Source organism: Haloarcula sebkhae (assembly GCF_014647415.1).
Lineage (GTDB): Archaea > Halobacteriota > Halobacteria > Halobacteriales > Haloarculaceae > Haloarcula > Haloarcula sebkhae.
Genome location: NZ_BMPD01000001.1, coordinates 335,393 through 389,029, shown reverse-complemented (window position 1 = coordinate 389,029; position 53,637 = coordinate 335,393). Strand labels below are relative to the sequence as shown.

At 63.7% G+C, this 53,637-nt stretch carries 60 protein-coding genes and 1 pseudogene (2 of these 61 only partly in view); 30 read left to right on the top strand and 31 right to left on the bottom strand.

Features of this window, described 5'->3' with window-relative positions; genetic code table 11:
* The 3 genes from IEY38_RS01985 to IEY38_RS01975 all read right to left on the bottom strand — a co-directional run.
* Nucleotides 1-385, bottom strand: partial view of a hypothetical protein gene (locus tag IEY38_RS01985; protein WP_188974907.1) — the 5' portion only. 5 nt of this gene lie to the left of the window's left edge; the window shows 385 of its 390 coding nt (coding positions 1-385); its start codon is at nt 383-385; its stop codon lies beyond the left edge, outside the window.
* A 78-nt stretch (nt 386-463) separates the two neighbouring features.
* Nucleotides 464-1,336: a TIGR01548 family HAD-type hydrolase gene (locus IEY38_RS01980; RefSeq protein ID WP_188974905.1), complete on the bottom strand. Its 873-nt coding sequence runs from the start codon at nt 1,334-1,336 to the stop codon at nt 464-466.
* A 19-nt stretch (nt 1,337-1,355) separates the two neighbouring features.
* The gene (locus IEY38_RS01975; RefSeq protein WP_188974903.1) at nt 1,356-1,769 is read right to left on the bottom strand and encodes a UPF0146 family protein; all 414 of its coding nucleotides are present in this window, start codon (nt 1,767-1,769) and stop codon (nt 1,356-1,358) included.
* A 30-nt stretch (nt 1,770-1,799) separates the two neighbouring features.
* On the opposite strand from IEY38_RS01975, the gene IEY38_RS01970 reads away from it, so the two are divergent.
* On the top strand, nt 1,800-2,321 hold the full coding sequence (locus tag IEY38_RS01970) for an archaemetzincin family Zn-dependent metalloprotease (protein WP_004514915.1): 522 nt from the start codon (nt 1,800-1,802) through the stop codon (nt 2,319-2,321).
* A 68-nt stretch (nt 2,322-2,389) separates the two neighbouring features.
* The gene (locus IEY38_RS01965) at nt 2,390-2,605 is read left to right on the top strand and encodes a hypothetical protein (RefSeq protein WP_188974901.1); all 216 of its coding nucleotides are present in this window, start codon (nt 2,390-2,392) and stop codon (nt 2,603-2,605) included.
* Nucleotides 2,606-2,663: 58 nt separating this feature from the next.
* On the opposite strand, the gene IEY38_RS01960 is transcribed toward IEY38_RS01965, so the two are convergent.
* Together IEY38_RS01960 and IEY38_RS01955 are read right to left on the bottom strand one after the other, a co-directional pair.
* Nucleotides 2,664-4,493, bottom strand: a complete 1,830-nt coding sequence (locus tag IEY38_RS01960) for a ribosome biogenesis/translation initiation ATPase RLI (protein ID WP_188974899.1) — start codon at nt 4,491-4,493, stop codon at nt 2,664-2,666.
* Nucleotides 4,494-4,495: 2 nt separating this feature from the next.
* Nucleotides 4,496-4,792, bottom strand: a complete 297-nt coding sequence (locus tag IEY38_RS01955; protein WP_170097020.1) for an EMC6-like membrane protein — start codon at nt 4,790-4,792, stop codon at nt 4,496-4,498.
* Between the two features lie 125 nt (nt 4,793-4,917).
* Here IEY38_RS01955 and IEY38_RS01950 point away from each other — a divergent pair, with 125 nt between their 5' ends.
* The gene (locus IEY38_RS01950; RefSeq protein WP_005537476.1) at nt 4,918-5,181 is read left to right on the top strand and encodes a winged helix-turn-helix domain-containing protein; all 264 of its coding nucleotides are present in this window, start codon (nt 4,918-4,920) and stop codon (nt 5,179-5,181) included.
* Nucleotides 5,182-5,227: 46 nt separating this feature from the next.
* Here IEY38_RS01950 and IEY38_RS01945 read toward each other — a convergent pair whose 3' ends face one another.
* The 3 genes from IEY38_RS01945 to IEY38_RS01935 all read right to left on the bottom strand — a co-directional run bounded on the left by IEY38_RS01945 (nt 5,228) and on the right by IEY38_RS01935 (nt 8,604).
* Nucleotides 5,228-5,785 (bottom strand): cysteine hydrolase family protein, encoded by a 558-nt coding sequence (locus IEY38_RS01945; RefSeq protein ID WP_188974897.1) that lies wholly within the window; start codon nt 5,783-5,785, stop codon nt 5,228-5,230.
* A gap of 1 nt (nt 5,786) precedes the next feature.
* Nucleotides 5,787-6,608: a YqcI/YcgG family protein gene (locus IEY38_RS01940; protein WP_188974895.1), complete on the bottom strand. Its 822-nt coding sequence runs from the start codon at nt 6,606-6,608 to the stop codon at nt 5,787-5,789.
* Between the two features lie 118 nt (nt 6,609-6,726).
* Nucleotides 6,727-8,604 (bottom strand): PINc/VapC family ATPase, encoded by a 1,878-nt coding sequence (locus IEY38_RS01935; protein WP_188974893.1) that lies wholly within the window; start codon nt 8,602-8,604, stop codon nt 6,727-6,729.
* A 156-nt stretch (nt 8,605-8,760) separates the two neighbouring features.
* Between IEY38_RS01935 and IEY38_RS01930 the strand changes: the two genes are divergently transcribed.
* The 5 genes from IEY38_RS01930 (at nt 8,761) to IEY38_RS01910 (ending at nt 13,885) form a co-directional block, all read left to right on the top strand.
* Entirely contained in the window at nt 8,761-9,843 is a 1,083-nt protein-coding gene (locus IEY38_RS01930; protein ID WP_188974891.1) for a M20 family metallopeptidase, read from the top strand.
* A gap of 98 nt (nt 9,844-9,941) precedes the next feature.
* Nucleotides 9,942-11,444 (top strand): carboxypeptidase M32, encoded by a 1,503-nt coding sequence (locus IEY38_RS01925; protein ID WP_188974889.1) that lies wholly within the window; start codon nt 9,942-9,944, stop codon nt 11,442-11,444.
* An 89-nt stretch (nt 11,445-11,533) separates the two neighbouring features.
* A complete protein-coding gene (locus tag IEY38_RS01920) occupies nt 11,534-12,520 on the top strand; it encodes a methyl-accepting chemotaxis protein (RefSeq protein WP_188974887.1) in 987 nt (328 codons plus the stop codon).
* An 82-nt stretch (nt 12,521-12,602) separates the two neighbouring features.
* Entirely contained in the window at nt 12,603-13,418 is an 816-nt protein-coding gene (gene ubaA / locus IEY38_RS01915; protein ID WP_005537487.1) for an SAMP-activating enzyme E1, read from the top strand.
* A 95-nt stretch (nt 13,419-13,513) separates the two neighbouring features.
* A complete protein-coding gene (locus IEY38_RS01910; RefSeq protein ID WP_188974885.1) occupies nt 13,514-13,885 on the top strand; it encodes a DUF5658 family protein in 372 nt (123 codons plus the stop codon).
* Here the strand turns inward: IEY38_RS01910 and IEY38_RS01905 are convergent.
* On the bottom strand, nt 13,882-14,793 hold the full coding sequence (locus IEY38_RS01905; RefSeq protein WP_188974883.1) for a cobalamin-binding protein: 912 nt from the start codon (nt 14,791-14,793) through the stop codon (nt 13,882-13,884). The two genes, IEY38_RS01910 and IEY38_RS01905, sit on opposite strands and share 4 nt — an antisense overlap.
* A 95-nt stretch (nt 14,794-14,888) precedes the next feature.
* Here IEY38_RS01905 and IEY38_RS01900 point away from each other — a divergent pair, with 95 nt between their 5' ends.
* Nucleotides 14,889-15,368, top strand: coding sequence for an RNA-binding protein (locus IEY38_RS01900; RefSeq protein ID WP_188974881.1), 480 nt, complete (start codon nt 14,889-14,891; stop codon nt 15,366-15,368).
* 26 nt (nt 15,369-15,394) lie between these two features.
* On the opposite strand, the pseudogene IEY38_RS21750 reads toward IEY38_RS01900, so the two are convergent.
* Nucleotides 15,395-15,791: pseudogene (locus IEY38_RS21750) on the bottom strand (hypothetical protein).
* 166 nt (nt 15,792-15,957) lie between these two features.
* On the opposite strand from IEY38_RS21750, the gene IEY38_RS01890 reads away from it, so the two are divergent.
* The 3 genes from IEY38_RS01890 (at nt 15,958) to IEY38_RS01880 (ending at nt 18,147) form a co-directional block, all read left to right on the top strand.
* A complete protein-coding gene (locus IEY38_RS01890; protein ID WP_004514932.1) occupies nt 15,958-16,317 on the top strand; it encodes a cell division protein SepF in 360 nt (119 codons plus the stop codon).
* A 121-nt stretch (nt 16,318-16,438) separates the two neighbouring features.
* The gene (locus tag IEY38_RS01885) at nt 16,439-17,383 is read left to right on the top strand and encodes an ABC transporter ATP-binding protein (protein WP_188974879.1); all 945 of its coding nucleotides are present in this window, start codon (nt 16,439-16,441) and stop codon (nt 17,381-17,383) included.
* Nucleotides 17,380-18,147 (top strand): ABC transporter permease, encoded by a 768-nt coding sequence (locus IEY38_RS01880; protein WP_170097035.1) that lies wholly within the window; start codon nt 17,380-17,382, stop codon nt 18,145-18,147. Before IEY38_RS01885 ends, IEY38_RS01880 begins: the two co-directional genes overlap by 4 nt.
* A 393-nt stretch (nt 18,148-18,540) precedes the next feature.
* Here the strand turns inward: IEY38_RS01880 and IEY38_RS01875 are convergent, their stop codons facing one another.
* Nucleotides 18,541-18,933: a DUF5611 family protein gene (locus IEY38_RS01875; protein ID WP_170097036.1), complete on the bottom strand. Its 393-nt coding sequence runs from the start codon at nt 18,931-18,933 to the stop codon at nt 18,541-18,543.
* A gap of 38 nt (nt 18,934-18,971) precedes the next feature.
* Nucleotides 18,972-19,829 carry a DUF7093 family protein gene (locus IEY38_RS01870; protein ID WP_188974877.1) on the bottom strand — a complete coding sequence of 286 codons (858 nt, stop codon included), beginning with the start codon at nt 19,827-19,829 and terminating at the stop codon, nt 18,972-18,974.
* Between the two features lie 148 nt (nt 19,830-19,977).
* Between IEY38_RS01870 and IEY38_RS01865 the strand changes: the two genes are divergently transcribed.
* The 4 genes from IEY38_RS01865 to IEY38_RS01850 all read left to right on the top strand — a co-directional run bounded on the left by IEY38_RS01865 (nt 19,978) and on the right by IEY38_RS01850 (nt 23,120).
* The gene (locus IEY38_RS01865; RefSeq protein ID WP_188974875.1) at nt 19,978-21,336 is read left to right on the top strand and encodes a PKD domain-containing protein; all 1,359 of its coding nucleotides are present in this window, start codon (nt 19,978-19,980) and stop codon (nt 21,334-21,336) included.
* Between the two features lie 65 nt (nt 21,337-21,401).
* Nucleotides 21,402-21,803 (top strand): hypothetical protein, encoded by a 402-nt coding sequence (locus IEY38_RS01860; protein ID WP_188974873.1) that lies wholly within the window; start codon nt 21,402-21,404, stop codon nt 21,801-21,803.
* Entirely contained in the window at nt 21,800-22,468 is a 669-nt protein-coding gene (locus IEY38_RS01855) for a hypothetical protein (protein WP_188974871.1), read from the top strand. The genes IEY38_RS01860 and IEY38_RS01855 overlap by 4 nt, the downstream gene beginning before the upstream one ends.
* Before the next feature lie 358 nt (nt 22,469-22,826).
* On the top strand, nt 22,827-23,120 hold the full coding sequence (locus IEY38_RS01850) for a DUF6432 family protein (RefSeq protein ID WP_188974869.1): 294 nt from the start codon (nt 22,827-22,829) through the stop codon (nt 23,118-23,120).
* Between the two features lie 13 nt (nt 23,121-23,133).
* On the opposite strand, the gene IEY38_RS01845 is transcribed toward IEY38_RS01850, so the two are convergent.
* On the bottom strand, nt 23,134-24,312 hold the full coding sequence (locus IEY38_RS01845) for an MBL fold metallo-hydrolase (RefSeq protein WP_188974867.1): 1,179 nt from the start codon (nt 24,310-24,312) through the stop codon (nt 23,134-23,136).
* 70 nt (nt 24,313-24,382) lie between these two features.
* Here IEY38_RS01845 and IEY38_RS01840 point away from each other — a divergent pair, with 70 nt between their 5' ends.
* Complete coding sequence (locus tag IEY38_RS01840) at nt 24,383-24,985, top strand: transcription antitermination protein (protein ID WP_188974865.1); 603 nt, start codon at nt 24,383-24,385, stop codon at nt 24,983-24,985.
* On the opposite strand, the gene IEY38_RS01835 is transcribed toward IEY38_RS01840, so the two are convergent.
* The 4 genes from IEY38_RS01835 to IEY38_RS01820 form a co-directional block, all read right to left on the bottom strand.
* Entirely contained in the window at nt 24,982-26,568 is a 1,587-nt protein-coding gene (locus tag IEY38_RS01835) for a hypothetical protein (RefSeq protein WP_188974863.1), read from the bottom strand. The genes IEY38_RS01840 and IEY38_RS01835 overlap by 4 nt on opposite strands.
* A gap of 20 nt (nt 26,569-26,588) precedes the next feature.
* On the bottom strand, nt 26,589-27,329 hold the full coding sequence (locus IEY38_RS01830; protein ID WP_170097042.1) for an ABC transporter ATP-binding protein: 741 nt from the start codon (nt 27,327-27,329) through the stop codon (nt 26,589-26,591).
* A gap of 69 nt (nt 27,330-27,398) precedes the next feature.
* Nucleotides 27,399-28,772, bottom strand: coding sequence for an RNB domain-containing ribonuclease (locus IEY38_RS01825; protein WP_188974861.1), 1,374 nt, complete (start codon nt 28,770-28,772; stop codon nt 27,399-27,401).
* Nucleotides 28,773-28,838: 66 nt separating this feature from the next.
* Complete coding sequence (locus IEY38_RS01820; protein WP_188974859.1) at nt 28,839-29,123, bottom strand: DUF7562 family protein; 285 nt, start codon at nt 29,121-29,123, stop codon at nt 28,839-28,841.
* 128 nt (nt 29,124-29,251) lie between these two features.
* Here IEY38_RS01820 and IEY38_RS01815 point away from each other — a divergent pair, with 128 nt between their 5' ends.
* From IEY38_RS01815 to IEY38_RS01800, 4 genes are all read left to right on the top strand, one after another.
* Nucleotides 29,252-30,832, top strand: coding sequence for a bacterio-opsin activator domain-containing protein (locus IEY38_RS01815; RefSeq protein ID WP_188974857.1), 1,581 nt, complete (start codon nt 29,252-29,254; stop codon nt 30,830-30,832).
* A gap of 255 nt (nt 30,833-31,087) precedes the next feature.
* Nucleotides 31,088-32,059: a phytoene/squalene synthase family protein gene (locus tag IEY38_RS01810; protein WP_170097046.1), complete on the top strand. Its 972-nt coding sequence runs from the start codon at nt 31,088-31,090 to the stop codon at nt 32,057-32,059.
* Nucleotides 32,060-32,107: 48 nt separating this feature from the next.
* Nucleotides 32,108-32,833 carry a lycopene cyclase domain-containing protein gene (locus IEY38_RS01805; RefSeq protein WP_188974855.1) on the top strand — a complete coding sequence of 242 codons (726 nt, stop codon included), beginning with the start codon at nt 32,108-32,110 and terminating at the stop codon, nt 32,831-32,833.
* Nucleotides 32,830-33,855 carry a Brp/Blh family beta-carotene 15,15'-dioxygenase gene (locus tag IEY38_RS01800; RefSeq protein WP_188974854.1) on the top strand — a complete coding sequence of 342 codons (1,026 nt, stop codon included), beginning with the start codon at nt 32,830-32,832 and terminating at the stop codon, nt 33,853-33,855. Before IEY38_RS01805 ends, IEY38_RS01800 begins: the two co-directional genes overlap by 4 nt.
* Nucleotides 33,856-33,877: 22 nt before the next feature.
* On the opposite strand, the gene IEY38_RS01795 is transcribed toward IEY38_RS01800, so the two are convergent.
* Both IEY38_RS01795 and IEY38_RS01790 read right to left on the bottom strand, forming a co-directional pair.
* Nucleotides 33,878-34,141 carry a hypothetical protein gene (locus tag IEY38_RS01795; protein ID WP_188974852.1) on the bottom strand — a complete coding sequence of 88 codons (264 nt, stop codon included), beginning with the start codon at nt 34,139-34,141 and terminating at the stop codon, nt 33,878-33,880.
* A gap of 170 nt (nt 34,142-34,311) precedes the next feature.
* Nucleotides 34,312-34,902: a 50S ribosomal protein L15e gene (locus IEY38_RS01790; protein ID WP_005537511.1), complete on the bottom strand. Its 591-nt coding sequence runs from the start codon at nt 34,900-34,902 to the stop codon at nt 34,312-34,314.
* Nucleotides 34,903-35,160: 258 nt separating this feature from the next.
* Between IEY38_RS01790 and IEY38_RS01785 the strand changes: the two genes are divergently transcribed.
* The gene (locus tag IEY38_RS01785) at nt 35,161-37,107 is read left to right on the top strand and encodes an aldehyde ferredoxin oxidoreductase family protein (RefSeq protein WP_188974850.1); all 1,947 of its coding nucleotides are present in this window, start codon (nt 35,161-35,163) and stop codon (nt 37,105-37,107) included.
* Between the two features lie 36 nt (nt 37,108-37,143).
* The gene (locus IEY38_RS01780; RefSeq protein WP_188974848.1) at nt 37,144-37,509 is read left to right on the top strand and encodes a hypothetical protein; all 366 of its coding nucleotides are present in this window, start codon (nt 37,144-37,146) and stop codon (nt 37,507-37,509) included.
* Nucleotides 37,510-37,523: 14 nt separating this feature from the next.
* Here the strand turns inward: IEY38_RS01780 and IEY38_RS01775 are convergent, their stop codons facing one another.
* The 3 genes from IEY38_RS01775 to IEY38_RS01765 form a co-directional block, all read right to left on the bottom strand.
* Nucleotides 37,524-37,892, bottom strand: coding sequence for a hypothetical protein (locus tag IEY38_RS01775; protein WP_188974846.1), 369 nt, complete (start codon nt 37,890-37,892; stop codon nt 37,524-37,526).
* 10 nt (nt 37,893-37,902) lie between these two features.
* The gene (locus IEY38_RS01770; RefSeq protein ID WP_170097053.1) at nt 37,903-38,157 is read right to left on the bottom strand and encodes a hypothetical protein; all 255 of its coding nucleotides are present in this window, start codon (nt 38,155-38,157) and stop codon (nt 37,903-37,905) included.
* 108 nt (nt 38,158-38,265) lie between these two features.
* The gene (locus IEY38_RS01765; protein ID WP_170097054.1) at nt 38,266-38,634 is read right to left on the bottom strand and encodes a hypothetical protein; all 369 of its coding nucleotides are present in this window, start codon (nt 38,632-38,634) and stop codon (nt 38,266-38,268) included.
* Nucleotides 38,635-38,725: 91 nt separating this feature from the next.
* On the opposite strand from IEY38_RS01765, the gene IEY38_RS01760 reads away from it, so the two are divergent.
* Nucleotides 38,726-39,127 (top strand): MoaD/ThiS family protein, encoded by a 402-nt coding sequence (locus tag IEY38_RS01760; RefSeq protein WP_188974844.1) that lies wholly within the window; start codon nt 38,726-38,728, stop codon nt 39,125-39,127.
* A gap of 25 nt (nt 39,128-39,152) precedes the next feature.
* Here IEY38_RS01760 and IEY38_RS01755 read toward each other — a convergent pair whose 3' ends face one another.
* Nucleotides 39,153-39,425 (bottom strand): ubiquitin-like small modifier protein 1, encoded by a 273-nt coding sequence (locus tag IEY38_RS01755; RefSeq protein WP_004591081.1) that lies wholly within the window; start codon nt 39,423-39,425, stop codon nt 39,153-39,155.
* Nucleotides 39,426-39,589: 164 nt separating this feature from the next.
* Here IEY38_RS01755 and IEY38_RS01750 point away from each other — a divergent pair, with 164 nt between their 5' ends.
* Nucleotides 39,590-40,552, top strand: a complete 963-nt coding sequence (locus tag IEY38_RS01750; protein ID WP_188974842.1) for a C-terminal binding protein — start codon at nt 39,590-39,592, stop codon at nt 40,550-40,552.
* A 65-nt stretch (nt 40,553-40,617) separates the two neighbouring features.
* Here IEY38_RS01750 and IEY38_RS01745 read toward each other — a convergent pair whose 3' ends face one another.
* Nucleotides 40,618-41,019 carry a hypothetical protein gene (locus IEY38_RS01745; RefSeq protein ID WP_170097059.1) on the bottom strand — a complete coding sequence of 134 codons (402 nt, stop codon included), beginning with the start codon at nt 41,017-41,019 and terminating at the stop codon, nt 40,618-40,620.
* Between the two features lie 95 nt (nt 41,020-41,114).
* Here IEY38_RS01745 and IEY38_RS01740 point away from each other — a divergent pair, with 95 nt between their 5' ends.
* On the top strand, nt 41,115-41,900 hold the full coding sequence (locus tag IEY38_RS01740) for a helix-turn-helix domain-containing protein (protein ID WP_188974840.1): 786 nt from the start codon (nt 41,115-41,117) through the stop codon (nt 41,898-41,900).
* A gap of 237 nt (nt 41,901-42,137) precedes the next feature.
* Complete coding sequence (locus tag IEY38_RS01735) at nt 42,138-43,157, top strand: transcription initiation factor IIB (protein ID WP_188974838.1); 1,020 nt, start codon at nt 42,138-42,140, stop codon at nt 43,155-43,157.
* Nucleotides 43,158-43,179: 22 nt separating this feature from the next.
* Here the strand turns inward: IEY38_RS01735 and IEY38_RS01730 are convergent, their stop codons facing one another.
* The 4 genes from IEY38_RS01730 to IEY38_RS01715 form a co-directional block, all read right to left on the bottom strand.
* The gene (locus IEY38_RS01730) at nt 43,180-43,974 is read right to left on the bottom strand and encodes an HpcH/HpaI aldolase family protein (RefSeq protein WP_188974836.1); all 795 of its coding nucleotides are present in this window, start codon (nt 43,972-43,974) and stop codon (nt 43,180-43,182) included.
* Nucleotides 43,975-44,053: 79 nt separating this feature from the next.
* Nucleotides 44,054-44,380, bottom strand: coding sequence for a cupin domain-containing protein (locus IEY38_RS01725; protein WP_188974834.1), 327 nt, complete (start codon nt 44,378-44,380; stop codon nt 44,054-44,056).
* A 111-nt stretch (nt 44,381-44,491) separates the two neighbouring features.
* Nucleotides 44,492-45,214, bottom strand: a complete 723-nt coding sequence (locus IEY38_RS01720) for a class I SAM-dependent methyltransferase (RefSeq protein WP_188974832.1) — start codon at nt 45,212-45,214, stop codon at nt 44,492-44,494.
* Nucleotides 45,215-45,222: 8 nt separating this feature from the next.
* Nucleotides 45,223-46,107, bottom strand: a complete 885-nt coding sequence (locus IEY38_RS01715) for an aldo/keto reductase (protein ID WP_188974830.1) — start codon at nt 46,105-46,107, stop codon at nt 45,223-45,225.
* A 126-nt stretch (nt 46,108-46,233) separates the two neighbouring features.
* Here IEY38_RS01715 and IEY38_RS01710 point away from each other — a divergent pair, with 126 nt between their 5' ends.
* Together IEY38_RS01710 and IEY38_RS01705 are read left to right on the top strand one after the other, a co-directional pair.
* Nucleotides 46,234-47,193, top strand: coding sequence for a S49 family peptidase (locus IEY38_RS01710; protein ID WP_188974829.1), 960 nt, complete (start codon nt 46,234-46,236; stop codon nt 47,191-47,193).
* Nucleotides 47,186-48,232, top strand: a complete 1,047-nt coding sequence (locus IEY38_RS01705; RefSeq protein ID WP_188974828.1) for a DUF4350 domain-containing protein — start codon at nt 47,186-47,188, stop codon at nt 48,230-48,232. The genes IEY38_RS01710 and IEY38_RS01705 overlap by 8 nt, the downstream gene beginning before the upstream one ends.
* Before the next feature lie 33 nt (nt 48,233-48,265).
* Here IEY38_RS01705 and IEY38_RS01700 read toward each other — a convergent pair whose 3' ends face one another.
* Nucleotides 48,266-48,796, bottom strand: a complete 531-nt coding sequence (locus tag IEY38_RS01700; RefSeq protein ID WP_188974826.1) for a hypothetical protein — start codon at nt 48,794-48,796, stop codon at nt 48,266-48,268.
* 213 nt (nt 48,797-49,009) lie between these two features.
* Between IEY38_RS01700 and IEY38_RS01695 the strand changes: the two genes are divergently transcribed.
* Nucleotides 49,010-51,355: a PAS domain S-box protein gene (locus IEY38_RS01695; RefSeq protein ID WP_188974824.1), complete on the top strand. Its 2,346-nt coding sequence runs from the start codon at nt 49,010-49,012 to the stop codon at nt 51,353-51,355.
* 44 nt (nt 51,356-51,399) lie between these two features.
* On the opposite strand, the gene IEY38_RS01690 is transcribed toward IEY38_RS01695, so the two are convergent.
* Together IEY38_RS01690 and IEY38_RS01685 are read right to left on the bottom strand one after the other, a co-directional pair.
* Complete coding sequence (locus IEY38_RS01690) at nt 51,400-52,716, bottom strand: ABC transporter ATP-binding protein (protein WP_188974822.1); 1,317 nt, start codon at nt 52,714-52,716, stop codon at nt 51,400-51,402.
* Nucleotides 52,709-53,637 carry the 3' portion of an ABC transporter ATP-binding protein gene (locus tag IEY38_RS01685; RefSeq protein WP_188974819.1) on the bottom strand. The gene runs 253 nt beyond the window's last position, so the window shows 929 of its 1,182 coding nt (coding positions 254-1,182); the start codon falls outside the window, past its right edge; its stop codon occupies nt 52,709-52,711. Before IEY38_RS01685 ends, IEY38_RS01690 begins: the two co-directional genes overlap by 8 nt.

Genomic DNA, 53,637 nt, shown 5'->3' with positions numbered 1-53,637 from the left:
TGTACGTCTCCCAGGCCCGGTCGAACCCACCGGCGAAGGCGACGTACAGCGCGCTTCCGAGGCCCGCCAGATAGCTGACCCACTGCGTCGCGACGCCGACGGCTGACGTGTCCCCGAGTGCGAGCGCGAAGACAGTCGAGAGCGGGACCATCACGAAAAAGAGGACGATGATGAACATCCCGACACGGCCCGGCCGGTGGACGGATTCGAGGACCTGATCGTGCTCACGCATCGTCCAGTAGGCCGCGACGAGACCGAGTAGCTGGCAGATAACGGCATACAGCGGCACCAGATCGACCGACGGCTCGCGGATGACCGCACCCCCGACGAGTCCGGCCCAGATGCTTACCAGCAGCGCCCAGCCGAACGTCGGCAGTCGTCGCATACCCGAGGTCTCTGTTCCGTCGGTGAAACCGTTGCCGTTTACTGCTGGTCGATGGGTATCCGGCGACCCGACTCTCGATTATGCAGTGTCGAGAAGCTCGGGCAGGTCGGTGACCGACTCGATAACGGCACTCGCGCCATTGTTAGCGAACGTCTGTCGGCCGGCATCGCCGGTTAGCCCGCCGGTCAGGACGCCGATGCCGTAGTAGACGCGGTCGTCGTCGGCTTCGTCGGCGTTGACCGCCGTTGCCACGTCGTCGAGGGTGTCCCCGGCGAAGGCGACTCGTTCGGCGTTGAAGCGCTCGGCGAGCGTCCGCAGGGCGGCGGGGTGGGGTTTTCCTTCCTCCCAGTCATCCATCGTGAAGCGGTGCTCTGCGGGCAGGTCGAGGCCGACGCGCTCCAGCGCGATGTCGGCTTCGGCGGCCGGTCGGCCGGTAACGACGCCGACGGCGAAGCGGTCCTGCAGGACCGACAGCGTCTCGTCGTCGACCAGCAACGGCTCGTCGTGGATGTAGCCCGGCGCGGCAAACGGCGGCTCGCCGCCCTCGATATCCCGGTAGAGGCCGGTGCCGAGATACAGCGTCTGGAACACGTCCCGGAGCTGTTCAGGGTCCCAGGCGTCGAAAACCCGCGTCTCGGCCGGGTCATCGAGCAGGTCACGGACCACTGCCTCGGCCGCGTCGAGACCGCCGCCACGCTCGGCGATAGCGTCAGTGAACGCCGCTATGTCGGCGACAGTCGACTCGCGGCCGGCGAGAACGAACAGCGCCGCCGCGTAGGTCAGTTCCCAGTCGTTGTTGAATCCGCCGGCGTCCTTGAACTGCTGGACCGCCGATTTCTCGATCGTGTCGCCGTACACCCGGTCGATGGATTCGATGATCGCCCGGCGATAAGAGTCGGCCACGTCCACCAGCACGCCGTCGATGTCGAGGACGACCGCGTCGACTTGCATGGGCGAGCGAAGGCAGTCCTCACTCAAGCGCCTTGCTATCTTTCGCCCGGTACAGCGTCTCCCCGCTACGGAGCTGTTCTCGGTCGACGGCAACCGTCGGCTGGTCGCCGCCCAGCGTCGTGAACCAGAACGCCGCCCCGACGGCATCGGCAACGGTCAGCGTCGGCCGGTGCAGTTCCGGCGGGAGGTTCCGAGCGAATACGATGTCTGAACCCACATATACGGACTGATCAGGATCGAGGATATCATCCACGACGAACTGCACGCCGTCGGGGACCTCCCGTTCGACGATGTCCGTCGCGGTCACAGCCACGCCCCGCTCGGCTAAAGCATCGGCCACGTCAGGGTGGTTTCCGATGCCGACCTCGACGACGGAATCGACGGACGCCAGTCGGTCGACGAGCGGGTCGGTGGTGTCGGTCACGTCGTACAATTTATGAGATGCGGGCGCATATGCGTTCCCATGCACGTCGACATCGTGCCGGTGGGCGAGGTCTCAGCTCAGGTCAAACGCGAGGCCTCGGACGGACTCCGCTCCGTCTACGACTGTGAGGTCTCGATGCACGAGCCACAGTCCATTCCCGCCGGCGCGTACGATGGGGACCGCGACCAGTACCGCGCAGAGGAGTTTATCGACCTCGCCCGCCGGGTCGGCTCTGGCGGTAAGAACATCGCTATCACGCCGAAAGACCTCTTCTACCGCCGTCGAAACTACGTTTTCGGGCTCGCGTACCTCGGTGGCTCCGGCAGCGTTATTTCCACGTACCGGCTCCAGACATCCTCCGATGGCGGCTTCTCGAACCGCTCTGCCGGTGAGATCTTCTCACAGCGGGTTCGAAAAGAGGTCGTCCACGAGGTCGGCCACACCCTCGGGCTGGAACACTGCGACAACAAGCGCTGCGTGATGAACTTCTCCCCCACTGTCCGACAGGTCGACGTGAAGGAAGTCTCGCTGTGTGGCTCTTGCCAGCGAAACGTGCTTTAGTTTGCGAACGGATACCAAACTGATTCGGTATAGCGCCTACACTTCTGTGGTACTTGTACACATACGCGATGAGCAAGAGTCAGTCCCCCGAACGCGTTGCGGAACTGCGAGACATCTTCGTGACGGTCACTGGTGATGAAGCGGTTACTGAGTCTCAGACAGACGAGCAGACGGACCGCGAACTCGACCCTGACGAGGAGTTCGATCCAGAAGAAGTCGCCGACGGGTTAGACGATGCGGTTGCGGGGTCTGAGACGGGCAGTGACAGTGATCCCGCGGCGTAATTCTCGTAGGGTATAATGCGGTCCAATCCTGCTGTCTCCAGTCCCGACCACGCTGTGCCTACGGCGCGTAGTAGTACTCGCCGGCGTTCTTCTGCTCGCGGTCCAGTTGCGAGTCGGGCTTGTTGATTCGCGGCCGGGAGGTCCGCTCGTCGCGGCGGAACGTGATGTCGAGGTTCTGGAGGAACTCGTTCATGCCCTCGCGCATGCCCTGTGGCGGCGCGGCGTGGCCGTTCTTGGCCGGCTCGCCATCGAAGACGAGCAGGCGGTCGGCCAGCAGGTCGATCATGTAGATGTCGTGATCGATGACCATCGCCGTCGCGTCGTGGTTCTCGGCGTAGCGCCGGATGGCCGAGGTCGCCATCACCCGCTGTTCCACGTCCAGATGGGCCGAAGGCTCGTCAAGCAGGTAGAGGTCGGCGTCCTTCGAGAGGCAGGCCGCGATGGCGACCCGCTGGCGTTCCCCGCCAGAGAGGTCGGTGAGTTGCTGTTCCATCACCGATTCGAGTTGGAGCGGCTGTGCGATTTCGGTGTTCCAGTAGGAACTGCCGAAGTCGTCCGTAATCGACGCGAGGAACGCGTCGACCCGCATCGGCTGATCGATCTCGATGTACTGGGGCTTGTAGGCGATGTCGAGGCTGGTGTCGATCTTGCCCGCAGTCGGTTCCAGCCGGCCGGCAAGCATCTTCGCGAACGTGGACTTCCCAATGCCGTTCGGGCCGACGACGCCCAGCACCTCGCTCTCGCGGATGGTGCCGGCCTCGACGTCTAGTGAGAACTCGCCGTCGCCGTAGCTCTTCTGGAGTTCGGGGTACTCGATGACCACGTCGCCAGCGGATGCGGTCCGCGGTGCGTGTTCCTCGAACTCGATTTCCGTCTGGCGGACGCGCATGTTCTCGTTTTCGAGGTAGCCCGAGAGGTACTCGTTGATGCCCTTCTTCGTCGATTTGGGCGGCGTGATGATACCGAACGCGCCGGGCGTCCCGTAGGCGACGTTGATGTTGTCCGCGAGCAGATCCAGAATCGCGAGGTCGTGCTCGACGACGAGCATCGAGCGGTCCTCGTCTTCGGCGAGTTCGCGGATGAGCCGCGCGGCGGTCATCCGCTGGCCGATGTCCAGATACGGCGTGATCTCGTCGAGGAAGTAGAAGTCTGCGTCCCGCGCCAGCGTGGCGACGAGCGCGACCCGCTGGAGTTCCCCGCCGGAGAGGTCGTCGATGTGGTTGTCGACGACCGGGCCGATGCCGGTTCGCTCGATGAGATAGTCGAGGTCGCCACGTTCGTCAGTCTGGTCGAGTAGCTGCCGGGCCTTGCCGTCGAACTGGTCCGGGATCCGGTCGACGTACTGGGGCTTGCGAGCGACGGTCACGTCGCCGTCGCGCATCTGTTCGAGATACTCCTGCAGGGCGGTCCCGCGGTACTCGTCGAGAATTTCGTCCCAGTTCGGTTCCTCGCCGTAGCGCCCCAGATTGGGCTGCATCTCGTCGGCGAGGATGCGCACAGCGGTGGTCTTTCCGATACCGTTCGGGCCGAGAATCCCGGTGACCTGCCCCTCAGCAGGGCTTGGGAGCCCGTACAGCGCGAAGGCGTTCTCCCCGTAGCGGTGGACCGGCTCGTCGGTCAGCTCCTGTGGGAGGTTGATGATCTCGATCGCGTCGAACGGACACTTGTTCACGCAGATACCGCAGGACTCGCCCAGACAGATTTCCTCGGAGATGCGGACCTGATCGGGCTGGCCCTCGAAAGGCTCGTCCTCCTCGTACTCGTCTTCCCGCTTGACGATGCACTCTTTCCCGCTGCGGTTGGGCGGGCAGTAGTTCATGCACTCGTAGTTACAGCGGTCGGGCTGACACCGCTCAAGGTCGACGACGGCGATACTGTCCTCGGCCATCGTTACGCTCCCGTCGTCAGCAGGATGCCCCACGAAACGAACCACAGTGCGAACGTCATGAAGCCGACGTAGAGCACGTCCTTCGTCGAGAGGTCGTCCGTGTCGATGCCGATCACCCGCAGAATCGGGAACTGTGCTGCGATAGCGACCGCGAGGACGAGCACGCCTTGTGGGTCGTTTGGCGTGGCCGCTAGCGCGTTGGAACCAAACGCGGCGGCGATGCCAGCGACGGCTGTCAGCGTCGTGACAGAGAGCCCCCGCATATGGGAGCTCATTCCGTCCGCCGTTTCCGTAGCCATACCACACGTTCCACTACCCGCAACCAAAAGGTGCGCGGTTCAGCACTGTGACGCGGTCGCAAATGCATGTGCCGGTGAGACTGACTCCTCAATCTTTATGCGCCCGGCGCTTGTGATTACGGGTAATGACGGACTCTGATGGGGAGGCCATCGCAGACCTTCCGCCGAGCGCAAAGCTCGTGTACAAGGTTCTGGAGTACGACGGCCCACTGACACAGAAAGGCATCGTCGAGGAGTCGATGCTTTCGGCACGGACCGTCCGCTACGCTCTGGAACGACTCGACGAAGTCGGTGTTATCGAAGAAGACGTGTACTTCGCCGACGCGCGACAGAACCTCTACGAGATTACCGAACAACCGGCAGAAGCAGACGCCGCAGTTTCGGACTGACTCGCCTTCTCGCTCGTTGTTTCCCAGCGCGGTCAGGAGCTTGCCGTTACAGCGACGCGACCACGTCGTCCGTCGTCGCGATCGTCGCGAACTCACCACGCAGTTGCGCCAGCGCCGTTCGATGGACGAGGTCCGGTTCGAAGCGTTCCCCGTCGAGCGTTCGGTCGAACGTCGCCGTCGCGTCGCCCGGGACGACGACATCGAACCCGCGGTTTTCGGCCATCCGCGTCGTCGTTGAGACGCAGTGGTCAGTCGTCAGGCCACAGATGACAAGCGCCTCGTAAGCGTTGTCGCGAAGCCAGTCCGCCAGTCCGGTGTCGACGAACGCGCCGTTGACGCGCTTCTCAAACGTCGCTTCCCCCGAGTCGGGCCCCAGTTCAGGTTTGAACGCGAATCCCGGTCCACCGCGTCGAAGCGGCGACTCCGACTCCGTTGAGTTATGCCGGACGTGCGCAACTGGCAGACCGCGCTCTCGCCACGCTGTAAGCAGGCGTGCCGCGTTCGCCTCGGCGTCGGGGTTGCTCCGCGTCCCCCACGCCGGATCGTCGAACCCCTGCTGGAAATCTACCAGCACGAGCACCGGCGTCTCGGAAAGGTCGATCATTTCAGTCGGCCGGCTCCGGTGCGGGCATCTCGACGAGCCACTTCGATTTCGGATGCTCGCGCGTCACGGTGATCGGACACTGGTCCGGCGACGCGTCCTCGTCCGACGACAGCATATACTGGGGCCACTCTCGGTCGCCCTCGACGCCCCAGTCGCCTAGATCGGCGTGGGGACAGACGCCATCGTACTCCTCCAGCCGTCCCTGAATGATATCGCGGGCGTGCTGGCCGGCCTCGGTGTCGGCTGTGACGTTCAGGTCCTCGAACAGTGACCGGGGCTGGAACGTAATTTCCAGCCCGACCGGACAGTAGCGGCTCTTTCGCGTGTCGTAGAACGGCGCGCGGCAGGTCGGAAACATCGGCTTGCCGCCGAAACAGAACTCCCAGTGAGGGTCGTCCGGGTCAGTCGGAATATCCTCGGGCCACGGCTCCGGGTCGTGGACGTGGAGGAACTGAAGAATGTGCCAGAGTCGGTCGTGGTACTCGGCCTCTGTCAGTGGCCGTTCGGGTGGCCGGAAGAAGGTCACTAGCGAGGCCCGCTCGCTGTGGTCTTGGTAGGTGTCAAGATACTTCAGGAGTGTCTGGCCGAGGTCGAACAGCGCGTCCGCGTCGCTCATCGACGGGACAGCCGTGTACAGCGGCTCACCGTCCCGAACTGACTCAGCGCCGAAGAAACAGGGGAACGGGGAGCCGTTTCGCTCACCGGTCAGTCCATCACGGAAGGTCCGCCAGTGGGCCCCGACCCAATCAGGCGCGTCGCCACGCTCCACCCGGGCGGCCAGCGTCTCCTGGTCTTGTAGCCTACCGACGACTGCGTCGGTCATATGTAAATGGTTGGCCTCCACCGGAATTTAGCTGTCGTTTTCGCCGGCTCAGCCCGACTCTCCGGGCGCTAACCGCATGACTGCCCTGCTCGCCGAACCCTGCGGCCGCTATGATATTCTACGACGGCACGACGGTAATCGTGCTCCCGCGGTCGATGGCTCGCTCCAGTTCTTCGGCGATGCCTGACCCGCGCGAGACCTGAATCTCGCCGCCCCGTGAGACGGTCGCGGTAAAGAGGTACTCGCCGTCGGCCTGCAGTTCGACCGTGTCGCCGCCGTGACCGTCGAGCGGCACGATGACGTGCCGCGAGGTGACTTCCGGCTGGACGATTTCGCCCTGCTTGCCGCCGGATTCAGTCTGGGGGCCGCCCGACGGCCCGGACGGTCGTTCTTCGAAGGTCCGCACGTCGATGTCGATACCGAGGCGGTTCTCCACGTCGGAGATGCGACCGCCGCCCTTGCCGATGACCTGCGAGATGTCGTCGTCCTCGACCCAGACGACGGCGGTGTTCGGGCCACGGAGTTCGACTTCGACGTGGCCGCGGGCGATGGAGCGGATCTCGCGTTCGACCTCCTGTTTGGCGAGGCGGTCGACGCCGGAGTCCTGCTCGTCCTCGTCGTCGTTCAGCGGGACGGTGACGACCTGGTTGTTGAAGGTGTAGATCTCGAACTCCGGCCGACCGGTCTCGAAGTCCTGAACCATGATGACCGGTCGCGCGAGGTCCTCTTCCATCAGCCCCTGTGGGACCTTGACTTCGGTCGTCACGTCGTAGACCGTGTCGACTTCCCCAGCTTCGATGTAGACGACGGTGTCGACGATCTGGGGGATGAGCCCGAGTTCGACGCGGCCGATGAGGCGCTGGAGCGCGTCGATGGCGCGGGTCGCGTGGACGACGCCGACCATGCCGACGCCGGCCAGTCGCATGTCCGCGAACACCTCGAAGTCGTCGGTCTTGCGGACCTCGTCGTAGATAGTGTAGTCCGGCCGGACCATCAGCAGCGAGTCGGCGGTCTTCTCCATCGAGCCGCCGAGTTCGGTGTACTGCGTGATGTTCGGGCCGACCTGGAGGTCTCGCGGTTTCTCCATCGTCTTGACTGCATAGTCGGCGTCGACGAGGAACTCCCCGACGGCCTGTGCGAACGTCGATTTCCCGGCCCCGGGCGAGCCGGAGATGAGGACGCCGCGCTGGTGTTCGGTGAAGCGGTCCCGGAGCTGGTCCGCGTACTCGTAGTCGTCCAGTTCGGTCTTGACGATGGGCCGCACGGCCGTGATTTCGAGTGCGTCCGAGAACGGCGGCCGCGCGATGGCGATCCGGAAGTCCCGGAACTGGGTGATGGTCATGCCGGGCTCGTCGAGTTCGAGGAAGCCGTCCGGCGATGCGCGTGCGCTTTCCTCGATGTCGGCGGCGTACTCCCGGAGTTCGCTCTCCGTCGCGGGGCTGTCGCGGATCGGCGTGTACTGCATGTCGCCGATAGAGCCCTTCTTGGCGTAGGGCTCGACACCGACCTTGAGGTGGACGCTCATCGTCCCCTCATCGAAGAAGTTCTCGATCTGCAGGCGGTCGACCGTCCGCTTTACCGGCTCGACGAACTCCACGGCGAGCCCCTTTGCGCGGGCGACTTCGGCCTGTACGTCGTCGCTGGTCACGAGCGTGGCGTCGCGGTCACCGGCGATGTCCCGGATGAGCGCGTCGATCTGCCCTTCGCCAGCCTCGCGCTTCTCGATGGCGTCGGGCCGTCGGCCCACGTACTCCACGTCGATGAGGCCGTCTTCGGCCAGATCGACGAGCGTCTGGAGTTCTTCGAGCCCCTCCCAGCCCGTCTCGCGGCCGTCGTTCGCCTGTGCTTCGAGTTCGCCGACGACGGCCTCGGGAACGACGACCGTCGCGCCGGCAAAGCCCATGCCGTCGACATCCGTGTCGGGGTCGGCATCGGCCTTCACTTGGTCGGACACGCGGCCGTCGATGACCACGCTCGTGTCCGGTACAATTTCCATACGCGAACGTTGGAGACTGCCGTTGATAAGGGTGTGGAGTCTCCCGCTCCGATATCGGTCGGGGCGGGCAGTGCTTGGCAGTCTTTCCGAGCAGTTAGACCACGAACCCGCGAGCGCGCCGCGGATTTTTTGCTGTCCGCGCTCCCGAACCACGGTATGGAGACGCTGCCGTCGCTGACTCACGACCTCGTTTCGATCTCCAGTCACGACGACGAAGCGGCTGCGGGGGAGTATATCCTGACGTGGCTACGGGAGCACACCAATGCACGCGTCAGCCGTGACGACCACGGCAACGTCATCGCGCGAAAGGGCCATGGCGACGACTCGCTGGCACTTGTCGGCCACCACGACGTCGTCCCGCCGGACGAGTCGCAGGTCGACGCCGACGGCGAGTACGTCATCGAGGAACGCAACGGCCGCCTCTATGGCCGTGGTGCGGCGGACATGAAAGGGTGTGTCGCCGCGGCGATGCTGGCCTTCCGGGACGCCGACCCCGCCAGCGAACTGGTCTTCGCCTCCTTCGTCGGCGAGGAACAGGGCGGGGTCGGCTGCCAGGCCGCTATCGAGGATGGCTTCGCGCCCGACTACGCCGTCGTCGGTGAGGGGTCGACCGGCTACTCTGCACCCGGTGTCACGGATGTGGCCGTCGCGCACAAAGGTCGGCGCGGATCGACTATTGTTGCTGAAGGCGCGGCGGCCCATGCCAGCGAACCCGACGCGGGCACGAACGCCATCTACCGCGCGACCGACGCCGTCGACGTGGTTCGGGACCTCGACTTCCCGTCGACGACAGTTCTCGGCCACGAGATGAACGGGAGCGTCGCCGCCACCGAGATTGACGGGGGTTCGGCCTGGAACGTCATCCCAGAGCGCTGTGCGGTCACCGTCGACGAGCGGACGGTCCCCGACGAGCGCGCACCGCTTGATAGGGTCGAAGCCATCGACGGTGTGTCCTGGCGCGTTGACCAGGACCTCCCGCCGATGGCCTGTGGGGACGCCGACTTCGCGGAGAGGGTGCTGGACGCCGCTACCGCGGCTCAGGACGCTACACCCGAACACGTCGTCAAACCGCACGCGACCGATGCCGGCTGGCTCGCCCAGGCCGGAACGGACTGCGTCGTTGTCGGCGCGGCCGAACCCGGCGAGGCACACACCGCCGACGAGAGCGTGTCGCTAACCGTCGTCGAACGATGTCGGAACGTCTACGAGCGCGTCGCCGAGTCGTGGCCGTCCGAGTGATTGGCGACTGTTCCGTGTCGCCTTGATATGCCCTGTTAGCCAGTGCACCCCTTACCGGCGGCATCGGGTCTTTACCGTCGCCAGCCTAACCCCGCCGTATGGCAACAGCGAGCGAGGACACCGAGTCCACGTACGAGCAGTTCCTCGACCACGTCCGCCGCCTCCACTACGTCCAGGACGCCGGCGGCGTCCTCAACTGGGACCAGCAGGTGATGATGCCCGACGCCGGCACGCCGGCCCGGGCGAAGCAGACCTCCGCCATCTCCACGCTCCATCACGAACTGCTGACTGACGACGACCTGGCCGACTGGCTGGACGAACTCGACGATGCCGACCTCGACCCCGAGCAGGCGGCTGTCGTCCGGGAGGTCCGGCAGGACCACGAGCGGGCCACCAAGGTTCCCGCCGATCTGGTCGAACGCATTTCCGAGGCGTCCTCGAACGCCCTGCCGGTCTGGAAGGAGGCCAAGGCCGAGGACGACTTCGACGCCTTCGCTGACACGCTCGAAGAACTCGTAGAACTCCGCCGGGAGTACGCCGCCGCCATCGACCCCGACCGTGACCCCTACGAGGTGCTGTTCGAGGAATACGAACCGTACCTCGGCATCGACACCGCCGAGGACGTGCTGACGGACCTGCGAGACGCGCTCGTCCCGCTCATCGACGACATCGCCGACAGCGACGTGACGCTTGCGGACCCGTTCGAGGGGACGTACGACGACGACACACAGCACGCCCTCGTCGAGACGGCGCTGGACACGCTAGGGTACGACTGGGACCGCGGCCGCCTCGACACCGCGCCCCACCCGTTCTCGATGGGGACACAGTTCGACGCCCGCGTCACTACCCGCTTCACCCCCGAGGACCCGCTAGACGCGCTGGGCTCGACCATCCACGAGTTCGGCCACGCCACCTACACGCTCGGCCTGCCACAGGAGCAGTACGGCACGCCGCTGGGCGACAACCGCGACCTCTCGGTCCACGAGTCACAGTCCCGCTTCTGGGAGAACCACGTCGGTCGTTCACGCCCGTTCTGGGACTTCTTCACTGAGACGGCCAACGACCACCTCGGGACTGACGCCACCGCCCAGCAGTTCTACGAAGCGTTCAACGAGGTGTACGACGACAATCTCATCCGGGTCGAAGCGGACGAACTGACTTACCATATGCACATCATCGTCCGCTTCGAAATCGAGCGCGACCTCATCCGCGGGGACCTCGACGTGGCGGACGTGCCGGCGGTCTGGAACGACAAGATGGAGGAGTATCTCGGCGTCCGTCCCGACACCGACGCCGAGGGCTGTCTGCAGGACATCCACTGGACCAACGGGTCCTTCGGTTACTTCCCGACCTACACGCTCGGGTCGGTGCTGGCCGCGCAACTGGACCACCACGCTCGGCAGGACATCGACGGCTTCGACGACCACGTCCGCGCCGGCGAGTTCGACCCGATCCACGACTGGCTCACCGAGAACGTCCATCAGCACGGCGCACGCTATCGGACTGACGACCTCGTGGAAGAAGCGACGGGTGAAACCTTCACCGCTGAGCACTTCCTCAACTACGCCGATGAGAAGTACCGCACGCTGTACGACTGCTGACACGATGGTCGACGAACGCCGTTCCAGATATCGACTCTGATACTATTGGGCAACTCGTTTTATATTCCCCGTCCATTGTGACGACTACTATGGCTGAGAGACCGACGGAAAATGTACGGGGTCAAACAGGTTCGGGGATCGACGACAATATCGGCGCGGACATTCAGAGTGATATCTCGGAGAATATCGACACGGAGGCCGGCTACAGTCACGCTGCCGCAAGCGAGATTCAGACGATGCTGTCCGAGTTGGAGGGGTCGTCAGTCGGCATCGCGGAGGAAACCGCCGACATCCGCGAACAGGCCGCCGAGCAGTACGAGAGCCTGACAGACATCGCAAACGAAGTGTCGAACCTCTCTGCGTCGGTCGAGCAGATCGCCTCGTCGTCCGAAGAGGTGTCCGCGGCCTCCCGCGAAGCGAAGGAACTCGCCGAGCGCGGGCAGGGGAACGCTGACGATGTCCACGAGGCGATGGAGAACATCCAGCAGGCGGCCGACAGCGTTGCCGAGGACGTCAAGACGATTCAGGAGAGCGTTCAGGAGATCGACGAGATCGTCGACGTCATCAACGACATCGCCGACCAGACCAACATGCTGGCGCTGAACGCGTCCATCGAGGCCGCTCGCGCCGGCGAAGCGGGTGAGGGGTTCGCCGTCGTCGCAAACGAGGTCAAGAGCCTCGCCGAGGAGTCACAGGAGCAGGCGACGACCATCGAGCAGATGATCGACGGCATTCAGGACGATACCGAAAACGCCGTCGAGAGCCTCGAAGAGAGCAACGAGGAGATCGACGATGGGATCGACACCGTCGAGGAATCGACCGAAATCCTCGAAGAGATCGACGACACCGTCCGCGAAGTCAACAACGGCATCGAGGAGGTCGCGACGGCTACGGACCAGCAGGCCGCCTCGACCGAGGAAGTGGCCAGCATGATCGACCAGTCCGCGGACACAGCCAAGGATATCGCCGACAGCACGGCCGATATCGCCGACGAATCCGATGAGCAAACAGATCTGCTCACCGAGATCAATCAGGCGATAGACGACCTCGTTGCGGACCTCCAGCGCAACAACTGAGCCGGTTGGACATCTCGGCCCTACAGCTCAAAACACTCGAGACGAACCAGTCGTTTATTTCTCCGGGTGGCGTACGACCACTATGCGACCGGATCTGGACCCAGAACAGCTTGACCGCTACTCCCGGCACATCATCATGAACGACGTCGGGCCGGAGGGCCAGGCCGCGCTGCTCGACACCGATGTACTGGTCGTCGGGGCCGGCGGCCTCGGCGCACCAGTCCTCCAGTACCTCGCGGCTGCGGGCATCGGCCGGCTCGGGATCGTTGACGACGACGTGGTCGAGCGGTCGAACCTCCAGCGGCAGGTCATCCACGGTGATGACGACGTTGGCCGGCCAAAGGTCGACAGCGCCGCCGAATTCGTGACCGGGCTCAACCCCGACGTGACCGTCGACCGCCACGAACTGCGGCTGGCGCGGGAGAACGCGACCGATCTAGTGGCTGACTACGACATCGTCGTCGACGCCTCCGACAACTTCGCCACGCGCTTTCTTGTCAACGACGCCTGCACGCTCTCGGGCACGCCGTTCTCCCACGGGGCGATCTTCCAGTTCGAGGGGCAGGTGACGACGTTCTCGGGCGACAGCCCATGTTACCGCTGTCTGTTCCCCGAGGCCCCACCGGAGGGCACCGTCCCCGACTGCGCGACTGCGGGCGTTCTCGGTGTCCTGCCGGGCACTATCGGATGCATGCAGGCGACCGAAGTCGTCAAACTCGCAATGGACTACGGCGAGACGCTGGAGGGGCGACTCGTCGCCTACGACGCCGCCGAGATGTCCTTTGAGGAGATCCCTGTCGCTGCCAAACCCGACTGCCCGGTGTGCGGCGACGACCCCGCTATCGCCAGCGTCGCCGACGCTAGCTACGAGGGTCGCTGTTCGCTCGCCGAGGACTGACTGGAACCGCTCCATTCTCCTGTCTGATTCTCACGGCTGATACTGCGGAACCGAGGTTTATGTCACGATAGCCACGAGTCGGGACAACGACCCACATGTCCCGTCCTGACCACGCCTCTCACCCCTTCTCAGTTCGCTTTGAGAAGCCCAGCTACGTCGAACTGGTGTTCTCGCTGGTGCTCGTCTGGGGCTTCGGCGACGCGCTGTCGACGCTGTTCGCCGCGCAGTTCGCCGGGCCGGGGCTGGAGGCCAACCCGTGGATACGAGTCCTCCTTATCCACGAACCGCTGCTCGTGATTGCGCTGAAGATGGCAGTCGTCCTCTACGTCGGCGTCGTCCTGCTGGAGTGTCGTGACGTGGTCGAGCGGGTCCCGCTGTGGCGGGCCTGGCTCCTGTCTGTCGTCGTCCTCGGCGCGGTTGTCGTCCTCGGTAACACTTACGTCGGTCTGGCCGCAGCCGCCGCTTAGGCCCGAACTGTCCCGAGTTCTACGACGGCGTCCCGCGGCGGTGTCTCGAACAGATCTGGGTGGACGAGCGCCGCCAGGAACTCGAGCGTGTCCACGAGCCGCGGCCCGGATCGATTCACGTAGTGGTGACCGTCCATCACGTACGCCCGGCCGTCCCGAACCGCAGTCAGGTCGTCGAACCCGGGTCGTCTGGTCAGGTCTGTGAGGTTCTCGCGGGTCTGTGCCACGTCGAAGCCACACGGTGCGGCCACCAGCACCTCTGGGTCGTATTCGACGACTTCTTTCCACTCGCGCGGCCGGGAGTGAGCGCCGTCTTCCTCCATCCCGTAGGTGCCGCCCGCCATCTCGATCATCTCCGGGACCCAGTGCCCGGCAGCCATCACCGGGTCGAGCCAGTCGAGTACCGCCACGCGAGGGGCCGTCTCGGCCCGCGTCGCTGTCGTTTCCACTGCTGCGACGCGGTCCCGGAGGTCCGCAACGAGTTCGGCGGCGCGCTCGTCGCGCTCGACCGCCGCGCCGACCCGGTGGATGGACTCGAACAGATCATCGAGGCTGTGGACATCAAGCGTCAGTACGTCGGCGTCCAGCCCCAGTTCCTCGACGGCTTCGGCGACAACCACGTGGTCGACGGCACACACGTCACAGACGCCTTGGGTGACAATGAGGTCTGGCTCCAGTTCCGCGAGTGTCTCGTGGTCGATGGCGTAGACGCCGTCACTCTCTTCGGCAGCCGCGACCTGCTCGTTGATCTCGCCGCTCGACGCCGTCGGATCGACGCGCGACCGATTGACCGACGGCTTCTCGCGGGCTGCCGGCGGATGGTCACATTCGTGTGAGACACCGACCGGCTCGACGCCGAGCGCGTAGACGATCTCCGTCGCCGAGGGCAGGAGCGTGACGACTCGCATACCCCGACCTTGGCCCGCGCGAACAAAAGCTTGCGTCCGCCACATCGCCCGCGCGCTTCGTTACGCTTACCCTCTGTCGCCGACGAGACGCGGGCATGGAAGTCAAGTCGCGACACCACCTCCGTTCGGACGAGGTCGACACCATCACGACGGCGCTGTCGGAGAACCTCGGTGTTGAACTCGACGCGGACAGCTTCGAAAAGGTCGAGTTCGACGACAGCGACTGGGACGTCGTCCTCGTCGACGGCGACCCGCTCGTCCTCTATCTGAACGGCGAACCGTTCCTCACAGTACAAGGTGCCAATCAGCATCCGCCCCAGAAACACATCGTCACTGTCGACGCCGGGGCCGTCTCCTTTGTCTCGGACGGCGCTGACATCATGCGGCCAGGTATCACCGAGGCCGACGATGACGTCAGTGAGGGCGACCTTGTCGTCATCAACGAGGAGTCCCACGGGAAGTTCCTCGCTGTCGGCCGTGCACAGACCGACGGCGACGACATGGTCGGCGACAGCGGGAAAGTCGTCAAATCGCTCCACCACGTCGGCGACGACCTGTTCGAGTTCTCGGTGTAGCGCGATCCACTGGTATCGTACTCCGGTCACACCAGCGGTCGGAGCCCGAATCGGTCGAGGGAACGGTCTATGCTGATTCTAACAACCGCTTCGCCCACGTCAGCGCCCACGGCCACCCCGAGTAGCAACGGCCAGACGGTGAGATACGACGACAGCGGGTGGAGATGTGTCCCGTACAGCCACTGAGACACTGTGTTGCCAAGCAGCCAGATCGTCACGAGGACCGGCGTGACAAGCGAAAGGCGGCTACAGAGATACAGCGACGGCGGCTACGAGGACCATCCCAACGGCGGCGTAGCCGGCCCCGAACACGAGTTTTGTCGGGTCCTGCGACGAGAAATGGACGCCGTTTGCAAACAGCCACGACAGCACGCCGATGGCATAGAGCACGCCATCGACGGCTGCGATGGTGCTGGGAGTCATCCTAATGGAGGACGTGCGTATCAGTGTCAGTATTCGTTCCATCATCTGAATAACGTTTTATGCATCGCAGGCCGTTCTCGGCCGTCACCACGTCTGCTCAGGGGGTGCTATGGCAATACGCTCGATGGACGAAAAGTTGAAACGGGTAGCGCACGCCGTGAGTGACATGGGACTGATGAGCAAGATCCTCGGGGAGTCTGGATCCTCTCGGAACACCGAGGATTACGTCGAACTGGACGCGAACGAATTCGAGATGACCGGGACGGAACTCGAGCGCCAGGTCCGGATCGCCCGTATCAGCGACAAGCAGGACGTCATCGACATCAAAGACGCCGTCTACGACGGCGACGTGGTCGTCGCGGACATCACGCGCCACTCCACGCAGGACCGGACGATGGAACACATCAGCGACGAACTCAAGCAGGTCGCCAACGAGGTCGGCGGCGACATCGTCCAGAAGGACGATGACCAGCTCATCATCACGCCGGCTGGCGTCGGTATCTCCCGCGAGCGCCTCGGTCGGTAGGGGCTGTTCCCTTCTTTACGGTACCGCTCCGCGTTGTCTTTCCTGTCAGTTCGTCTCAGTCTAACTGCCGGTTTTCGGGGGCTTCAATGCGTTTTTCGGTGTCGCCACGCTAAGGGCGGCAATGACTGAACCGGCGATACGCGCCAGTGGGTTACAGAAGCGCTACGGCGACGTCCAGGCGCTCGACGATTTGGACCTGACAGTCGATCAGGGTGAGTTCTTCGGACTCCTCGGCCCGAACGGCGCCGGCAAGACGACGTTCATCAACACGCTGGTCGGCCTCGTCCACAAGGACCGCGGGACTGCCGAGGTGTTTGGCTTCGACGTGGAAGACGACTACCGGGAGGCTCGCGACCGAATCGGCGTCGCGCCACAGGAGTTCAACGTCGACCGTTTCTTCCCCATCATTGAGGTACTCGAACACAAGGCGGGCTACCATGGCATCGGTCGGGCCGAGGCCCGAGATCGCGCCGAAGACGCCCTGAAGACGGTCGGCATCTGGGACAAGCGCGACACGCGCTTCGACTGGCTCTCCGGCGGGATGAAACGCCGCTTCGTCCTCGCCCGTGCGCTGGTCTCCGACCCGGATCTGCTCATCCTCGACGAGCCGACGGCCGGGGTTGATGTCCAGCTCCGCCACGACCTCTGGGAGATCATCAACCGGATGAACGACGCCGGCACGACGATTCTGCTGACGACCCACTACATCGAGGAGGCCGAGCGCCTCTGTGACCGGGTCGCGATCATGGACGACGGACAGAAGGTCGAGGTGGCGGCCCCCGACGACCTGATGGCCCGCGGGACGGATACCATCGTCCTCGAACTCGCCGAGATGCCGCGGACGGCCCCGAGACTCGACGTTGAGGGCATTACTGACATCGAACTGACCGACGAGGGGCTGGCCGTCACTGCGATGGGCGGGAGCCAGACCGCGCCGTCGATCATGCGGGAACTCGAAGCACAGGGCCACACCGTCACCTCGCTGGACATCCGCCGCGCGTCGCTCGAAGAGGTGTTCGTCGACATGACCCGCGACGACCGCGAGTACGCGGAGGTGTCCGCATGAATCAGAACGCGACGCAGTTCCTGACGCTGGTCCGTCGGGAAATCCTCCGGTTCGTCCGCCGCCCGTACAACACCTTCCTCCCGCCGATCATTACGAACGCGCTCTATTTCTCCGTGTTCGGTGTGATTCTGGGGAGCCAGATTGGGGAGATCGCGGGCAGGAGTTATCTCCAGTTCGTCCTGCCCGGACTGGTTGTGCTCGGGGCCATCTCGGACAGCTTCGAGAACGCCTCCTTCACTATCTTCCACGGGCGCTGGAATGACTATATCCAGGCTGTTCTCACCTCGCCGATGTCGAACCGAAGTATGGTGGCGGCCTACGTCTCGGCCAGCGCGCTCCGGGGAATCGTCACGTCGCTGCTGATCATCGGCGTGGGGCTGATATTCACCTCGGTTTCAGTCCCCAACCCCGTATATCTCGTCTCGTTCCTGCTGGTGATTACCACATTGTTCGGCGGGCTCGGCGTCATCGGCGGCCTCTGGTCGAGCGACTTCGACTACCTCACGGTGATGAACCAGTTCATCCTCCGCCCGCTGGTGTTCTTCGGCGCGGTGTTCTACTCGCTCGAAGAACTCCCGGAATTCTGGGGGAGCGTCTCGCTGCTCAACCCGATGGTGTACATGGTCAACGGCGTCCGCTACGGGATGATCGGCGTCACCGAAATAGACCCGAACACATCACTGGCCGTCCTGACCGGAACGACCGTGGTCGTGCTGTCAATCGACTACGTGCTGTTCAGACGCGGCTACGGACTTGCCGAATAGCGCCTGTCGAATCTTCCGATCAACGGCTTATTTTTCCGCGAATATCCTTCCGATAAAACGGGAATGCTGGCTTGGTAATTGACCTGGCCGCGAATGCCGGATTGGGTCCGCTCCGGCGGGCGGACAAACTATGACAGGCTGCCCCGGAGCTGGCTCCGTGGCAACACGAGGGGTGTCTCGTGCCCCGGATACTTGTGCGCGCCTCCGGGAGAGGCGTATGTGAACTTATGTCACAAGCGTATTTAGATGTGACGCCCGTCTGACGCTGCGTGATACTGGCGGTACTCAGTGTCGATATCGAAGAATTTCCGGATGCCTACGCGGGCCGTGCCGAACCGATACGCAGTATCAGCCTGCCGGCACTCGTGGACATTGTGCGCCCGACGACCGCCGTTAGACGTTGTCCGGGGCGTCGGCGTCGTCCTCGACCGAGCGCTTCAGCGAATCGCGTCGCGCCTTCGCGTCGCGGTCGGTTGCTTCTTCCAGGAAATCGTTCTTCACGGCGACGGCGTCCTCGGCCGCATCGACGTTGCCCTCGGCGATGACATCCTCTGCCGGTCGCTCGTCGATGTGGAGCGCGAGCTTGTCCTTCTTGGAGCCATACTCGACGCGGCCCGCGACAACACGGTCGAACACGGGGTTGTCGGGGTCGTCGACGACCAGTAGGTCGTTGCCCTCGTACTCTTCTGTATCCGTTACCTCGCCGAAGTACTCCTCGACGAACGCTTCCATGTCAGGGACGCGGTCTTCGAGATGCTCGCCCCGTCGCATCTTGTACTCTCGCATGGGCGAGTTTTTGCGAGGGGCTGTCTTACCCTTTGCGTTCACTCCTCGCCACGGGTGATAAGTGACCCCTTGTGACACTCCGGACAGAAGTCCCCGGCGCGCAACGATGTCGATTCTACCTCGGTAGTGAATCCACACTCCGGACAGGCGAACTCGCCTTCCGGAACCGTCACGGCGCTATCGCTGGTCGGCTCGACATCCGAATCGTCGTCCGTTCCGGTGTCGACCGGCATCGTCTCCGGCGACCAGCCGTCCCCGTCGTCTCCCGGCTCATCGGGCCACTCACCGGGCTGGCGGTCGTCGTCGGTCGACTCCGATTCCTCTTCCTCGCCGAGGATGAGGCCGTCGTCCTTCTCCGGATCAGTCTCGTCTTCGGTCACCGGCTCCTCGCCCTCTGCGTCCGGGACGTCGACCGTCGTCGTCGGCTCGTCCAACTCGACGTCGCCGCTCTCTTCTTCCTCCTCGTCGCTGTCGTCGATGATCTCGGCATCGTCGGCCGACGGATCGACCGGCTCGCCGTCGTCCACGACGTCGTCGCCGATCTCGCTGTCACCCGGTGTTTCGACTGGGTCGTCGACGCTGTCCCAGCTGTCCGAACGCTCTGCACCCTCATCATCGGACTCGACCGTACTGTCAGTCGGTTCGTCTGTCGGTGGTGATTCGGGTTCTACCGTTTCGGACTCGGACTCGTCTTCGACGAGGTCACTGGCGATGTCCGACGGCGTCTCGATAGCCGTTACCTCCTTGTTTTCTGAGACGATTCGCGTATTTCCACACCGCTCACAGGTCTCCCGTTCCTGGATGGTGATGACGACTTCGCTACCCTGCTCTTCGCGCTCGCGCTCGACGGTGGTCTCACCGTACTTGTGCCCGAGGACGGAACATTTGAGACCCATTGCCAGAACTTCCCACCGTGGTGTACTTAAACCCTGCCCGTTGGCTCGGCCATTCGTGACAGAACGCTACCTGTTTCACGACCGTGATGTGTTAATTTCAGTTTGGATTGTGAAATTTTATAACTGGTACCGGTGCTACGCTACCCCAATGCAGCGGACGACGACACTCTTGGTGTCGGTCCTCGCCCTCTCGGCGCTTCTCGGCGGGACAGCGGTGGCGACCGAGAACCAGCCACCGCTTGCCGACGCCGGACTGGACCAGTCCGTTCAGCGGGCCACGACGGTTCAGTTGGACGCTAACGGCTCGCGCGACCCCGACGGCTCAATCGAAGATACCGAGTGGTCTATCGAAACGCCGGACGGTACGACACGCACGCCCGACTGCCCGACCTGCGTCCAGACGACGTTCTCCCCGGCCGACACCGGCCAGTACAACGTCACGGTCACTGTTACTGATGATGACGGGGCATCGCGTTCGGACACGCTCCACGTCGACGTGGTGGCCGCTGGGGGGCCGTCAGTCTCAGTTTCGGCCCCGCCCGCGGTTCCCGTTGGCCTCCGGCGGAATCTGACTGCCAATGCGACTGCCGGCGATGCCGACCTCCGAACACTCGCGTGGGTCGTCAACGGCACCGCGCAAAACCAGATGCGACTCACCGGCGAGAATGGGACCTCGACTATCACGCATACGTTCAACAACTCCGGTTCTGTGTCTGTCCGTGCGGTCGCCTACGATGCCGCCGGACGGCGTGGCGTCGCCAACCGGACGATTCAGGTCGCTGGCTCGTCCGGCAGTGGTGGCGGTGGCGGCGGCAGTAGTTGCCCGGCTGGTAGCGCACCCTACTACGTTGACAGGCAGAACAGGGGCTGTACGAGTGCTGCTATGACCGTTGATGGTACTGTCGTTGATACTGACGGTCGGGAGGGTCTGTGGATGTATGTCGACAGTGAACTTACTAAAATCGCAAACGAGGGGGAATTGAATGAACTCTCCAAAGACGGTTATGGCGGAACATTTAGCAAGGAAACCATTGACCAGCGAAAAGAGGCGATTGAACAGGAACGAGGAGCCTATGCTGACGAAGATGATGATGGTGGTGGCCCCAGTGATGACGGTTCTGGCGACGACGGTTCCAGCGATGAGAGTCGTAGTACTCGTCCAGCATCCAGTGTGCCAAATAACCTGATGAATCCAGGGGGAGGAGACGATGACGACGATGAGGCCGGTGACGACGGTGGATATGACTGGTCGTACAATGACGGTGACGGCAGTAGCAGCGATGACGATAGCAACAGTATCGATGATGATAGTAGTAGCAGTGACAACGACAATGATGGGGGGGTCTTTGACGGCATAATCGGTGGCGGTGATGACGATGATAACGACAGCAGTGATGATGACGGTGACAGCGGTGGTTGGTTCAGCGGTGGTAGCGACGATGACGATAACGGCGATGATGAGAACAGCGGCGGTGACGGCGGCGGCGGAGGGTGGAGTTTCTGGTAATAGCTTTCAGTTCTGTCCTGTGAAGTTGAAATTTTATAAGACAGAATATATAAATTCCAAATAGAATGGGTAGAAAACATAAGGCTGGAGAGGTAGTCGCCTACCTGTTAGCAGTTCTTACAGGTTTTGGACTGTTCCTGACTACCGATCGGGTCAGCATATCGACGAATGCTCGTGAGCATACACACGAATACTCAGTAATGTCCGGTATCCAACTCAAGAGAGCGTCTGTCATCAATCTGGTCGCGTTTACATATGCAGTCGTCTCTATCGCCTTTGTAAGAATACCCACATTTTTGGCTTCTAATGGCGAGAATCTGCTTGATTCATTATCTGTGGGTGTCGATGAAAGGGGTCTGACAACTGGCTTGATACCAGAGCCAACGCCAACTGAAGTTCTGACCCTCTCAGCCGCTGAAGAAGGAATTAATAACATAGACCTCAACGACGAGACCCAAGAACCATGACCGGAAATAAAACTATTTTCAGTGCTGTTGCTATCGTCCTCTTAATAATGTTTGCCGGGTGCTCTGGGCCTGTGGGGGGAAGCGGTTCAGGTGAAGAGAAAACCACGCCAACGCAAACGGCAGAGCCCACGCAAAGGGCTACCAAGACTCCAACACCGGTGCCCACGGAGACCGAAAGTACACCATTGGCCACTGAAGAACCTGAAACTGAGTCCCGCGGCGAAGAAGAACTCAGTAGAGCAGAAAAATTTGAGGCATTCGATGAAAATCTTCAGGACGTATATGAAGCGCAAGCAGATGATCGGTATGTTGACTCTGAAACCAATCCCGACAACAACTCGTATCATCTCACCGTTAGAATGCGGGATACCACGAACCGTACTAAAACCGTTGAGGACCGGCTGAATCCGCTTTGGAAATATCAGGCAGCTGTGAGTGAGTACAACGCGGAAAACGGTAACTACGAGGAGCGAGATCATACGTGGATTCCTGATAGTGTCAATGTGACGTTTGTTACACAGGATGGTGAGGTGTTTCAGACGAGCCACATCAAGTACCTCTGGGCGTACAAATACTATTCCGATGAGTGGTCACTCCGTGTCCTGATGGGAAAGTATTCAGCCACATTAGAGGAAGGACCAGCCTACCACGACAAGTGGAAGTAGCGAGTCACCTACTCAGTACTATAACTCATAGAGCGTTTGTCGGCGACAACCGCGCTGCTCAGGTGCCACGGCGGTCACTCCAAAACGATACGAGGAGGAGAGGTTTCAATCGCCGACCGGTCAACGACGGTGCAGTGTGATTGGCTTTTGCTACTCTCGCGCGCCAGCGACACCAAGACGACGATAAGCCGCACTGACAGCGGTAGAAACGAAAGAAGTGATTGCAGTCTGTGGCAGCCGAGCGAGTGAAGCAACGCGGCATATGGTCTGTTATGGCAATTCCCGGCTCACTGCACAGAGAACGCATATCACCATTCCGAGGGACAAAGATTAGACCCAGCCGGTTTTAGAGGGACATATGAGAGCGAAGCCGGAGTATCGCGACCGGGACGACACAGAGGTTGCGGTGCTCGATGCGCTCGCTGACCGCCGCGACGAGGGGATGACTGTCTTCGAGCTTCGGTCGCGGACGGAAGAGAACATTGATCGCATCGAAGACGCGCTCGCGTCTCTCAAGGCGGACGGCCTCATCGAGGTTGAGGACAACGGGGAGCGGACCGTCATTCTCCCGGGAGAGGGCGTGGTGGGTGAGTCGGTGCCGGACGAAGACGAATCGATTCTCGACCAGATTCGCAAGCGGCTCCCGTTGTAGCCACAGCCGAGTATCACACCACGTCCGACGGCGCGGCTGCGCAGTTGTTCGGACCGAGTTCGAGATCGAACGCGGTGTCGTCGTCGGCCGTCTCCGTTCCGAGGTTGATGGCGATAACCCGCTCGAAGTTGGCGGGGCGCGGGGGGATGTCGTCACAGACGTACTCGACGAACGCCTCTCGGTCCATCGCGAATCCCGGGAGCCGGTCGCGGAGCGTGCCGAGAGTGGCCGTGAACGTGCCGTCGTCAGCCGGCACCGTCGCCTCGCTGTAGTGGCCCGGGGCGACGCGTGTCTTGTCTGGTAGTTCCCCCAGTCTGTCGGTCAGCGTGCGATGGAGGTCGCGGGCGAGGTCACGAGCGCCGTCGGCTCCGGCTTCGAGGTCCGGGCGGGCGACGCTGTCGAGGAAGACGCTGTCGCCGGCCAGAAGCACGTCGCCGATAATGAAGCCAGTCATGCCGGTCGTGTGGCCAGGCAGAGGGTGCGGCTCCAGTGTGGCTGACCCGACCTGAAGCGATTCGTCGTCGGCCAGTGCAGTCACGTCGTCGACACCGCGGGCGACTGCCCGCTCGGAAAGGATCGGTTCGGCATCGATTTCTTCGGCGAGGCGGCGGACGCCGCTGATGTGGTCGGCGTGGACGTGCGTGTCGATAGCGTGGGTGACCGAGGCGTCGCGGTCGGCAGCGTCGGCGACGTACCGGTCCGTAAAGGCCTGGAGCGGGTCGATGACGGCAGCCGAGCCGTCGCTGACGATCATGTAACCGAGACAGCCCGACGACGGACGACGGTACTGGAGGACAGTTGCGGTGTCACACGGGATCTCGCGAGCTTCGTAGAGCCGCGCCCACCCCTCCATGCCGTCGCTGAGGTTCTGCGCCTCAACGCCGTGTTCAGTCAGCAGTCCGGCGACGAAGGCACTGGCCTCGCCGCGGCCACAGACGACCGTTATCGGTCCAGTGCCGGCCACCTCGGCGACAACGTCGTCCACCTCGCCGGTCACCTTCGCCTGGAGGAACTTCGTAAAGGGTAGCTGTGTCGCCGTCACCGCCTCACCACGAATCCGCCACTGCTCGTACTCGTCGCGGTCACGGACGTCGAGTAACCGGACCGATTCACCGGTATCGAGTTTCGCCTGCAACGCTGCTGCGGACAGTGACAGCGGGTCTGTCGGCGGGTCAGGGTAGTCTTCGACCATACCGACTGTAGCGCTCCCCGGTGGATAAATCGGGCGGGGATTTCAAGCCCCTGCCGCGCACAGCGGACGTATGGACGCCGGAGCCACTATCGATGCTGTGCGTGACCAGACTGAGACGGAACGGGACAGGCTGGGATCGGACAAAGTGCTTATTGCAGCGACAGATGCGACACTGGAGACAGATGGGGTGCTCACGGCAGCGGCGACCCGCGAGGCAGGGCTTGCAGATGCCCTCGGCCAGTGGGCCGCCGAGACAGACAGCGACGTGGCGACGCAGTTCGAGGCAGCCGCAGAGGCCGCGACAGAGCGAGCGGACCGCATCGGTGGGGACGCCGGTGACAGCGACGGGTTCATTGACCACCTCGAAACCGTCAGTGGGACTGCACGGCGCGTCGGGGCGGGTCTCGTCGCCGCGCCACTGGTCGCCGACCGGTTCTACCTGCAGGTAGTGAGCTTCTTCATCAACGAGGCGGACGAGAAGCGAGCCGATACGTTCCGCGAGATTCGAGAGGAGGCGTCGGCACTCGACAACGGGAAGACCGCCCTCGAACATCTCTCGGAATCCGAGCGCGAGACGGCAGCGGCGGCCGCGACGGACGCTATCGGGGCGGCGTACGACGACTACGCGGAGACGTTGGAGGTGATGGGACTGGACCCGAAGCCGATCTGCTAATCCAGCCGGTACGTCGCGACGCGGTTGGCGGCATAGAGGAACCCGGCGACAGCGCCAGCGACTGCGATCCCGCTGCTCGCCACCAGGCCTCCGCTGAGGAGCCATGTTTTGCCGAACGGTATCGCGAACAGGTTGCGAACGGCGAGCAGGTACGTCAGGCTCCCCGGTGCGACGGCCACGCCGAGGACGAGGAAGTACAGCCCAAACGCCCAGCCGCTCGGAACAACCACTTCGTGGCCCCGCACTGACGCCGACTCGAATTTCGGGAACACGACGCCGGCTCCGACGGCGATGGCCGGCGCGGCGACAGTCGCGACCAGTGCAATTGTGAGTCCAGCAGCGAGCGTGACCGGTGGCGTTCCGGCCGCGACACCGAGACCGACGACCAGTAGCGTCGTCACCACGCCGCCGGGGAGTGCGCCCGCGAGGACGAGTCCGGTGACGAACGCCCGGCCCGAGACGTTGGCGGTCAGTGTCAGCGGCAGTACCCCCTCCTCGCCGCCGAGCGGATTGAGCGAAAACGCGGCCCCGAATGCCGCCGCGCTGATGAGGCCGGCACTGAGCGGGAGCGTCGGCGGCACTACCCGCTCCAGGATGACGATCTGGAGGTGATACACCAGGAAGAAGAATGGCATGATCGCGAACTGGACGGTGACGGGGGCTCGCTTGGCTCGGAGCCACGACTTCTGGGCGACGACGCGAGTCGCCGTCGAGACCCGTCCACTCAGCAGACGGTCCGAGAGCGTTCGTTCATCGGCGTCGAACTCGTGATCGGGCTGGACCGGATCGGCATACCAGACCCGGCCGGCCAGCCACAGACACGCGACTGCGCCGACTGGGAGCGCGCCGAGAATCCCCGCTGTGGCAACGGCGGCCGTGATCGGATTACCGCCGTTTCCCAGCACGAGCAGGACCACGTCGGCGGGCCACGAGAGCGGGGACTGGGTCGCCAGTTGGAGCACGCGAAGCTGTACTGTCGGGACGGTCGTCATCGCAACCCAGCCAAGCGGCAGGATAAGCGAGACGGCGGCTCCGACGCTTGCTCGATGCCGCGCGATGAAGGCCGAGCGGTTCGCGACCAGTTTCGTCACCAGCCCCAGACCGAAGCCGAGAACCGTCCCGAGCAGGGCGACCGTGACTGATCCGACGAGGGCCACGATAGCGACGGGGACTCCGGCATCACCGACTGCAAGTCCGCCCACCAGCGCCAGAATCGGGATGGTGAGCGCGAGCGACACGCGACCGGCCTCAGCGGCCAACAGCCCGGCCGCCGCGTCCTCGTAGGGGACCGTTGTCAGCAGGCCGTCGGCGGCGTCCGGTTCGCCGGCCGATTTCACCGTATGCTGAAGCGTGAAGAAGCCGACGAGTCCGAGCAGTCCGACGATACCTGCCGTCGTTGCAAGCCTGACCGTGTGGGCGTCGCTGTCGGCGAGGAAGCCACCCAAAAAGAGCGCTCCCGCGCCGATAGCGAGACTGTAAATGATGATGCCCAATCCGCCGCCGAGCAGCATGAGCGTCCCGCGCGTCGTGCCCATGAGCTTGCGCCAGGTACGCCGCAGTTCCGTCCGCGCGATCAGTCGCATCCGCCGTCCGTTCGGCCGCTTCATCGCTCTCCCGGGTGCTCGCTGGTCACGTCGAGGAACACGTCTTCGAGCGTGCTCCCGGATTCGACACCATCGGTCAGTTCCTCGGGAGACCCCTCCGCCACGAGGTCGCCGTCGTACAGGACACCAACGGTGTCGGCCAACTCCTCGACGACGGGCAGGATGTGCGTCGAGAGAAAGACCGTCGTGTCAGCGGCCGCGACCTCGCTGATGGTATCACGGACCGTCCGAGCCGCCCGCGGGTCCAGTCCCGAGGTCGGTTCGTCCAGAAACAGCACGTCGGGGTCGTGCAACAGCGCCTGAACGAGACCGAGCTTCTGTTTCATCCCCTTCGAGTACGTCTCGACGCGCCGGTCGGCGTCCGTATCGAGGTCGAACCGGTCGAGGAGCGACTCCACGCGGTCCCAGTCCTCGTGCCCGCGCAGGCCGGCGACGTATTCCAGCTGCTCGCGGCCGGTGAGTTCATCGTACAGCGGTGGTTCTTCGGGCAGGAAGCCGATGTGCTCGACCACCGCGGCGCGGTCGGCGACCGACTCGCCCGCCACCCGTGCGGTGCCGCTCGTCGGGTTCGTCAACGTCGTCAGGATGCGAATCGTCGAGGTTTTGCCCGCACCGTTGGGGCCGAGAAAACCGAAAACACTCCCGCGAGGAACCGTCAGGTCGAGGGATTCTATTGCCGAGACGCCGCTGTAGCGCTTCGTCAATCCCTCGGTGACGATTGCGGGTGCTGGAGGGCACATACGGGCAGTGCCGCACCGACTGTGAAAAGGTCTTGCTGTTGGCGAGTCCGCTACCCGAGCCTGCCAGCGTTACTCCTCGACCGCTGCGTCGGCGGCATCGGCTTCAGCGTCTTCATCCTCATCATCGTCATCAGGATTTTCGACGACCTCGATGCCACGGTTGTTGACTGCCGACGGATCGAGCCCGATCTCCTGCAGGAAGTTCTTGTACTCGCGCTCGCACTGCTCGGCGTCTTTCTGGCGGTCGCTGGCGCGGTCACACAGTGCGATGAGGTCCTCGGGTACGTCGTTACTGTAGACGATCCAGTGGTTGATGAGGTCCGAGAGGCGGCGAATCGGCGAGGTGAAGTGACCGTAGATCTCGAAGTTCAGGGCGTGGTGGCCGCCGAAGGGGTCGTTCATGTACTTCGCGCGGGGCATCACCTTCATCACTGCCCACTGGATCTTGTCGAGCTGGCGACCGGGGGCCTGTTCGAGCGTGGCGTTGACGGCCTTCCGCGGGTCGTCCCAGGCGTCGCCGGGGATGGAGACCCCGTCGAGTTCCTGAATCTCGACCAACGCCTCGTCCCACTCGTCGGGGCTTGGCTGCGGGTGGACGCGGTACATCGCCTCAACGCCGCGGTTCCACATCAGCTCGTGCGTGACGGCCTTGTTGGCCTTCAGCATGCACTCCTCGATGATGGTGTGGGCGCGGTCGCGGGCGGGGTTGAGGACGAGCGAGCCCTCTTCCTTGCGCTGCTCGTGCATCCGGTCGGCCAGTTCCCAGACGCGCTCGGTCTTCTCCGCGAGGTCGACGCTCTGGTCTTCCAGCACGTCCTCCGCTGTCTCCGGCTCGTCCAGCAGGCGCTCGGCCTCGGTGTAGGTCAGCCGCGCGTCCGAGCGGATGACGGACTTGTAGATGTTGATCTCCTCGTAGCCGAGGTTCTCCTTGTCGAGGTGCATCTCGACGGTGTGAGCCAGACGGTCCTCGTTGGGGACCAGCGAACAGACGGTTTCGGCGAGGACGGGCGGCAGCATGTGGACGGTGTACGCCGGAAGGTAGACGGTGTTCCCCCGCTCGACGGCCTGCTCCCACATCTTCGTGTCGGGGTTGACGTAGTGGGTCACGTCGGCGATGTGGACCCAGAGGACGACCTCGTCCTCGCGCTCCTCGATGGAGATGGCGTCGTCGAAGTCCTGCGCGTCGATAGGGTCGGTCGTCCAGGTCGTCATCTCCCGGAGGTCTTCGCGCTCGTCGACCTCGTCCTCGATTTCGGCCTGCACGTCCTGTGTGCGCTCCTTAGCCTCTTCCAGTACCTCCGGTGGGAACTCGTCGGGGATGCCGAACTTCTCGAACAGTTCCTCGCGCTTGTTCTCCAGATGGCGTGCCATTTCCGGGTCGATCTTGACGGGGCCTTGCCCCTCGGCGGTCCCGGCAGCCGCCTGCGCGTCCTCCGTAGTCATGTCACCCGGTACGAACAGGGCGTAGTTAGGGCTGTCGGGGTGGGACTGGGCCGTGACTTCCGTGTCTCATTCCCTGTGCGCGTCGCCCTCGGAGAGTTCTCGGAACCGTTTCAGGAACGTCTCCTGATCGGCCTCGCCGGCTCCGGCGGCATCGAGCGTCGTTTCGAGGCCGTCCCGTGGCTGCTGGCACAGGTCGGCAAAACAGGCCTTACAGAGGTGTTCGAACGTCTTGTTCCGGCGGTCCCACCGATCGCCGTGTTTGTCGTACTCGCGAGCCTCGGACCGCGAGACGGACTCTCCACACGCGATACAGGTGACCGACTCCGCCCGGGAGCTCCGGGACCCGAACATACGAACCAGTTGCGACTGACAGCGCTTAGAGTTTTCCGCACGGGCAACAGTTCCCCGTTCCGGGCCACACGTTTATTCACCCGCCGCCATTACACAGGGTATCGGCTATTCGGAGCCAGGGACACTGAATGAAGCCACCAGAGACACTCGCTCACTCGACGTTGGACACGCTACCCATCAATATCGCTGTCCTCGACGACGAGGGGACAATCCTGTTCACCAACCGCGCCTGGCGGGAGTTCGCGGGCGACGAGGACGGGGAGATGGAGGGGACGAACTACTTCGCGACGACTGATGTCGATGCAGACGAGTACGCCGGGCAGGCGCTCGGCGGCATCGAGTCGGTCATCGACGGTGAGCAAGAACTGTTCACGATGGAGTACCCGTGTCACTCTCCGGAGGAAAAGCAGTGGTTTCTGATGCGGGTCGCACCGCTGCCCGACGACGAGGCCGGGAGTGCGGTCGTTGCACACATCGACATCACCCAGCGGAAGCTCGCCGAACTGGCGGCCGAGCGACGGAGCGAGGAGCTCAAAGCCGAACGCCAGAACTTGAAACAACTCGTCGATCGGGTCGACGGCCTCCTGAAAGCGGTGATGGGTGACGTACTGACCGTCGACTCGCGCGAGGCCATCCAGCAGACCGTCTGTGACCGGCTGGCCGAAGTCGACTCCTACCAGTTCGCCTGGGTGTCCGAACTCGATCTGCGCGACGAGACGCTGTCGTCGACAGCGCTCTCCGCGGACTACCCGACGACGCTATCCATCCCGCTGGACGCTGACGATCCGGTTTCGGAGGCGGCCCGAACCGAGGAGATGCAGGTCGTGACCGGCGATATCGACGAGCAACACAGCCGACTCGCCGACTCCGATGTCGCGTCGGTCGCGGCAGTCCCGCTCGTCTCCGGCGAGTCGCTGTACGGCGTGCTCACCGTCTACGCCGACAGCGACGACGTGTTCGACCCCCGCGAACAGGCCGTGCTGGGGACCATCGGCCGGGCGACCGCGGCGGCTATCGACGCCCGCGAGACCAGCCGGCTGCTGACCGCCGACAACGTCACCGAACTCGAACTGCAGGTCACTGACTCAGGGGTTTTCTACATCGACGTAGCGAGCGAACTCGGCTGCTCGATGGAGTACGGTGGGAGCGTCCCTGACGGTGAGGAAACGGTGATGTTCTTCCTCGTCGAGACGGACGACCCCTCGGCAGTCTGTGCCGTCGCCGCCGACCACCCGCAGGTGTCTGGCGTCTCACACGTCTCGACGGCGGACTCGTCGGCGCTGTTCGAGTTTACCGTCTCGGACCCACCGATCGTCTCGGTCGTCGCCGACCGCGGAGCCCAGACGGGCGACATTCTGGTCGAACCGGGGAAGGCAACAGTCACCGTCACGCTCCCGGCGTCGATGGAGACCCGAAGCGTGGTCGAGCAGGTCCGCAACCAGTATCCGGAGACAGAACTGCTCTCCGTACGGGAACGGGACGAACCGCCAGCCTCCCGGCAGGCGTTTGTCGCAAACGTCGAGGAGCGGTTGACCAACCGCCAGCTAACGGCGCTCCGGAAAGGGTTTCTCGGCGGCTTCTTCGACTGGCCACGCGACGTGTCCGGCGAGCAACTGGCCGAGTCGATGGACATCTGCCCGTCGACGTTCCACCAGCACCTCCGTGCCGGTGAGCGAAAGCTACTGGAAGAAGTGTTCGAAAACTGGTAACCCGTGCCTCTGAACTCCTCTCCTGACGGCGGATTCCTTGCGCGATCCCCGAAGCAGTTTGGTAGTCCGCTTATCCCGATAACAACCGTATATACATGTAGTGATACCGAACCAGTGTCCTATCTGTCGTCAGCGAACGGACAGGACACGCCGCCCCGTGATAGCGGTGCAACCACGGGCCGACCGGACCATTACGCACAGCCTACCGACAAGCGCGCGACGCATCGTCCGCCAATGACTGCCCGATAGCTTTCAATGCACTCCGATAACATCCAAACCAGCAAATCGATACAGCAGGAAACCGGACGGACGTTCCACCTCGCGACGCGTCTGCTTCCGGAGCGTATCCGCCACCCGACGTACGTCATGTACGCGTTCTTCCGGGTTGCGGACGAGGTCGTCGACCAGACGGACGGGCCGCCGCCGACTGTCCAGCACGAGCAACTGGAGGTGATTCGCGAGGCCGCACTCGGGAACATCGACCCGGAAGAAACCGACCACGAGGCGGTCATGGCGGCGTTTCAGGACCTGGCCGAGCGTCACGACATCTCCGAGGAGACGATTAACGTCTTCATCGACGCGATGGAGATGGACATCGCACAGGCCCGCTACGAGACGTTCGAGGACCTCCGTGAGTACATGGGCGGCTCCGCCGTCGCCGTCGGCCACATGATGACGGAGGTAATGGACCCGCCACAGAAAGAGGAGGCCCTGCCCCACGCGACGGCACTGGCCGAAGCGTTCCAGCTCTCGAACTTCCTGCGGGACGTCCGCGAGGACATCCACGACTACGGCCGGGTGTACCTCCCACAGGAGACGCTTGACCGTCACGGCGTCACCGAGGAGCAACTGGCTGACGCCGAGGTCGACGACGCCTTCCGCGCCGTGATGCAGGAGGAACTGGCCCGGACCGATGAACTGTACCGCGAGGGCGTCGCCGGTATCCGATACCTCCCGGAGGACTGCCAGTTCGGCGTGCTGCTGGCTGCGGTCCTGTACGCTGACCACCACCGGCTCATCCGCGACCGCGGCTACGACGTGTTGACCGAGACGCCGGACCTCACTCGTCGCCGCCGGCTGTGGCTCCTCGCCCGCACGTGGTGGCACTGGCGGCGCAACGGCGACCCCGAAGCGACGTTTTACACCGTGAGCGCTGTCTCTGAGCGTGGCCCCGGCGAGACGCCAACGGACACTCACAGCCACGGGCAGCCCACGTGGCGTGGATGACAGGCACGCACCGGGCATCGTTTTTGACTCCCTGTTGTACCTGAACTAATGTTGCCCACGCTCACGTATCTCCAGTTCCACGCCCTGTTCGTGGTGCCGGTCGTGGCCGGATTGGCACTGACAGCCACCTATCGCCTCGGGAGCCGACGGGACGTACTCACAGGGACAGCAATACTCGCAGGACTGGCCCTCGTCTACACGACGCCGTGGGACGGCGCGCTCATCCGACGCGGCGTCTGGTGGTACGGCGACGGCACCGTGCTGGCACGGTTCTGGTCGATTCCCCTCGGCGAGTACCTCTTTTTTATCCTGCAGACCGCGATGATCGGGCTGTGGGTAGCCCGGTTTCGGGTGGACACGGAGCGTCCGCTGACCACGCCAGTACGAACGCGACTCGTCGGGCTCGCCGCTGCGCTCGCCGTCGTTCTGTCCGGCCTCGCACTCCTACGCTCTGACTCTGGGCTGTATCTCGGGTCCCTGCTGGTCTGGAGCGGGCCGATTCTCGCTATTCAGTGGCTGTTCGGGTGGCATTTCCTCGTCGGCGAGTGGCGGGCTGTGAGCGTTGCGACACTGGTTCCAACGGCCTATCTCTGTGGTATCGACAGCGTTGCCATCCGACTCGGCGTCTGGACCCTCTCGAAACAGTACACGACCGGGTACACGGTTCCCCTGCTCGACCTGCCGATTGAAGAGGCGGTCTTCTTCCTGCTGACGACGCTGTTCGTCGTGCAGGGGGTCGTACTCTACGTCTGGCTTATGGACAGATGGGAGTGAGTCACCGCACTATCGTCGAGCCGTCGGTTCGCTACCGGGTCGCCCTGGCTCCCGGCTGGATCGCCAGCCTTGCCGTCGTCGCTCCGTTCCTCGCCGGGGTCTCGATACCGCCCGCGCTCCAGTATGCTCCGCTGGTTGTCAGTGCCGTTCTGCTCGGCCTTCCCCACGGCGCGGTCGACCACCTCGCGGTCGCACGCACTCGTGGCGAGCACCCGGACTGGCGCGCTATCGTCCGTGTGTTCGCGCTCTACGGCGTCGTTGGCGGGGCTTATGCCGTCACCTGGTTCCTCGCACCCGCCGCGGCCTTCGTCCTGTTCATCGCGGTGACGTGGTTCCACTGGGGGCAGGGCGACCTGTACGCGTTGCGTGCGCTGGCCGACGCTGACCACCTCCAGTCACTTCCCCAGCGAATCGGAACCGTCCTCGTCCGGGGCGGCCTGCCGATGCTGGTCCCGTTGCTCGCGTTCCCGGAGTGGTATCGCCGCGTCGCGACGGATCTCGTCTCGCTGTTTGCGCCCGACGCCGCGGCCGCTATCGGCTGGGCGTTCCAGACCGACGTTCGGACTGCGCTTGCCATCGCATACGGCGTGCTCGTCGTGGCGACGCTGACCGTCGGATTCGTCCGTGCCGACGCTCGCCGGCCGTGGCTGCTTGACGCCGGTGAGACGCTGGGCTTGCTCGCGTACTTCGCCCTCGTTCCGCCGGTGCTCGCCATCGGGGTGTACTTCTGTCTGTGGCACTCGCTGCGCCACGTCGCCCGCCTCCTTCTGGTCGACGACGACGCCACTGCCGCGCTCGCAAACCGCGACCCAGCGGCGGCACTGGCTCGATTCGCCCGCGACGCCGCCCCGCTGACCGCCGCCTCGCTTGCCCTGCTCGGCGGGCTATACTTCCTCGTTCCGAATCCACCGGGGTCCGTGCCGGAGTGGGTCGCGCTGTATCTGGTGTTCATCGCTGTCGTCACGCTGCCCCACGTTGTCGTTGTCAGTATCATGGACCGCGAACAGGGCGTCTGGGTGTAGCCTCCCAACGACTTCGTCGAAGTCACGCGAAAAGCATGAGTACCGTTCCGGAAACCGCGAGCACAGCGCCGAACGCAGTGACCATCGCGACCCGTCGTCCCACGCCCGACGTCGCGTCGGTCACGAGGCTGTAGACGCTCACACCTGCCATCAGGACACCGCCAGCCGCCATGGCAACGCCACCGACATCGCTGCCGCCGCCGGTCCGCACCGTGACGAACCCGTTGATTCCCAGCGAGAGGCCGATGAGCAGCATCGAGAAGTGGTGGAGGCGTGCCGCATCCATACTGGCGGGTGACACCACTGTGACAAGAGCGTTCTGCTCCGGGAGACGACCTCGAACGGGCGGCGCTGTCCCGGTTCTCGACCCGTGACGTGGCCAGTCCTGCTGGACCCACAGCTCTTCGGAATGAACGCTAAGACGCAAAAATACTGGATAGAACCGCTACGTCGGCGTTACTTGCCCTTGCCGCGGTTGCTGCGTAGCGACGGGCGGGTCTTCTCGCTGCCCTTGCCCTTGCCGCTGAGGCCGCGGTTGCGGCGGCCGGCACCGGTCAGACCGCGGAAGACGCGGTCGGCCTGATCGTCGGCACAGATCCACGACAGGTCATCGTCGTTCTGGATGGCCGGGTGGTTCGGGTCGATGAGGATGATCTCGTGCCACTTCTGTCGGCCGTCCTGACCGACGGAGTAGCTGTTGAGCACGCGCAGGTTCGGGAAGGTGCGGGAGGCGCGTTCCTCGGCGACACGCTGGATGTCCTTCCGGCGGGTGATGCGCGTGACACCCTGGCGCTTGGAGCGGCGACCGGCCTTGTGGCGGCGCTTGCGTGCGCTGCCCTTGCGGACGGAGACGCGGGCGACAATAACGCCCTGTTTCGCCTTGTAGCCCTGCGATCGGGCCTTGTCGAGGCGGGTCGGGCGCTCGATGCGCTCGACGGCCCCTTCGTTGCGCCATTCCTGCTGGCGCTGCCACTGTAGTTCTGCGAGCTGTCCGTCACCTGGGTTCTTCCAGGCATCTCGAATGTACGAATATGCGCTTCGTGCCATATGTATTCACCACGGGCGTTGCGTGGTTCAAGTCGCGTTTCGCGACTCACATCCCGACCTGCACACGCAGGTGCCCGCTGGTGCCCGTCGCCCAGCGAGTTACTCCGGAGTTTGCCGTTCGGACTCTTAAGCGGTTCGGACCAGACTCGTGGATGCGACCCGGTCACGAAGGCCCAGTGATCGCTGAAACCGTCAGATATCTGTATTTTAGCAACACAAACCGTTAACTTGCTCGCGGCCAGAGAGTCACGTATTACCATGACAGACCTTGGTGGCTTCCAGGACCACGTGGCACGGATCGACCTCGGAGACGGGGACGTAGCCTACGAAGGTATCGACGAGGAAGACGCGAAAAAGTATATCGGTGCACGCGGACTCGGCGTGAAGTACGTCTTCGACCAGGGACCTGACGTGGACCCGCTGGGGCCGGAGAACCTGCTGGCGTTCATGAACGGGCCGCTGACGGGCACACAGGTGACGATGAGCGGTCGTATCGCCATCTGTACCAAGTCGCCGCTGACGGGAACGGTCACTGATTCCCACCACGGCGGCTGGTCGGGCGCGCGGCTGAAGTGGTCGGGCTTCGACGGACTGTTGTTCGAAGGCCAGGCCGACGAGCCGGTGTACGCGCTCGTCGAAGACGGCGAGGTGGAACTGCGCGATGCATCCCATCTCTGGGGCCAGGGCGTCCACGACACCATCGACGACCTCGAAGAAGAGATCGAGGGCGGTTCGCTGGGCAAGAACCTCTCCGTGATGGCCATCGGCCAGGGCGGTGAGAACGAGGTCAAATACGCCTGTATCGTCAACGAGGACGACCGCGCGTCGGGCCGCGGCGGCACCGGTTGCGTGATGGGCAACAAGAACCTCAAAGCCGTCGTCGTCAAGTCCAGCACGCGGATGCCCAAACCGAAGGACCAGGAGACGTTCCAGGAGGGCCACAAGCAGGCGATGCAGGTCATCCAGGAGTCCGACGTGACCGCGCCCAACGAGGGCGGGCTCTCGATGTACGGGACCAACGTCCTGATGAACCTTACCGAGGAGATGGACGGCCTTCCGACCAAGAACGCGAGGTACTCCTCGACGCGGTCGTACTCGGACGCCGAGGGCGACGGCGAGCGCATCATCGACTCGGAGAACGTCTCGGGCGAGAACGTCCGGGAGAACATCCTGGTCGACGAGCCGACCTGTCACTCCTGTCCGGTCGCCTGCAAGAAGGAAGTCGAGGTGCAGGCGATGCACAAGGGCGAGGAGATGAACGTCCGCACCGAATCCTACGAGTACGAGTCCGCGTGGGCGCTCGGACCGAACTCCGGCCACGTCGAACGCGACAAGATCGCCGTGATGCTCGAACGGTGTAACGACGTCGGCGTCGACACCATCGACGTTGGCAACACCATGGCGATGGCGATGGAGATGACCGAGGAAGGCAAACTCGACGAACTCGGCGACGGTCTGGACTGGGGCGACGCCGAGACGATGATCGACATGATCGAGATGATCGCCCACCGTGAGACCGAACTCGCGGACCACCTCGCCGAAGGGCCGGACCACCTCGCCGAGGAGTTCGACGCCCACACCAACTCCCTCGCGGTCAAGGGCCAGACCATGGCCGCCTACGACCCGCGCTGTATGAAGGGGATGGCAATCGGCTATGCGACCTCGAACCGCGGGGCATGTCACCTGCGCGGCTACACGCCAGCAGCAGAAATTCTCGGTATCCCGGAGAAGGTCGATCCGCGAGAGTGGGAGGGTAAAGGCGAGCTGTGTGCCACCTTCCAGGACCTGCACGCTATCAGCGACTCCTTCGACATCTGCAAGTTCAACGCCTTCGCAGAGGGCATCGAGGAGTACGTCCTGCAGTACAACGGCATGACCGGGCTGGACGTGAGCGAGGAGGAACTGATGGAGGCTGGCGAACGAATCTACAACCTCGAACGGTACTACAACAACCTCGCCGGCTTCGACGGCTCCGACGACGACCTGCCAAACCGGTTCGTCGAAGGCGACGAGCACGCGATGCCGGCCCAGGGCGGTTCCGAGGGCGAGCTCGCGGAGCTCTCGAAGATGAAAGACGAGTACTACGAGGTGCGTGACTGGGAGAACGGCGTCGTTCCCGACGAGAAACTCGACGATCTGGGAATCGACATCGGCCCCGGAACCGGCGTCAGCTCCGGCGGCGCAGCGGCACCGAGCGACGACTGAGATAGCCCCGGCCGCCGAACACATTTCACTTCTCTAATGCGCAAGGAAGATATCGACGACTTCGAATTCCAGGTAGAGTCCCGACTGACCAGCCACGGCGTTTACGTCACCGACTTCGCTGACGAGGGCGATACGTACCGGCTCACCTACGAATCGATTTCGGCCGACGAGGCGGCCGTTATTCCTCACCGGGAGATCGGCCGTGTCATCAACGTCTTCCGGGACCTCCACGCTGACGACTGGTCGGGGGTCGACATCGAGGCGACGGTGACGGACCTCGAAGACACCGAACTCGGCGAGTGGTCGGTCGACAGCGAGTGGATCGACGACCTCGAAAACGGCGACCTCTCGGAGACGGCGTTCTCCCAGCGTGTGCTGGAGACGATTACGGTGCGAAGCTGACTGCCAGTACGTCCTTACGGGTCGGAGCTGACTGCCAGCACGTCCCTGATTTCCAGCGTCGTCTCGAACTCCTCACTTCTGTCGAGCCGCCGCCCGTCGCGCTCGAACTGGGCGGCGTGGGCCCGCCGCACCGCGTCCTGTTCGCGATCGCTCAGTCCGAGTTCTGTGCCGATACTGTCCCAGTGGCCCGCCTCGGCGCAGACGTAATCGGCCTCTCTGGGACCGCTAATGCGTTCGTACTCCCTGTCGTAGGTCTCCCGGTTCGCTTGGAGATACGTCTGGGTCCGTTCGAGTAGCTCCGGGAGCTGGTCGAGTGGAATGCTCGCACGCGTGCCGGCCAGCAGGACGATCTGTCCCTCGATTGGGTACGATGAATCAGCCATCGCGTCCCGGTCAGCCGCCCGCTCGCATCGCTTTCTGTGCGAACTTCTCGATGAGCGGCTCCAGCGTCTCGGGGTCGCCGTCGAACTCGATCGTCACCTCGTTGAGTTGCAGGCTCGGGCCGATGGCGACTTTCTCCTCTGACAGTGTCGCTGCCCAGCCGTCGCCTTCGACGGTCGCTTCGCCGCGTTGCTCGCCGCCGAGGTTCTCCAGATACCCGATAGCGGCTCGAACTGAGATGCCGCGAAAACTCCGTTCACGCTCCATCGTGTGGTCGTTACGGGTGTGGTCGTCTAAACCTATCGGCGGCACTGCGCCGTTCTGCCACACCCGCGCTCTCCCGAACGGATGCCACCGCTTCCGGACGGCTACGGCTTATCCCGGCCGGATACCGTCGTCGACGATGCGGGCGTTGCGCTCGCGGTTGATGCGCTCGTCTAAGTCCTCGTGGTCGTAAATCTGAGCGATGACGGCGGCGTGGAGGTCGCGCCAGGCCATCGCGTAGATGGGTGACTGGCCCCAGGCCCGGAGTTCGACGACGTACTCGTCGTAGGCCTCCCATCGGTTCTCGAACTGCTCGATGTGGTCGACGACGGCGCTGGCCGGCTCCGCAGAGTCGAGCGCGGCGTTGAGTTCCCGTTCCCAGCCGCCGACAGCCTGTTCCATGTCGCGTTTCGTATCCTCGCTGTCCGGCGGCAGCGACTCGACAATCCCGGACGGAATCCCTAGTTCGATATTGTTCATATCGCCACACAGAGTTCGGCGCAAATAAACCCCAGCGATGGGCGAACATGTTCGTGTTTATTGATTTGTAAGAGCGGGGTGTAGCACACATATGAGTAGTGAGACACTGGAACGGCAGGCGTCGGACCGAGACCTGACCACTGTCGAGGTCAGGTGTACCGGCCACGTTCGTCGGGTCGTCGGCGAACCGTCGCTGTCATACACGTTCGAAGGGAACACGCTACGTGACTTTCTCGATGCGTTCTTCCGGGAATACGACGTGAGCGATATGCTCATCGCGGAAACCGAAGCCGACGCCACCACCGAGGGCTGGGCCCCGGAGATGGCGGACCTGCCGGGCGACTGGGCGAAAAACCCCGAAGGCGAGCAGACCAGATGCTACGCGCGAGTGGCGGTCAACGGCGAGTTCAACGAACACCTCGATGGACTGGACACGGAACTGGAAGCCGGCGACCGCGTTGGGCTGATGTTTCCGTTCATCTTCTGTTGCTGATTCGGCAATCGACTCTGGAAGGACGCTATCCCCCGGCGACTGGCGGGAACACGCTGAGCTCGTCTCCGTCTTCTAGCGCGGTTTCTAGCCCGTCGAGATGCGTGATATCCGTCCCGTTCCGGAGAATCGTCAGGTACTCCCGCAGGTCGCCATCCTCGAACAGGTCCATCTCGGTGAACTCCTCGGAGAGCTGTCGGAGCACATCACCCGCCTGCAGGTCGCTTTCGTACTCGCGGTGAACCGTTTTTTGCCCGACGGCTTCCCGGAAGTTGGCGAAAAACCGCAGCTCGATTTGCATACCGCTGGGTTGGCGGTCGAGTGGCTTAAATCACAGCGCTCGGACCGCCTGTCTCGAACGAGCAACGGGTTCATTCGTTGTATTCAATCTATCATGCACCTCGAATTCCTATTCGATGGGAACGACTTCGACCCGTTTTAGCGTCCTAGTCCATGACTCCGCACATGGAACGTGTGGTCGCAAGCGATGACCCGATGATAGATGTCGACCGACTGCGGGCGGAACTCGACGCTGATGTCGTTGTCGCGGAGACAGACGACGAGGACGCGCTCCGGGATGCCGCCGCCAGTGCAGCGGGACTCGTCGTGGACGTGAACACCCCGGTCACTGCCGCGGTACTCGACGCACTGGACGAGCTCAAGATCGTTGCGCGAGCGGGCGTCGGTATCGACAACATCGACGTGTCCGCGGCGGCAGACAACGGCGTGACTGTCACGAACGTCCCCGAGTACTGTACCGACGAGGTCGCTACCCACACGGTGACGCTACTGCTCGACTGTATTCGGACGCTCACGGCCTACGACCGCGACGTTCGCGACGGTGGCTGGGGCTGGGAGCGGACCCGCCCGGTACATCGCGTCCGCGACCAGACGCTGGGTCTCGTCTCCTTCGGCCCCATCGCACGGCGAGTGCGCGACCAGCTGCGGGGCTTTGATCTGGACGTGATCGCGTACGATCCCTACGTCGACGCCGAGGAGATGGGCGAAGCCGATGTCGAGAAAGTCACGCTTGAGACGCTATACGAGCGGGCTGACTACGTCTCCCTCCACGCGCCGCTGACCGAGGAGACGGAAGCGATGATAGACGCCGACGCGCTCGCGGCGATGCGTGAGCAGGCAATTCTCGTCAACACCGGCCGCGGCGGCCTCGTCGACGAAGCGGCGCTCCGGACGGCACTGGACGACGGAACGATTGGGGCCGCCGGTCTCGACGTGCTGATCGAGGAACCGCCGACGGCTGACCACACGCTGGTCGGCCTCGACAACTGTATTGTCACGCCCCACGCGGCGTGGTACTCGGAAGAAGCCCGCGACGACCTGAACGCCGCCGTCGCCGCGAACGTCAGGGCCGTGCTGGCCGGCGAGACGCCGCCGAACCGGATCGATCCAGAGACGGACTGGCTGTAAATATACGGCCGGGTTTGCCCGCTAACACCGTCGAAACGGCTGCCGGCGAGTGGCGTTATCTCGACTCAACATCTGAGGAATTCACGACGCTGGTCGCCGAGTGCGCTCTGGCCACTCCCCGCCGTCTTGATATCCCGAACGAGATTCGAGAGGTACGCGCGAAGCCCGGGGTCACAAGTCCCGAATCGTCTGGCCTGGCGGTAATCACACCAGAGCGCGACCGGCAACAGCGGGGCCGCGAACAGTCCGGACAGCGTGACGCCTAACTGGAACGGGTGACCGGTCGGGACGGCGAGCCATGCGGCGGCCACGACCGCCCAGAACACCACCCCGTAGACGACGGTGTGTCGCCAGTTGTGCGTCGGTAGTTCATATCCGCGAATACGTGACGGCGAGTCGTCCGGTGTGTCGCCAGTGACCGCTCCGCCGGACGAGTCGCCAGTAGATGGAGAGACAGGACACGACATACTCCTTTGAAAACGTGCTTCGATAATGACGGCTTGTTTGGCATACGCCGAACGAGACAGTGCGTATAAGCCACTCGACACGCAATGGGGTGTACATGCGAGAGTTCATCTTCACTATCGACTACGAGCGGAACGTCGACCCCGTCATGGACGTGTTCATCGACTATCCGGAGACACACTCCCGGACTATTGCGTGCAACGTCACACGAGACGGGATGTGGCGGCTCGAACGCGTCGCCGGTCCGGAAACTGCCCTCGAACAACTAGACGACGTGTACGATGACCCAGTCCAGTGTACTGAGTGCATCGGGACCCGCAACTGCAAGACCGACTGGACGTACGAGGTCATCGGCTCGGACCCTGGCGCTCGGACGGTGTACAGCTACCGGTCGGAAGCCGGCGACTGCCACTCGATTCCGCGGCTGGCCATCGACCACGTCGGCCGCGGCGTCCTCGTCGAGACCGAACGCCGCGGGAGCCGGTGTGAGTGGCGACTGCTCCTGTGCAGCGACGCCGGCGTCGACGGGCTGTTCGAGGAGATGGAATCCGAGCTTCGTGAGGGACTCACCGTCGAATTCCGGCAGCTTAGCTCGCCTTCGTACTGGGTCGACGAGGCCGTGACGCTGGCGGAACTCCCGCCCGAGCAACAGGCCGCTGTCGAGGCCGCCGTCGAACACGGCTACTACCGGACGCCTCGGGACACCTCGCTCACCGAACTCGCAGAGACACTTGACGTGTCGCGGTCGACGCTCCAGTACCGCCTCCAGCGGGCTGAAGCATGGATCGTCCGGTCGTTCGTCACGCGGTCGATGGGGCCGGTTCAGGCCGACGAGGACGTCGCCGAGGGCGGACGCCTCCGTATCGGCCGCTCAGGCGTGTAACCGGCGGTATTGTCTCTGGCACCATCACCTGACCGGCTTGCACTACCTGCATACTGCCGCGTCGCAGTTCAGAACGGGGTAACAGCAGCGGGGAGGCATGCGTCGTGGTATGCCAGACATGACATATCGTCACTACTTCTCCGAAGTTCGGCATGTGCCAAACGAGTCGTCATGGGGGATGCACCCCTACAATTGGGTACGACCGCGGGCGTTCCCACGCGCTCGCAGAGGCACACTATGACGACACGCAGCATCTATTCCCCCGACGAACGCGATGAAAGTGCGGACGAACAGGCCGAGTCCGAGGCGAGTACCGGCCACGCCTGCCCGGACTGTGGCGGGAGCCTCGTCACCGACGACAGTCGCGGCGAGACGGTCTGTGAATCCTGCGGCCTCGTCGTCGACGAGGACGAGATCGACCACGGGCCGGAGTGGCGCGCCTTCGACAGCCAGGAGCGCGACAACAAGCGCCGCGTCGGCGCGCCGACGACCGAGATGAAACACGACAAGGGCCTCTCGACGAACATCGGGTGGCAGAACAAGGACGCCTACGGAAACTCCCTGTCGACGCGCCAGCGCGAGAAGATGCAGCGCCTGCGCACCTGGGACGAACGGTTCCGAACCCGCGACCACGCCGAGCGCAACCTCAAGCAGGCGCTTGGCGAGATCGACCGGATGGGAAGCGCCCTCGGCGTCCCCGAGAGCGCCCGCGAGACGGCCAGCGTCATCTACCGCCGTGCCCTCGACGAGGGGATGCTGCCCGGCCGCTCCATTGAAGGAATGGCGACCGCCGCGCTGTACGCCGCCATCAGGCAGGCGAACCTCCCACAGACGCTCGACGACATGGCCGTCGTCAGCCGTGTCGACGAGATGGAGTTCACCCGCGCGTACCGCTATCTCAACCGCGAACTCTCCCTGCAGGTCGGCCCGCCGGACCCCGCGACATACCTCAGCAAGTTCATCTCTGAACTCGGCGCCGACGACGCCCTCGAACGCCAGGCCCGCGCCCTCATCGAAGCGGGGAAGGAAGCGAACGTCCACAGCGGCAAGAGCCCTGTCGGCCTCGCCGCCGCGGCCATCTACGCCGCCGGCCTGCTGCTCGGCGAGGAGATGACGCAGGAAACCGTCAGCGAAGCCACGGACATCAGCACCGTGACGATTCGCGAGCGCTACCGCGAACTGCTGGAAGCCGAGGCGGAACTCGACGACAGCGCCGTCGACGCGACGAGCGGCGCCGAATCCGGCGCGAGCGCCTAACCGCGGCGCGCTGCGTTTCCGCTTAGCTCCGCTGTCCCTCGAATCCCTCAAGCCACCCACGCACGGCGCTCTGTATCGCACCGGTGGTACTTCCGACGTGTAGTATCTGATACCCCGACTCTGCCTTCTCGTTCACGTCCTCCATCCCGAAGCCGAGGCCGCCGACGGTGATATCCGCCTCGACCGCCGCCGATCGGACTATCTCTACGGCGTCCTGTACCTCCGGGTGATCGATTTCGCCGGGGTGACCCAGCGACACCGAGAGGTCGAACGGCCCGATGAACACGAAGCCCAGTTCGGGCACGTCCAGAATCGCGTCGATGTTCTCGACCGCCTCCTTCGTCTCGATCGTGGTTCCGATCAGCGTCTCCTCGTCCGCGGCCTCGATGTAGTTCTCACCCAGGCCCCAGCGGCGCGCCCGGGGCGCGGCCAGCCCCCGGTCGCCCGGCTCGCCGTCGTATCGGAACCGCCCCGACTTGACGGCCGCCCGGACTTCCTCGGCGGTTTCGACCCGCGGGAGGAAGACGTTCTTGACCCCCAGGTCCAGCGCCTTCCGCACCAGCGTTGGCGACGTATCCGGCAACCGAACCAGTAGCTCCGTTCCCGTGCCGTCGGCCGCCCGCAGGAGGTCCTCGACGGTCGCCGCGTCCCACGGATCAGGCCCGCCGTGCTCGAAATCGAGCCAGATGAAATCAACGCCGAGGTCGCCGTAGAACTCGACCAGCGTCGGACTGTAGGTGTTATCGAGGACGCCCAGCGCGACACCGCCGCTGTCGACTGTCTTGCGGAGTCCGTTCGTCGGCAGTGGTTCTGCCATATCAGGTCAGTGCTGTGCGATACCAATAAACATAGTGCGGAAACAGTTACCCGGTACTGCTCCGCTGACTGTCACACGCCTACTGTCCCGGTAGCGGGCAGAGGCTCGCAGTCAAAACAGCTACCTCGTCGGTGTGGTTGTGCGCGCCGTGGGCCTGCCCGCGCTCGTTCAGGACGACGCCCGGCGCGGCGATAGTTTCCTCGGTGTCGTCCTGCTGGACCGTCACTTCGCCCTGGACCACGTGGAACACGTTTGTCGCGCCGTCGTGCTCGTGGGGGTCGATTGTCGCATCCGGCCCCAGCGCGAACGCCTTCACCAGCACGTCGTCGGTCACTGCCAGTTCTCCGTCGATAACTTCGCCTGCTGCCGGTTCGGCATCGAACGTTGCTAATCTGTCGAGTGACATACCGGCACGTGGGCCGGGGCGTCCTTAGCCGTTCGGCTGTTGGGAACCTCTGTATCTATTTGTCTGGGTACGTGTGCTATTCGGACTCGCCTCGAGAAACACCCACACGACTCACATATCTGCCAGCCGGAACGCGAGACTGTACATTGTCCCGGTTCGCTCGGAGCCGATAGCTGCGACCAAATCGTCAGCCATCGCAGTCAGTGGCTCTCCGAGCGAATCCGGAAGCGCGGCGGCGTACGCCCGCACCACTTCTGCGTGGGCATCCAGATGTGCCTCGGTCCAGGGAACCGGGTCCAATAGTGCCTTCCGTCGCTCGACAGTCCAGTGGTGGTCGGCGAAGACGGCGGCCAGCACGGCAGGCGGGTAGAACGTTAGCGCTGGCCGGCCGTCAACCACTCGTGCGGCGGCGTTCTCCAGCGCGAACAGTCGGTTGACAGCTGCATCCGCGGGCGGCACCGCGTAGTCGTCGACGACGAGGCGGCTGTCGGGCTTTGCGATCCGCGTCAGCTCGGCCGCGATGGCGTCAAGTTCAGTCGGTGGCAAGACGTTACACAGTCCGTGGGCGGTGACGAGATCGACGCTGTCGGTCGCAAGCGGCGTCGCCCGGAGGTCGGCCTCGATCACGGCCACCCGGTCGGCGTTCTTGTCGTCGACGCGGTCCCGGACCGTCGCGGCGTGGTCAGCGTCGTTCGTCACCGCATACACCCGCTTCGCGCCCGCAGCCAGCAGTCCGGCCGTCGTGTTCCCGACACCGGCTCCGGCCTCAAGACAGACCCGCCCCTCGACTTGCTGGTCGGCGAGTGCCGTTGTCACCGTCTCTGGAACGTCCACGGCCACGTTCAGTGGTGCAGTTGCTCAGGCACCGGGCTATCGTCGTGGCGCGCTTCCTCGATGACCGTACGCTGACGGGCCTCATCCATTCCTTCGGAGCGACTGGCGGCGTCGAGCACCATCGCCACGAGCTTCGGGTCGCCGGGGCTGACGACGGTGTCGAGGCCCTGAGCGGCGGCGAAGTCGAACCGTTCGCGGATGGCCTCCGGCGTGTCGACCGGCTCGTACCAGTTCGCGTACGGGCGGTCGGCCTCCGGGAGTTCGTCGGTCGACGGCCACGACCCCTTCGCGAACGCCTTGATCCCCAGCGTGCCGATACCCTCCGCGTCACAGCGTTCCAGTACGGCCTCGTAGTCGTACTCGTCGCCGTCCTTGCCGGCGACGACGGGGTTCAGCGGGAACATCACCGTCTCTAGGTCGTCGATGCGGTCGATGGCGTCCAGAATCAGTTTGGGGTTGCCGTGGCTCGTCAGCCCGATGTGGTCGATTTTCCCCGCCGCCTTCGCCTCGCGTATCGCGTCCAGTGCGCCGCCGTCGGCGGTGATCGTGTCCAGTTCGTCCTCGTACTCCAGGCCGTGGATCTGGTAGAGGTCGATAGTGTCGATACCGAGGCGGTCCAGCGACCGGTCGATTTTCCGCGCAGCCCCTTCGTACTCGCGTTCCTGGGTCTTACAGCCCAGGAAGATGTCGTCGCGGTATTGCCGGAGCTTCGGCCCCAGCTTTAGCTCCGCGTCGCCGTAGGTCGGCGCCACATCGAAGTGATTGACCCCGTGGTCCAACACGAGTTCGATCAACTGGTTCGCGCCCTCCTGTTCGAGCCAGTTGAGTGCGATCGAGCCGAACGTTAGCACCGTGCTTTCCTGTCCAGTGTCGCCCAGCGCTCGGGTCTCCATACCGGCTCCACGCCACGAAGACCAATAACCGTTGGTCGCTGCCGTCTCAGTCAGTCTGTGTGCCGGGCTGCAAGGGGGTGTGCCGGCCGGGGTTTATTACTTCCTCAGTCCGAACGGGATGTATAGATGTTTGGGAGAGAACAACTGTTCTCGGCGATGACGGCGTCGTACGTGATTGCGGTCACGCTCGCCCTCGTCATCGCCGCGATATTCGCGCCGGTCATCTGGAACGGCGTGCCAAGCGGTGGCGACGATAACCCGAACGTCGCCGTCATCACCCTTCGCGGCGGCACAACCGACGCTAACGTCAACGCCGTCAAACAGGACCTCCGCGAAGCACGAACCAACGAATCAATCGAGGCAGTCGTCCTCCGGATCGACAGCCCCGGCGGGCCGGTCGACTCGAGCGAGGAGTTCTACCTCGCCGTGAACCGGACCGCCAGTGAGATGCCCGTCGTCGCCTATGTCGAGGGCACGGCCGCCTCGGGTGGGTATTACGGCATCACACCATCTGACGAGATCGTCGTCAAGCCGAGTTCGAACGTCGGCAGCATCGGCGTCATCGTTCAGGCCCCGCTGAGTCTCATCGAGCAGGTCGAAAGGCAGGGCGAGACGTTCGTCCGTTCGGGACCGGATAAGGCCCAGATAAGCAAAGACAGCCTCCGCGAGGACATCGAAGTGCTCCAGCGGTCATTTGTCGGCACGGTCATGCGCCACCGGGGCGAGCAACTGACGCTCTCCCGCGAGGAAGTCGCCAACGGCGGCACGTACCTCGGCGCACAGGCAACCCAGAACGGTTTCGCCGACCGGATCGGCGACACTGAACTGGCCATCGAACGGGCCGCCGCACTCTCAGACGACATCGAAGGCGACCAGTACGACGTGACCTATCAGGGCAGTGGCGGTGCCAATTTCAACGTCATCATCGTCCCTGCCGGCGCCGAGACCGTTCAGGGCGCGAACAACGTGACCTATCTCGTTCACCCCGACGACAGCGAGACGACGTTCCGGGAGCCGGTGAAGTACTACGCCGTCTGGGGAATTCCTGCTGAGGACAACAATGCAACGGTGATCCGCAATGACTGAGGGCCGTATCGTCAAGCCGCTGGCCGTGTTTATCGTCGTTCTCGTGGTGATACTGGGTGGCACGTTCCTTCTCGCAGTCGCCAGTCCGGGGTCATCGGGGCCACCCGATGGCCAGTCCATCGACGGCCAGTCGCCGTCACAGTACCAGCCCGACGCTGTCAATGCCCCTGTCGACCCCGAAGAAGGGGAGATCTCGGTCGACTCTGAGGGAAGTGACAAGCGAATACTGGTCGATACGAGCCACGGCAATCAGGTGTCCGAATCCGAACTCGAACCAATCACTGAGGCGGTGTTCGAGGCGGGCCATACTGTCGAGTACGGCACGTCCGGCACCGCCTCCTTTGCCGATTCGCTCGGCCGGTACGACGGTGTACTCATCGTCCAGCCGCTCGACAGCTACTCACAGGCGGAACGCGACGCGCTCCAAGAGTACACGGACGACGGCGGGCGTGTCGTCGTTCTGGCTGAGCCAACACAGACCCGCCTCTCGACCGGCTTCACCCAGTCGACGACGACGGTGTCGTTCGGGGCCAACAACGCCACCGAGCGCTACGGCGTCCGGATGGGTGCCGAACAGCTGTACAACGTCGACGACGAAGCCAACGACAACAACTTCAAGGCCATCTACGCATCCCCGAGCGACGACGGTGTACTGACCGACGGTGTCGAGACGATTACGTTCGACACCGCCGGCTACGCGGTGATGAACGGTGACGCCGAGACGAAGTTCACCGCCGCCGAAGGTACCCGGACGCTGGAGACGCGCCGCACCGGTACGTACGCGACAGTCGTTCGCAACGACAACATGGTGTTTGTCACTGATTCGACGTTCATTAGCAGTTCTGAGATATACGACGCCGACAACGAGGTGTTCATCGGGAACCTGCTTTCGTTCCTGCTCGACGGCGAGGCACCCGATCCGGGCGGTGGCGCGACCCCGGATGCCGGATTCGGAACCGGCGGTGATACTTCGACCGAAACACCACCGGAACCGACCTCCAGCCCGACTCCGACGCCCGCACCCCCAAGCGGGACCTGAGCCGGGCTGCTCGGACTGCCATTGGTCGCGGCTTCACTGATCGCTAATGCTGACCGTCGTCTCGCTGTACAGGCCACGCTCGGCAGCGTCGGCCACACTTAGCCCCGCTCCGATAGTGTACTCCCCGGCCGGCGCGGGTTCCCACTCGTCGTCGCTGACCCGGAACATCCGGTCCCACCGCCGTCTGAACTGCTTTCGCTCGCCGCGGTCGAACCGGAGACTGCCGTCATCACCGGGTACGCTGTCGACGTGGGACGCCTCGGCCACTCCATCGACGTACCACGTCCACGGCCGCGGCGAGTCCGTCGGGAGCGTTATCGGCACCGGAAGCGCGTTCCGCATCGTCACGACGAACGGTACCTCGGTTCCCGCCGGATACTCAGTCTGTGGCACCTCGATATCGACCGACACCGCGCGATAGCGGAGCCACGTCGGCACTAGACGGTCGCTCCAGACCCCACCGTCGATACTGCGTGCGGCCTGTGGCCGCGCTCCACGCTCGGTGGGCGCCCCTGGCTCATCGTCGTCGCGATGGAGCGCCCCCGAGTCGTAGATGCGACGCATTGTCAGAGGGTGGACCGGCGCACGCAAAAGTGTTATTCGGCCCCGCATGACTGTGCTGTCGTGGTCGGCCACGTCTGCACGCTAAGCATTATGATTGAGAGAATCGACGGAAAACTCACGTCTATCTGTACCTTTCACACACCACGTATGTTATACACAGCCAAACATGATAAGTGGCCTGACCACTGAGACAGCAGCAAGCTCTCTGCTCCGATGCTATCGACAAGTGACACGGTCCGGTTGTTGCACGTCGACGACGAGCCGGATTTCGCCGAGACAGCCGCCGCGTTCCTTGAACGCGAGAACGATCGACTTCAGGTTGAGACGGCGTCGAGTGCGGAAGACGCGCTGGAGCGGCTCGAAGCGTCAACGTTTGACTGCATCGTGTCGGACTACGATATGCCCGGACGCGACGGCATTGAGTTCCTCGAAGCCGTCCGCGAGGAGTACCCCGACCTCCCGCTCATCCTATTCACTGGGAAGGGGAGCGAGGAAGTCGCGAGCGACGCTATCTCGGCCGGTGTCACCGATTACCTGCAGAAGGAAGGTGGGACAGACCAGTACACACTACTGGCTAATCGGGTTCAGAATGCGGTGGAGGCGAGACAGTCGGCGACCGAGGCCAAGCGCCGGCGACACCGACTCGAACAGATCCTCAAGACTGTCCCGTCGTGTGTCGTGCAACTCGACCGCGACGGCCAGTTCGTGTTCGCCAATCAGCGCGCCGTCGACGTTCTCGGTCTGTCGCAGTCGGCGGTGAAAGACCGGGCCTACAACGATCCGGAATGGGAGATTCGGGACCTCGATGGGAACCCGATACCGGACGCGGAGCTCCCGTTTCGGCAGGTTCTTGAAAGCGGCCAGCCCCTCTCCGACGCTCGGCACACGGTTCACTGGCCGGACGGCACGGAGAAGGTACTCTCGGTGAACGGTGTGCCGCTGTTCGACGATGACGGGGCTGTCGAAAGCGTGGTCTGTACGCTGACCGACATCACCGATAAGCGCGACCGGAAACAGGACTTGGAGGAAACCGAACGCCACCTCCAGCTGGCGCTAGAGGCCAGTGAAACGGGTGTCTGGGAATGGAACTACGAGACAGACGAGGTCGAGTTGGGTGACACGCCCGAACGCCTCATGGGCTTCAAACCGGGAGAGTTCGACGGCACGCTGTCGGCCGTGCTCGACCTGATTCACCCAGAGGACCGGGCCGAAGTCTGCGAACAATTAAAACAGGCCGTCGAAACGGACGACATCTACAACGGGGAGTTCCGGGTGATTGACGCGGATGGCGACGTGCGGTGGGTCTCCGTTCGGGGACAACCCATCGAGGATGACGACAGTACACTGATGGTCGGCGTCCACCACGATATCACCGAGCGAAAGGAGCGTGAGCGTGACCTGCGGATAACAGAGCGCCGACTCGAAGCGATTCTGGAAAACACCACGACCCCGATGTTCATGAAAGACGACGAAGGGGAGTACCTCTTCGTTAACCATGGCTATCGGGAGATGACCGGACTCACTGATGCGGAAATCGTCGGCCGTACGGACTTCGAGTTGTTCCCCGAAGAGACAGCTGAAGCGACGTGGGCAAACGACCGTGCTGTCCTGCAAACCGGGCAACCGCTGGAGGTCGAGGAGCGTGTCGTTATCAATGGCAGAGCACAACAGTACCTCTCGACGAAAGTCCCGATATACGACACGGGTGAACGGTCCGACCCGGATACACCGGTCGCCGTGTTCGGCGTCGCCAGCGACATTACCGACATCCGCGAGCAAGAGCAGGAACTCCAGCGCGAGCGTGACCGACTCGCCGAGTTTGCCAGCGTCGTCAGTCACGACCTTCGCAGTCCACTGAGCGTCGCACAGGGACGACTGAAACTCGCCCGGACAACCGATGATGAGAGTCATCTAGAGGGGATCGAGAGTGCACTCGATCGGATGGAGCGAATCATCGACGACGTATTGCTCCTGGCTCGCCAGGGACGAGACATTCAGGAGACCGAGCCAGTCTCGTTCCGTGACGCGGTCACGGATGCCTGGAAGATGATCTCTCAGGACGCCGAGGACGGGAATCTCGTCTTCGCCGACACCGACGAGCGGGACGTGACGATTACCGCCGACCGGCCGCGCCTGCTACAACTGCTTGAGAACCTGTTCCGGAACAGTGTGGAACACGGCTCCACGCGCAGTCAGTCGGCGGTCGACAGCGCTGTAGAGCATGGGTCGGCGGAGTCACGTTCACAGGGACGGACGGATGTGGACCACGGCGCTACGAGCAGCCAGACGAGGCCGGAGGACACAGCCAACACCAGGGGTGTAACGATCACTATCGGTGCCACCGAGGACGGCTTCTACGTCGCCGACGACGGCCCCGGTGTTTCGGAAACCGAGCGCGAGACACTGTTCGAAGCGGGATACTCGACCGACGACGACGGCACCGGGTTCGGGCTGGCAATCGTCGACCGTATTGCCGAGGCTCACGGCTGGTCGGTCGGCGTGACGGAGAGCGCCGACGGCGGGGCACGCTTCGAGGTCACCGGTGTCGAGTTCACGTAGCGGGCGGTCCGGGTCGGGTCGCCGTACCGGTGATGTGTCCGGGACTAGCTCCTCCGCGTTGGCGTCTCCGGATACGCGTCGTCGTACAGCAGGCAGGCGATGCGATGGTCGTCACCGACATCGAACAGCTCGGGATCGGTTCGCTCGCAGGGGGATTCGAAGGCGTCGTTCAGCGCCGTCCGCGCGGCCTCGAAAGCCCCGTCGTACAGGTGGTCGAGGGCCGTCCCGAACACTTCCTCGGCCTCCCGGTCGCCGACCGTCTCCGGGAGGCCAAATTCGTCCCGAACCCGGGCTTCGAGAGCGGACCGCGAGAGTTGACGCAGGTCTTCGTCCTCGACACCTTCCCGCACTGCGGTTACCGCTTCCAGCGAGTCGGCCTTGCGGAGCCGTTGTTTCAGGTCCATCAGCGACCGCCACTCGGACTGTGCCATGTCTGTCCCCTTGGGCTGGATAACCTTCGGACAGCGGGTGTGGAACCGACAGCCCGACGGGGGATTCAGCGGCGATGGAACGTCGCCGGAGAGGAAAATACGGTCGCCCTCCCAGCCGGGGTCCGGCTCCGGAATGGCGGACAGCAGCGCCTCGGCGTAGGGGTGATACGGCGGCTGGAACACATCCTCGGTCGGACCGACCTCGGCGAACTCCCCAAGATACAGGACGCCCACGCGGTCAGCAATGTGTTCGACGACGCTGAGGTCGTGGGCGATGACGATATAGGAGAGGCCGAACTCCGACTGCAGGTCCGCAAGCAGGTTCAGAATCTGGGCCTGCACGCTCACGTCCAGCGCCGAGACGGGTTCGTCACAGACGATAACCTCGGGATCGACGGCAAGTGCGCGGGCGATGCCGATGCGCTGGCGCTGGCCGCCGGAGAACTCGTGGGGGTAGCGGTGGGCGTGCCGCTGATTGAGTCCCACGGTTTCCAGCAGGTCGCTAACGCGATCGGCCCGGGCCTCGCCCTCGGCGATGTCGTGGATATCCAGCGGCTCGCCGACGATGTCACCGACCGTCAGCCGCGGATTGAGGCTGGCGAAGGGGTCCTGAAAGATGTACTGGATGTCCTTCCGGAGCGCCCGCAGGCGGTCGTCGGAGGCCGCCGTCAGGTCCTCGCCCTCGTAGCGGACCGTCCCGGCCGTGGGCTCGATGAGTCGCAGGAGGCTCCGGGCGAGCGTGGTCTTGCCACAGCCAGACTCCCCGACGATACCGAGGGTCTCCCCGGGGTATAGCTCCAAGTCGACGCCGTCCAGCGCCTTCACTTCCTGACTCCGGCCCAGCAGGGTGTCGACGAGGCCCCCGCCGGACTCGTAGTACTTCGTGAGATTTTCGACCTCCAGAATCGGGCCGTCTGCTGTCTTAGCCATCGCTCAGCCCTCCCGCATCGTCCTCCCCGTCGTCGTTCTGGTCCAGCAAGTCGGTGTCGAGGCCGACGGGATCGGAGTCCGTCCGGACCGGTTCCGAGTCCGGTCGCCGGACTCGGGGGTCAGGCTGGCCGTCGTCGGGTTGCTCCGCTCGACCTCGCACTTCGACCTCGTAGTCCAGTTCGTTGTCGAGGTCGCCCGTGTAGGCTAAACAGGCCGCTGCCCGGTCGGACAGCCCAACGCCCTCGCCGGTTTCGGGGTCGACGAGTGGCGGCTGCTTGCGCGTACACTCCTCCTCGGCGAAGGGGCACCGAGGGTGGAAGCTACAGCCGGAGGGTACCTCCACGAGGTCGGGCATCGTCCCCGGAATCGTCTGGAGCCGGTCCTGCCGGTCGCCGATGCGGGGGATGGCGCTCATCAGCCCGACGGTGTAGGGGTGTTTCGGGTCGTAGTACATTTCCTCGACGGTCGCCTTCTCGACGGCACGGCCGGCGTACATCACCATCACCCGGTCGCACATCTCCGCGATGACGCCGAGGTCGTGGGTGATGAGCTGAATCGCCGTGTCGTACTCCTCGGCGAGGCGTTCGAGGCGGTCCAGGATCTTCGCCTCGATGGTCACGTCGAGCGCCGTCGTCGGCTCATCGGCGATGAGCAGGTCGGGGTCACAGGACAGCGCCATCGCGATGACGACCCGCTGTTGCATGCCGCCGGAGAACTCGTGGGGGTAGTCGTCGTAGCGGGCCTCTGGCTCGGGGATGCCCACGTCGTCGAGCAGCCGGATTGCCCGGTCGCGGGCGGCCGCGTCGCCGTAGTCGAGGTGGTGGCGGATCGCTTCGGCGATCTGCTCGCCCACCGTGTAGACGGGGTTGAGCGCGGTCTGTGCGTCCTGGAATATCATCGCAATGTCGTTGCCCCGGACAT

Bases quoted from the DNA above. Each gene is read 5' to 3' on its own strand.
- IEY38_RS01730 (WP_188974836.1), bottom strand. From the start codon at position 43,974: ATGGCAGAACCACTGCCGACGAACGGACTCCGCAAGACAGTCGACAGC.
- IEY38_RS01790 (WP_005537511.1), bottom strand. From the start codon at position 34,902: ATGGCACGAAGCGCATATTCGTACATTCGAGATGCCTGGAAGAACCCA.
- IEY38_RS01760 (WP_188974844.1), top strand. From the start codon at position 38,726: ATGAGTAGTGAGACACTGGAACGGCAGGCGTCGGACCGAGACCTGACC.
- IEY38_RS01950 (WP_005537476.1), top strand. From the start codon at position 4,918: ATGACGGACTCTGATGGGGAGGCCATCGCAGACCTTCCGCCGAGCGCA.
- IEY38_RS01715 (WP_188974830.1), bottom strand. From the start codon at position 46,107: ATGGAGACCCGAGCGCTGGGCGACACTGGACAGGAAAGCACGGTGCTA.
- IEY38_RS01705 (WP_188974828.1), top strand. From the start codon at position 47,186: ATGACTGAGGGCCGTATCGTCAAGCCGCTGGCCGTGTTTATCGTCGTT.
- IEY38_RS01740 (WP_188974840.1), top strand. From the start codon at position 41,115: ATGCGAGAGTTCATCTTCACTATCGACTACGAGCGGAACGTCGACCCC.
- IEY38_RS01900 (WP_188974881.1), top strand. From the start codon at position 14,889: ATGGAAGTCAAGTCGCGACACCACCTCCGTTCGGACGAGGTCGACACC.
- IEY38_RS01865 (WP_188974875.1), top strand. From the start codon at position 19,978: ATGCAGCGGACGACGACACTCTTGGTGTCGGTCCTCGCCCTCTCGGCG.
- IEY38_RS01785 (WP_188974850.1), top strand. From the start codon at position 35,161: ATGACAGACCTTGGTGGCTTCCAGGACCACGTGGCACGGATCGACCTC.
- IEY38_RS01980 (WP_188974905.1), bottom strand. From the start codon at position 1,336: ATGCAAGTCGACGCGGTCGTCCTCGACATCGACGGCGTGCTGGTGGAC.
- IEY38_RS01795 (WP_188974852.1), bottom strand. From the start codon at position 34,141: ATGGATGCGGCACGCCTCCACCACTTCTCGATGCTGCTCATCGGCCTC.
- IEY38_RS01830 (WP_170097042.1), bottom strand. From the start codon at position 27,329: ATGTGCCCTCCAGCACCCGCAATCGTCACCGAGGGATTGACGAAGCGC.
- IEY38_RS01835 (WP_188974863.1), bottom strand. From the start codon at position 26,568: ATGCGACTGATCGCGCGGACGGAACTGCGGCGTACCTGGCGCAAGCTC.
- IEY38_RS01820 (WP_188974859.1), bottom strand. From the start codon at position 29,123: ATGTTCGGGTCCCGGAGCTCCCGGGCGGAGTCGGTCACCTGTATCGCG.
- IEY38_RS01745 (WP_170097059.1), bottom strand. From the start codon at position 41,019: ATGTCGTGTCCTGTCTCTCCATCTACTGGCGACTCGTCCGGCGGAGCG.
- IEY38_RS01770 (WP_170097053.1), bottom strand. From the start codon at position 38,157: ATGGAGCGTGAACGGAGTTTTCGCGGCATCTCAGTTCGAGCCGCTATC.
- IEY38_RS01695 (WP_188974824.1), top strand. From the start codon at position 49,010: ATGCTATCGACAAGTGACACGGTCCGGTTGTTGCACGTCGACGACGAG.
- IEY38_RS01700 (WP_188974826.1), bottom strand. From the start codon at position 48,796: ATGCGTCGCATCTACGACTCGGGGGCGCTCCATCGCGACGACGATGAG.
- IEY38_RS01750 (WP_188974842.1), top strand. From the start codon at position 39,590: ATGGAACGTGTGGTCGCAAGCGATGACCCGATGATAGATGTCGACCGA.
- IEY38_RS01710 (WP_188974829.1), top strand. From the start codon at position 46,234: ATGTTTGGGAGAGAACAACTGTTCTCGGCGATGACGGCGTCGTACGTG.
- IEY38_RS01905 (WP_188974883.1), bottom strand. From the start codon at position 14,793: ATGCGAGTCGTCACGCTCCTGCCCTCGGCGACGGAGATCGTCTACGCG.
- IEY38_RS01805 (WP_188974855.1), top strand. From the start codon at position 32,108: ATGTTGCCCACGCTCACGTATCTCCAGTTCCACGCCCTGTTCGTGGTG.
- IEY38_RS01840 (WP_188974865.1), top strand. From the start codon at position 24,383: ATGGACGCCGGAGCCACTATCGATGCTGTGCGTGACCAGACTGAGACG.
- IEY38_RS01970 (WP_004514915.1), top strand. From the start codon at position 1,800: ATGCACGTCGACATCGTGCCGGTGGGCGAGGTCTCAGCTCAGGTCAAA.
- IEY38_RS01955 (WP_170097020.1), bottom strand. From the start codon at position 4,792: ATGGCTACGGAAACGGCGGACGGAATGAGCTCCCATATGCGGGGGCTC.
- IEY38_RS01935 (WP_188974893.1), bottom strand. From the start codon at position 8,604: ATGGAAATTGTACCGGACACGAGCGTGGTCATCGACGGCCGCGTGTCC.
- IEY38_RS01780 (WP_188974848.1), top strand. From the start codon at position 37,144: ATGCGCAAGGAAGATATCGACGACTTCGAATTCCAGGTAGAGTCCCGA.
- IEY38_RS01965 (WP_188974901.1), top strand. From the start codon at position 2,390: ATGAGCAAGAGTCAGTCCCCCGAACGCGTTGCGGAACTGCGAGACATC.
- IEY38_RS01775 (WP_188974846.1), bottom strand. From the start codon at position 37,892: ATGGCTGATTCATCGTACCCAATCGAGGGACAGATCGTCCTGCTGGCC.
- IEY38_RS01755 (WP_004591081.1), bottom strand. From the start codon at position 39,425: ATGCAAATCGAGCTGCGGTTTTTCGCCAACTTCCGGGAAGCCGTCGGG.
- IEY38_RS01885 (WP_188974879.1), top strand. From the start codon at position 16,439: ATGACTGAACCGGCGATACGCGCCAGTGGGTTACAGAAGCGCTACGGC.
- IEY38_RS01725 (WP_188974834.1), bottom strand. From the start codon at position 44,380: ATGTCACTCGACAGATTAGCAACGTTCGATGCCGAACCGGCAGCAGGC.
- IEY38_RS01945 (WP_188974897.1), bottom strand. From the start codon at position 5,785: ATGATCGACCTTTCCGAGACGCCGGTGCTCGTGCTGGTAGATTTCCAG.
- IEY38_RS01940 (WP_188974895.1), bottom strand. From the start codon at position 6,608: ATGACCGACGCAGTCGTCGGTAGGCTACAAGACCAGGAGACGCTGGCC.
- IEY38_RS01930 (WP_188974891.1), top strand. From the start codon at position 8,761: ATGGAGACGCTGCCGTCGCTGACTCACGACCTCGTTTCGATCTCCAGT.
- IEY38_RS01925 (WP_188974889.1), top strand. From the start codon at position 9,942: ATGGCAACAGCGAGCGAGGACACCGAGTCCACGTACGAGCAGTTCCTC.
- IEY38_RS01910 (WP_188974885.1), top strand. From the start codon at position 13,514: ATGTCCCGTCCTGACCACGCCTCTCACCCCTTCTCAGTTCGCTTTGAG.
- IEY38_RS01825 (WP_188974861.1), bottom strand. From the start codon at position 28,772: ATGACTACGGAGGACGCGCAGGCGGCTGCCGGGACCGCCGAGGGGCAA.
- IEY38_RS01765 (WP_170097054.1), bottom strand. From the start codon at position 38,634: ATGAACAATATCGAACTAGGGATTCCGTCCGGGATTGTCGAGTCGCTG.
- IEY38_RS01810 (WP_170097046.1), top strand. From the start codon at position 31,088: ATGCACTCCGATAACATCCAAACCAGCAAATCGATACAGCAGGAAACC.
- IEY38_RS01960 (WP_188974899.1), bottom strand. From the start codon at position 4,493: ATGGCCGAGGACAGTATCGCCGTCGTCGACCTTGAGCGGTGTCAGCCC.
- IEY38_RS01815 (WP_188974857.1), top strand. From the start codon at position 29,252: ATGAAGCCACCAGAGACACTCGCTCACTCGACGTTGGACACGCTACCC.
- IEY38_RS01845 (WP_188974867.1), bottom strand. From the start codon at position 24,312: ATGGTCGAAGACTACCCTGACCCGCCGACAGACCCGCTGTCACTGTCC.
- IEY38_RS01880 (WP_170097035.1), top strand. From the start codon at position 17,380: ATGAATCAGAACGCGACGCAGTTCCTGACGCTGGTCCGTCGGGAAATC.
- IEY38_RS01870 (WP_188974877.1), bottom strand. From the start codon at position 19,829: ATGGGTCTCAAATGTTCCGTCCTCGGGCACAAGTACGGTGAGACCACC.
- IEY38_RS01850 (WP_188974869.1), top strand. From the start codon at position 22,827: ATGAGAGCGAAGCCGGAGTATCGCGACCGGGACGACACAGAGGTTGCG.
- IEY38_RS01890 (WP_004514932.1), top strand. From the start codon at position 15,958: ATGGGACTGATGAGCAAGATCCTCGGGGAGTCTGGATCCTCTCGGAAC.
- IEY38_RS01860 (WP_188974873.1), top strand. From the start codon at position 21,402: ATGGGTAGAAAACATAAGGCTGGAGAGGTAGTCGCCTACCTGTTAGCA.
- IEY38_RS01735 (WP_188974838.1), top strand. From the start codon at position 42,138: ATGACGACACGCAGCATCTATTCCCCCGACGAACGCGATGAAAGTGCG.
- ubaA (WP_005537487.1), top strand. From the start codon at position 12,603: ATGCGACCGGATCTGGACCCAGAACAGCTTGACCGCTACTCCCGGCAC.
- IEY38_RS01875 (WP_170097036.1), bottom strand. From the start codon at position 18,933: ATGCGAGAGTACAAGATGCGACGGGGCGAGCATCTCGAAGACCGCGTC.
- IEY38_RS01855 (WP_188974871.1), top strand. From the start codon at position 21,800: ATGACCGGAAATAAAACTATTTTCAGTGCTGTTGCTATCGTCCTCTTA.
- IEY38_RS01690 (WP_188974822.1), bottom strand. From the start codon at position 52,716: ATGGCTAAGACAGCAGACGGCCCGATTCTGGAGGTCGAAAATCTCACG.
- IEY38_RS01920 (WP_188974887.1), top strand. From the start codon at position 11,534: ATGGCTGAGAGACCGACGGAAAATGTACGGGGTCAAACAGGTTCGGGG.